Source organism: Arthrobacter sp. NPDC058130, from assembly GCF_042884475.1.
In the GTDB taxonomy this organism is placed as follows: Bacteria; Actinomycetota; Actinomycetes; order Actinomycetales; family Micrococcaceae; genus Arthrobacter.
This window is the reverse complement of sequence record NZ_JBHVTV010000003.1, coordinates 185,408-241,163: the sequence shown is the minus strand read 5'-3', so window position 1 is coordinate 241,163 and position 55,756 is coordinate 185,408. Positions and strand designations below refer to the sequence as shown.

The following is a 55,756-nucleotide window of genomic DNA, read 5'->3' as shown; positions in this document are numbered from 1 at the left end:
AACCGGGAGCGCAGCTCGGGGTTCTGGGTGGCGACGCCCACCGGGCAGGTGTCCAGGTGGCAGACGCGCATCATGATGCAGCCGGAGACCACCAGCGGGGCGGTGGCGAAACCAAACTCCTCGCCGCCAAGCAGCGCGGCGATCACGACGTCGCGGCCGGTCTTGAGCTGGCCGTCCACCTGCACCACCACACGATCGCGCAGGCCGTTGAGCATGAGCGTCTGCTGCGTCTCGGCGAGGCCGAGCTCCCACGGGACACCGGCGTGCTTGAGCGAGTTCAGCGGCGAGGCGCCGGTACCGCCGTCGTGCCCGGAAACCAGGACGACGTCGGCCTTCGCCTTGGTGACGCCGGCCGCCACGGTGCCGATCCCGACCTCGGAGACGAGCTTGACGTGCACCCGGGCCGAGGGGTTGGCGCGCTTGGCATCGTAGATCAGCTGCGCGAGGTCCTCGATCGAGTAGATGTCGTGGTGCGGGGGCGGCGAAATGAGGCCGACGCCGGGGGTGGAGTGCCGCGTGCGGGCCACCCAGGGGTAGACCTTCTGCGCCATCAGCTGGCCGCCTTCGCCGGGCTTGGCACCCTGCGCCATCTTGATCTGGATGTCATCCGCGTTGGACAGGTACAGGCTCGTGACGCCGAAGCGGCCGGAGGCGATCTGCTTGACTGCGGAACGGCGGGTGGGATCGAGCAGGCGGTCCACGTCCTCGCCGCCTTCACCGGTGTTGGACTTGCCGCCCAGCCGGTTCATGGCGATCGCGAGGGTCTCGTGCGCTTCCTTCGAGATGGAGCCGTAGCTCATGGCGCCGGTGGAGAAGCGCTTGACGATGCTGGAGACGGGCTCCACTTCCTCGAGCGGCACGGCGGGACGCAGGCCGGGCTTGAACTTCAGCAGCCCGCGCAGGGTCATAAGGTTCTCGGACTGGTCGTCCACGCCCCGGGTGTAGGCCTTAAAGATGTCGTAGCGGCGTTCACGCGTGGCGTGCTGCAGCCGGAAGACGGTTTCCGGGTTGAACAGGTGGGGTTCGCCGTCGCGGCGCCACTGGTACTCGCCGCCGCCCAGCAGGGGCTGGTGCGGCAGTTCGATGCCGTTCTCGGGGTAGGCCATGCGGTGCCGTGCCAGGACTTCGGCGGCAATGACATCGAGGCCGACGCCGCCGAGCTGGGAGTGCGTGCCGGAGAAGTACTCGTCCACGAGCTCCTGGCCGAGGCCGAGTGCCTCGAAGGTCTGGGCGCCGGTGTAGGAGGCCACAGTGGAGATGCCCATCTTGGACATGATCTTCAGGACACCCTTGCCGAGGCCCTTGATCAGGTTGTAGACACCGTCATGCGGGGTGACCCCCACGACGTCGCCGGTGGCGATGAGCTGTTCCACGGATTCCATGGCCAGGTACGGGTTCACGGCGGAGGCACCGTAGCCGATGAGCACGGCGACGTGGTGCGTCTCGCGGACGTCGCCGGCCTCCACCACGAGCGCGGTCTTGGTCCGGTTGGCGCTGCGCAGCAGGTGGTGGTGGACGGCGCTGACCAGCAGCAGCGACGGGATCGGCGCCCACTGGGCGTTCGAGTCGCGGTCCGAGAGCACGACGTACTGCACGCCGCGGTTGATGGCGCCGGAGACCTGCTCGCAGATCTCCGTGAGCCGGGCGCGGAGGGCGTGCTCCCCGCCTTCGGGGCGGTACAGTCCGCGGACCTTCATGGCGACCCTGTCGCCGTCGGCGCTCTCGATGTTCGCGATCTTGGCCAGCTGGTCGTTGTTGATCACCGGGAACGGCAGCGAGACCTGCGGCTGCCGGACCTGCTTGGTGTCCAGCAGGTTCCCGTTCGGGCCGATCGCGCACATCAGGGAGGTGACGAGCTCTTCACGGATGGCGTCCAGCGGCGGGTTGGTGACCTGGGCGAACGACTGCACGAAGTAGTCGAAGAGCAGCCGGGGCCGCTTGGACAGCACGGCCACGGGCGTGTCCGAGCCCATGGCGCCGAGCGGTTCGGCACCGGTGCGGGCCATCGGGCCGAGGAGGATCTTCAGTTCCTCGGTGGTGTAGCCGAAGGTGCGCTGGCGGATGTTGACCGAGGCGGCGGTGTGGACCACGTGCTCGCGCTCGGGGAGGTCCTTGAGGTCGATCAGGTTGTCCTTGAGCCATTCGGCCCACGGGTTCGCGGCGGCGACCTCGGCCTTGACCTCGGCGTCGTCAATGATCCGGCCGGCCCCGGTGTCCACCAGGAACATCTTGCCCGGGGAGACGCGGCCCTTCTTGACCACCTTGGAGGGTTCGACGTCGATCACGCCGACCTCGGAGGCGAAGACGACAAGCCCGTCTTCGGTGATCCAGTACCGGCCCGGGCGCAGGCCGTTGCGGTCCAGGGTGGCGCCGACAAGGTTGCCGTCGGTGAAGGACACGGCGGCAGGGCCGTCCCACGGCTCCATGAGCATGGAGTGGTATTCGTAGAAGGCGCGGCGCGCCGGATCCATGGTGGCGTGGTTTTCCCACGCCTCCGGGATCATCATCATGATTGAGTGCGTGATGGGCCGGCCGGAGAGCCAGAGCAGCTCCGCGACCTCATCAAAGGATGCCGAGTCGGAGGCGCCCGGCGTGCAGATGGGGAACAGCTCTTCCGGCGAGTCCCCCAGCAGCGGGCTGGACAGCTGCGACTGCCGTGCGCGCATCCAGTTGCGGTTGCCCTTGACGGTGTTGATCTCGCCGTTGTGCGCGATGGTGCGGAACGGCTGCGCCAGGGGCCAGGACGGGAAGGTGTTGGTGGAGAAGCGCGAGTGGACGATCGCGAGCTTGGTCTTGAAGCGCTTGTCCGAAAGGTCCGGGTAGAACGGCTCCAGCTGCGCGGTGGTGAGCATGCCCTTGTAGACGATGGTCCGGGAGGACAGCGACGGGAAGTACACGCCGAACTTGTTTTGGGCGCGCTTGCGGATCCGCCAGGCGCGGGAGTCGAGCTCGTTGCGCTCGAGGGTTTCGCCGGTGCTGGAGGCGAAGAAGGGCTGCGAGAAGTGCGGCATGCAGGCCCGGGCCATTGCGCCGACCAGGTCGGCGACGATCGGGACCTCGCGCCAGCCGAGAACGGTCAGGCCCTCGTCCGCGGCGAGGCCTTCGATGCCGGCGCGGGCGGCGTCGGATTCGCGCTGCTCGGCGGGCAGGAAGGCAGTTCCCACGACGTACTGGCCGGGCGCCGGGAGTTCGAAGTCGGTGACTGCGCGGAAGAATTCGTCCGGGACCTGCATGAGGAGGCCGGCGCCGTCGCCGGTACCTTCATCGGCTCCCACGGCACCGCGGTGCTCGAGGTTGCGCAGGGCGGTCAGGGCGGCGTCGACGATGTCATAGCCGGGCTCGCCGCGGAGCGTGGCGATGATGGCCAGGCCGCAGGCGTCCTTCTCATTCTCCGGGTTGTAAAGACCGGCAGCGGCCGGAATCGCGGCGAACCTGCTGAAGGGTGACGTGGCGGCCGTGGGCTGGTCCGGAACGGACCAGCTGGGGCTGTGACGAGTTTGGGTCATTGGAGACGTCCTTCCTCCTGATCGTGCGTATGGGAGGGACAACATTGGCCCCACTCAGCACGCCGGTGTGACGGGCGCTACAGAGTGTTTTTCTAACTGGAATTGTAGGCCAGCCCGGCCTCCTGTACTAACAGTTACGCAGGTGCTGGCCCGGGCTTGCTTGGACAGCGCGTATCTGCTGTCCGCTGCAATCCCTCTTGCCACGACGCTGTGGAGTCGGGCCCTGCGAGCGGTGGCTCCGCAACCCGAGGTCCGGCGCTGAGCTACTTGGTGCCCTCAGCCTCCGGCGCGGTTCCAGTTCCCTGGCGGCCGAATACTCCGGCTGCCGGAACTCCGGTGGCGGGCATGGTGCCGCCGGTGGAGTCTTTGCCCGCATCCGAGGATGCGGGAACTGGCCCGCTTTGGTTATTCCGGACATTATCACGGGATTCACTATCTGAGACAGCCGTGTCCAAATGGCGGATGGCTGCCGCGTCCGCGGGGACGGTGGCGCGCTCCCCCTTTTCGGCGTCCGTCGCCGCGGCCTCATCAGGGCCGACGGCGGCTGTTTCGGTGCCCGTTTTGGGCTCCGCTGCCTTGGGCTCCGCAGTCTTCTCCGCGGCCTTGGGCTCCGCCGGCTTGGGTTCCGCCGGCTTGGGCTCCGCCGGCTTGGGCTCCGCCGACTCCTCAGCCTTTGGCTCCGCCGTCTCGTCCACGGCCTTGGTCTCCGCCGGTTCGCGTCCGGCCAGGAACACGGTGTCCGGCTCCGAGCGCTTGCGCAGGCCCAGGATGATGAAGGCGAGCAGGGCGCCGGCAAAGACAAAGATACTGGTCCAGACGTTGAGCCTGGTGGTGATCCCGAAGAGGCTGATCTGCTCGGCGTCGTCGATCCGCATGGCTTCGATCCAGACGCGGCCCAGGGTGTAGTACATGGCGTAGAGGCAGAACAGGCGGCCTCGGCGGAAGCTGAATCTCCGGTCCAAGGCCAGCAGGATCAGGACGCCCGCCAGGTTCCACAGCGACTCGTAGAGGAACGTCGGGTGGAAGAGCGTGTCCGCGGGCATGCCGGCCGGGAAGTTGGGGCTGTTGGGATCGATCTGCAGCCCCCACGGCAGCGTGGTGGGGCCGCCGAAGAGCTCCTGGTTGAAGTAGTTGCCCCACCGGCCGATCGCCTGGGCGAGCAGCAGCCCGGGGGCTGCCGCGTCCAGGAACGCGCTCAGCTTCACCCCGGCACGCCGGCAGCCGATCCAGGCACCGACGGCGCCCAGCACAACGGCGCCCCAGATGCCGAGGCCGCCGCGCTGGATCTGCGGAATCAGGGACAGGTCCCCCGTGCCGTCAAAGCCGGGGCCGAAGTAAGCGTCAGGCGAGGAAAACACGTGGTAGAGCCGCCCGCCGATGATGCCGAACGGGATGGCCCAAATGGCAATGTCCCAGACACTGCCCTCAGGTGCGCCGCGGCGCGCCCAGCGGACTGAGGTCAGCCACAGGCCGGCAATGATGCCGGCGAGGATGCACAGGGCGTAGGCGTGGATGCGCAGGGCCCCCCACGGCAGCGGGATGTCGAATCCGGACCAGCTAGGGCTCGGAATGCTCGCGGGAATCATCGCCGCCGCGTGGAGGACTGACTGCATTGCTTACGCTTCTTCCTTGGTAAGGCCGGTGCTGAGGTCTTTCGTCAAGGAGGCTACAGCATCCACGCCGCCGTCCCGGATGGCCGCGACGAGGGCGGTGCCCACAATCACGCCGTCGGCGTATTCGGCGATCTCGCGGACCTGATCAGCGTTGGAGACGCCGAGGCCCACGCAGACACGTTCGGCGCCCGCGGCGTGCGCGGCGGTGACGACCCCCTTGGCCGCGGCACTGACCGATCCCCGGGCGCCGGTGACGCCCATGATGGAGACGGCGTACACGAAGCCGCGGCTCGCATCGACGGTGCGCTTCATGCGTTCCGGGGAGGAGGACGGGGCCACGAGGAACACCCGGTCCAGTCCGTACTTGTCCGAGGCGGCGAACCACTCGGCGGCCTCGTCGGGGATGAGGTCGGGAGTGATCAGCCCGGCTCCCCCGGCCTCGGCCAGGCGGCGGGAGAACTCGTCCACGCCCATCCGCATCACCGGGTTCCAATACGTCATCACCAGGACCGCCGCGTCGGTCTTGCTCGTGATGCCGCGGACGACGTCGAAGACCTCGCGCACGTGGAAACCCTTCGCAAGGGCCTCCGTGGTGGCTGCCTGGATGACCTGGCCGTCCATGACCGGGTCCGAGTACGGGATGCCGATTTCGATGAGGTCGGCGCTGTTCTCGGCAAGGGCGATGCCGGCGGCAATTGTGTCCTGGACGCTCGGGTAGCCGGCGGGCAGGTAGCCGATCAGGGCTGCGCGGCCCTGGGCGCGGGCGCGGTCAATGGCCGCTGCCGACTTGCTGCTGGACTGGGCGGCTGTCTGGTTGACATCGTTCGCGGTGCTCACAGCTGTTCCCCCTCTTTCGCAATTTCGGACTCGGGTGAGTTCTTGTCCAGCAGGTCGAACCACTCCGCGGCGGTCGCCACGTCCTTGTCGCCGCGGCCGGAGAGGTTCACGATGACAATCTTGTCTGACGCTTTGCCTGCGGCCTCGCCTCCGGCCTTGCCTCCGGCCTTGCCTCCGGCCTTGCCTGCGGCGGATTCTGCGGCGAGCCGCTGCCCCACCTTGATGGCGCCGGCGAGGGCGTGCGCGGATTCGATGGCCGGGATGATGCCCTCGGTGCGGCACAGGAGACGGAAGGCCTCCATGGCTTCGCTGTCCGTGATGGGCTCGTAGCTGACCCGGCCGATGTCGGAGAGGTAGGAGTGCTCGGGGCCGACGCCCGGGTAGTCCAGGCCCGCCGAGATGGAGTGCGACTCGATGGTCTGGCCGTCGTCGTCCTGCATGAGGTAGGACCGCGCGCCGTGCAGCACGCCCGGTTTGCCCAGTGTGATGGTGGCCGCGTGGCGTCCGGTTTCGACGCCGTCGCCGCCGGCCTCGAAGCCGTAGATCCGGACCGAGGGGTCATCGAGGAAGCCGTGGAAGATGCCGATCGCGTTGGAGCCGCCGCCGATGCAGGCGCAGACGGCATCCGGGAGCCGGCCGGTCTGGTCCAGGATCTGCGCCCGGGCCTCCTCGCCGATCACCTCGTGGAAGTAGCGGACCAGCGCCGGGAACGGGTGCGCGCCGGCGGCGGTGCCCAGCAGGTAGTGCGTGTTGCCCACGTTCGCGACCCAGTCGCGCAGGGCCTCGTTGATGGCGTCTTTGAGCGTCTGGGACCCGTTGGTCACCGGGATCACCGTGGCGCCGAGGAGTTCCATCCGGGCCACGTTGAGGGCCTGCCGGCGGCAGTCCTCGGCGCCCATGTAGACAACGCATTCCAGGCCGAGCAGGGCAGCCGCGGTGGCGCTGGCCACGCCGTGCTGTCCGGCGCCGGTTTCGGCGATGACCCGGGTCTTGCCCATCCGCTTGGCGAGCAGCGCCTGGCCCAGGACGTTGTTGATCTTGTGCGAGCCGGTGTGGTTCAGGTCCTCGCGTTTGAGGAAGACCCGCACCCCGCCGGCGTGCTCGGCGAAGCGCTTGGCCTCGGTCAGCAGCGACGGCCGGCCCGAGTAGTTCTTGTTCAGGTCGGCGATCTGGGCGATGAACTCGGGATCGGCTTTGGCCTTCTCGAAGGTGTCCTCAAGCTCGTCCAGGGCCGCGATGAGCGACTCGGGCATCCACCGGCCGCCGTAGTTCCCGAAGTAGGGCCCCGGGGCGTGCCGCAGGGACTGTTCGCCCTGCCCGGGCCGCTCCTGGGGGCGGCCGCCCTGCAGGAACGCGTCCACGGCACTTTCGTCAGAGCCGGCTGCTGGCGCATCGACCATCAGTCTCACCATCCTGTTCCACTGCTAGCTTTGGGGATCTGCAGACGAGATCCGCTCATTGTCCGGGCAATTGCGGGCCCGGTACCGCTGTGGGTCCAGACGCAGGCGCCCGGACCGGCAGGCCTCAGGCGCGGGCGGCGATTGCCGTTGCGCCGGCAGCCATGAATTCTGCGATCCGCTCCCGGGGCGTCGCGTCACTGACCAGCGCCTCGCCGACCAGGACGGCGTTGGCACCGCGGGCCGCGTAGTGCCTGACGTCCTCGACGTCGCGCACACCCGACTCGGCGACCACAAGCGCGCCGGCGGGAATGCCGCCGGCCAGCTCCGCGAAGACGGAACGGTCGACGTCGAGCGTCTTGAGGTTGCGCACGTTGACGCCGATGATCCGGGCGTCCGCGGCGACTGCGCGCTCGATCTCCTCGGCCGTGTGTGTCTCCACCAGCACGTTCATGCCGAGCTCGCGGCTGAGGGCCGTGAACTCGCGCAGCTGGGCGTCCGAGAGCGAGGCCACGATCAGCAGGATCAGGTCGGCACCGTGGGCCCGGGCCTCCCAGATCTGGTACTCGTCAATCATGAAGTCCTTGCGCAGCAGCGGAATATCCACTGCGGCCCGGACGGCGTCGAGGTCGGCCAGCGAGCCGCCGAAGCGGCGCTCCTCGGTCAGGACGCTGATCACGGCGGCCCCGCCGTCGGCGTACTGCGCGGCGAGGGAGGCGGGATCGGCGATGTCCGCGAGCCGGCCCTTGGACGGGCTGCGGCGCTTGACCTCGGCAATGACCTTGAGCTGGTCCCGGGTGCTTGAGGCTCCGCCCAGGGCGGCCCAGGCGTCACGGGCGGGCGCCGCCGCGGCGGCGCGCTCCTTCAGTTCCGCGAGCGTGACCAGACGCTGGCGCGCCTGCATATCCTCCCTGACACCGGCGTTGATGTCGTCGAGAACGCTCACGCTCAGTGGCCGGAGTTCTTCAGCTTGCTGCCGCCGACGCCGTAGCCGGCCTTGCGCATGGCCCAGCCGGCAAGCAGGCCGATCACCATGATCGCCGCGCCTGCGACGAAGATCGGGGTGTTGGCGATGACGAACGCGATGGACGCAATGAGGGCGCCTACCAGCATCACGATCACGCAGGTCCACGCGGCCGGGCTGTTGCCGTGACCCGGCGCTTCGCTGTGATCGACGTCGTCGTAGACGCCCTTCGGCGCAGCGGACGTGGATGCGGAAACAGTGGCTTTGCTCATTGAAATCTCCTCAGGATAAATACTGCTTACATTCTGCCATTTTTTGGCGGTGTAGTTTTCCAGCGTTGCTGGCCGGGTTGCTGGCACGGTTGCTGGCCGCGGCATCGGTTCAGGTGGGGTCGTCACCGCGGGACAGGCGGTCCCAGCTGTCAATCTCATCCGCGGGGCCGTCCGGAGCCCCGGTCCCGGCGGCAGCCGCGTCATATTTGGTGCGGCTCTTCCAGTAGCGGCCGGCCGGCACGATCGTCAGGGCGCTGAGCCCCAGCAGGGCGCCGGCGACGACGGCGAGCACGGGGAACACCGTCACGTCCACCTGAACGCTGCTGCCGCTGATCCCGGTGGCGGCCGCGATCGATCCCTGTGCTGCGGACAGCGGGTCCGCCAGCACGACGGCTGCCGCGGTCACGATGCCCGCGGCCGCGAGGAGGATGATCGCCGTGATGACCCAGCGGGCCACCCGGCCGGCGATGGAGGCCGCGAGGCCGCCGGCGAGGGCAACGAGCGCCAGGGCCGTCACGGTGGTCGCGGCCTTGCTGCCCTGGACCTGCAGGCCGTCCTGGCTGGCCACGGCCGCGCCGAGCTGCGTGGGGTCCAGGTGCACGGTGAGCCAGGTCTGCGTAGTGGTCCCGAACACGGCCAGCGCCAGGGCGGCGATCACCAGCACCAGGGTGGACTTGCGGGCCCAGCCAGGGACGGCGGGGCGCGTGGTGGTCTTCACTGTGTTTTTGGCAGTGGCTTCCGGCTCCCCCATCAGCTGTCCGCCCCGGCGTCGGCCGCTGAGTCGGTGACGGCGTCGGCGCTGATGTTGTGCAGTGAACTGGCGGTGTGCACGGCGCGGAGCGGGGCGGCGGCCTTGTTGACGGTTTCCTGGGCCTCGGTGGGGTTGACCGAATCGGCCACGATCCCGCCGCCGGCCTGGACGTAGGCGCGTCCTTCCCGGAGCAGGGCCGAACGGATCGCGATCGCCATGTCCATGTCCCCGGCGAAGTCCAGGTACCCGACCACGCCGCCGTAGATGCCGCGCCGGTGCGGTTCCAGCTCGTCCAGGAGGCGCAGGGCCCGCGGCTTCGGGGCACCGGAAAGGGTGCCGGCCGGGAACGTGGCCTTGAGGACGTCGTAGGCCTTGGCGGCCGGGGCCAACTCGCCGACCACCGTGGACACCAGGTGCATGATGTGGCTGAAGCGTTCCACTTCCATGAACTGGGTGACGTCGACAGAACCTGCGACGCAGACCTTGGAGAGGTCGTTGCGGGACAGATCGACCAGCATCAGGTGCTCGGCGCGTTCCTTCTGGTCCGCCAGCAGTTCCTCGGCCAGGGCCTTGTCCGCCTCCACCGTCTTGCCGCGCGGCCGTGAGCCGGCGATGGGGTGGGTGATGACCTCGTCCCCGGTCACGGTGACGAGGGCCTCCGGCGAGGAGCCGACGATCGTATACTCGCGGCCCGCGGCGTCCTCGAAGCTGAAGAGGTACATGTAGGGGCTGGGGTTGGTGTTCCGCAGGACCCGGTAGACGTCGAGGGGGTCGGCGCCGCATTCCATTTCGAAGCGCCGGGAGATGACCACCTGGAAGACCTCGCCGTCCACAATCGCCTCCTTGCCGCGGTCCAGGGCGGCCAGGTACTCGGATTCGTCCCAGCGTTCCTGCACGCTCGACGCGAAGTCCAGGGCGGCGGTCTCCAGCACAGAGACCGGCTGCTCCACGGGGCGGCTGATCTTTTCCAGCAGGGCTTTCACGCGCGCGACGGCGTCATGCCAGGCCTCGTCGACGCGTTCGGTGCTGTTGTCGAAGTTGATGGCGTTGGCGATCAGCAGGACGGTGCCGTCCATGTTGTCGTGGACCGCCATGTCCGTGACGAGGTTGAGGGCCATTTCCGGCAGCTCGAGGTCGTCCTCCGGCGGGCTGGTCAGTTTCTCCCAGTGCCGGACGGTTTCCCAGCCCAGGAAGCCGACCAGGCCGGACGTGAACGGCGGGAGCCCGTCGAAGCGCTCCGTGCGCAGGGCCGCCACGGTGTCACGGATGGCGTCCACCGGGTTGCCGTCCAGCGGCACGCCGACCGGGGGCTGGCCCAGCCAGTGCGCGTTGCCGTCCTTGGTGGTCAGGGTGGCGCGGGAGCGGGAGCCGATGAAGGAGTAGCGGGACCAGGATCCGCCGACCGCGGCGGACTCCATCAGGAACGTCCCGGGCTGGCCCTGGGCGAGCTTGCGGTAGAGCCCAATCGGGGTTTCGGCGTCAGCCAGCACCTTGAGCCGGACGGGGATGACGCGGCTGTGGCCCGCGAGTTCACGGAACTCTTCGAGGCCGGGGCTGATGATTCCAAGGTCCTGCATGGCTGTGCTTTCCGCCTGTTCTTTAGGGGGACCTGCCACCGGATCCGGTGATGGATCCTGCCTGGGTCCGGTTCGTGAAGCTTGTGGAAGCGCCGGAGCGCTGTGCGTGTCTCCTGGGTCTGTCTTCCTGCTTGTCGTCCTGCTTATCGTGCTGGCCGGGCGCCTAGCCTCCGTGGCCGACGACGGCGTCGAGCTCGCGGCCGTCGAAGCAGGTCCGGGACCCGGTGTGGCAGGCCGCGCCCACCTGGTCGACCCGGACCAGCAGGGCGTCGCCGTCGCAGTCCATGGCGAGCGACTTGACCCACTGCACGTGCCCGGAGGTGTCGCCCTTGCGCCAGTACTCCTGGCGGGAGCGCGAATAGAAGGTCACGCGTCCGGTGGTCATGGTGCGGTGTAGCGCCTCGTCGTCCATCCAGCCCAGCATCAGCACCTCGTGGGTGTCGAACTGCTGGACGATCGCGGCCACCAGGCCGGCGCTGTCGCGTTTGAGGGCGTCGGCCAGTCCGGCCGGAAGGGGGCTCCCGTCGGCGGGGCTGCCATCAATGGCATTTTCATTGACGGTCGCGGCGCTGGTGGCGGGGCTGGGGGCGGGTGCGGGCTGCTCAGACATCAGATCAAGTCTAGTGCCTCCGGGCAGGGCGCCGGCCTTCGGGTCCGCCCGCCGCTTAACACTGGCGCGCCTATGGGGCTGCCTGCCGCGTTCACCCGCCCCATGATGCGCCTGGACACTGTCGTGGCGGCGTCATGGCGGCGATTCCTGTGCCCACGCGCGGCCGTCTCGTGCTAGTTTCACAAGTGATGCATTTCGTCGAACCATCCCGAGAAGTCCTGGCCGAAACCCTGCTGGCGGCCGGTCCTGATGCCGCCACGCTCTGCGCGGGTTGGCGCACCCGCGATCTTGCCGCGCACTTGTACCTCCGCGAGCGTAAAATCGCCGTCGGGCTGGGCCTCATGTTCAAACGACTGTCCAAGGCCTCGGACCAGGCGACGGCCCAACTCGCGGGCACCCTGAAGACCCCCGAGGACTACGCCAAGTTGGTCAACGAATTCCGTGCCGGTCCCCCTGCGTTGTCGCCGCTGCGGATCAAGGCCCTGGACGAGAGCTCCAACCTGATCGAATACTTTGTGCACACCGAGGACATCCGCCGGGCCGTGGACCGCTGGGCCCCGCGCGCCCTCGACCAGGAGTACTCGGACGCCCTGTGGGATGAGCTGGTCAAGCGGGCAGCCATCCTGTACCGCGGCGTGGACCTGGGCATTGTGCTGGTAAGCCCGTCGGGTCCGCGGCATGTGGCCAAACGCGCCCCCGTGTCCGTGGCCATTGTCGGCGAGCCGGGCGAACTCCTCATGCACGCGCACGGCCGCACCCGCCACGCGCTCGTAACCTTCGAAGGCCAGCCGGACGCCGTCGCGCTCCTGCAGTCCGCCGAAGTCGGCCTCTAAACCATGTAAGTCGGGCCCTAAACCAAGCAACGCGGGGTTACTTAGCGCCCATAATCCCCTCCGGGATGGGCGCTAGGTAACCCCGCGTTGCTTTAAGCGGATGGGGATCAGCGGACCTCGAAGCCGGCCTCGCGGATCGCGGCCTTGACCTGGGCGATCATGTCGAGGGGGCCAAAGTGGAAGACGGAGGCCGCGAGGACGGCGTCGGCGCCTGCTGCCACGGCCGGCGGGAAGTGCTCGGGTTTGCCGGCGCCGCCGGAGGCGATGAGCGGGACTTTGACCCCGGCCCGGGCCAGGCGGATCAGTTCCAGGTCAAAGCCGTCCTTGGTGCCGTCGGCGTCGATCGAGTTGAGCAGGATTTCGCCCACGCCGCGGTCGGCCGCCTCCTTTGCCCACGCGATGGCGTCGATGCCGGTCCCCTGCCGTCCGCCGTGCGTGGTCACTTCAAAGCCCGACGGCGTGGGCTCTGAGCCCGGGCGCGTGCGCCTCGCGTCGAGGGACAGCACCAGGACCTGCGAACCAAAGTGCCGGGTGATCTCGTCGATCACATCCGGCCGGGCCACGGCCGCGGTGTTGATGGCGGCCTTGTCCGCGCCGCAGCGCAGGAGTTTGTCCACCTCGGCCACGCCGCGGACGCCGCCGCCGACCGTCAGCGGGATGAAGACTTCCTCGGCGGTGCGGCGGACGACGTCGAACGTGGTTTCCCGGTTGCCGGAGGACGCGGTGACGTCCAGGAAGGTCAGCTCGTCGGCGCCGCTGTTGTCGTAGCGGTGCGCCAGTTCCACCGGATCCCCGGCGTCGCGGAGGCCCTCAAAGTTGATGCCCTTGACCACGCGGCCGGCATCGACGTCGAGGCACGGGATGACGCGCACGGCAACAGTCATGACTTCTCCTGATGTTTGTTGCTGGAGGGAGGCGGGTGGAGGCTCAGATGCGGCAGGCGTGGATGCTGCTGACCAGGATGGCGCGGGCACCGAGGTCGTAGAGCTCGTCCATGATCCGGTTGGTTTCCCGCTTGGGGACCATGGAGCGGACGGCCACCCAGTCCGAATCGCGCAGCGGCGAGACGGTGGGCGATTCCAGGCCCGGCGTCAGTCCGGCGGCCTGTTCCACGAGTTCCTTGCGGATGTCGTAGTCCATCAGCACGTACTGCCGGGCCACCAGGACGCCCTGGAGCCGGCGGATCAGTACCTCGATCTCCTTCGCGGTCCCGTTAGCCGCCCCGCCTTGTCCGGTGCGGCGGATCAGGACGGCCTCGGACTGCAGGATCGGCTCGCCGAAGATCTCCATGCCGGCCGCCTTGAGCGTGTTGCCGGTTTCGACGACGTCGGCAATCGCGTCCGCGACGCCGAGCCGGACAGAGGATTCCACGGCGCCGTCAAGCCGGACGACTTTGGCTTTGACTCCGCGTTCGGCCAGGTAACCGCGCAGGAGGCCGTCGTAGCTCGTGGCGAGGCGTTTGCCTTCCAGCTCCTCGACGCTGGCGAAGTCGCCCACCGGGCCGGCGAAACGGAAAGTGGAGGCAGCGAAACCCAGCGGCATCAGTTCCTCGGCCTCGACCTCCGCGTCAAGCAGCAGATCGCGGCCGGTGATGCCGACGTCGAGCGTTCCCTGGCCGACATACACGGCGATGTCGCGGGGGCGGAGGAAGAAGAACTCGATGTCGTTGTCCGGGTCCATCATGACCAGCTCGCGGCTGTCGCGGCGCTGGCGGTAGCCGGCTTCGGCGAGCATGGCGGAGGCGGCTTCGGACAGGGATCCCTTGTTCGGGACGGCAACTCTAAGCATTGGAAAGTTCTCTCTTGGGTGTGGAAGTCTCTGTGGGGGCACATCGGCCACGCGGTGCACGGGATTCGCCAGGGAAGTTATGGCGGTTTCCGGTGCTGGCGCGGCTACAGATGCTTGTAGACGTCTTCCAGGGTGAGTCCTTTGGCGAGCATCAGAACCTGCAGGTGGTACAGCAGCTGCGAAATTTCCTCGGCTGCGGCTTCATCGGATTCATACTCGGCAGCCATCCAGACCTCGGCTGCTTCCTCCACGACCTTCTTGCCGATGCCGTGGACTCCGGAATCCAGTTCGGCGACGGTGCGGGAGCCTTCCGGGCGGACGGCTGCCTTTTCACTCAGTTCTGCGAACAGCGACTCGAAATTCTTCACGCCCCAAGCCTACTTGCTCCCGGCGCGGGAACCCCTGCCGGGCCGTTGCATGACGGAGCGGATGTGAGGCACTCCACAAAAACGCAGCCGGCGCGGGCCGCCAAGGGTGGCCGCCGCGCCGGCTGTGGCTGGAACCTGGAGGCTCAGCCGAACTGCTTGAGGGTCACGGCCGTGGCCAGGGCGGCGGTAACGGCCTCGTGCCCCTTGTCCTCGGTGGAACCCGGCAGGCCGGCCCGGTCGATCCCCTGCTGTTCGGTATCGCAGGTCAGCACGCCGAAGCCGACGGGGACGCCGGTGCGGACGCTGACCTCGGTCAGGCCCAGGGTGGCTGCCTCGCAGACGTATTCGAAGTGCGGCGTGCCGCCGCGAATGACGACGCCGAGCGCCACGACGGCGTCGAAGTGCGGCGCCAGCCGGGCCGCCGCGACGGGGAGCTCAAAGGTGCCGGGCACGCGCAGGACCGTCGGTTCGCTGATGCCGGCGTCCTTCGCGGCGCGCAGGGCGCCGTCGAGCAGGCCGTCCATGATCTGGGTGTGCCAGCTCGCGGCCACGATGGCCAGTTTGAGCTGCGAGGTTGCCTCGGGCTTGAAGGTGCTGAGGTCGATCTGGGGGGCGCCGTGGCCGCTCATAGGGTATTCCTTGCTGTTGGGTCTGGTGGGTGGGACGGCCCGGGGGCCGGCCGGTCAGTCGTGGTCAGGCTCGAATCCGGCCATTCCGGCGGCCGGCGCGGGTTCGACGTCCAGGACCAGACGGTGGTCCATCCGGTCCTTCTTGGTCTGCAGGTAGCGGATGTTCTGTTCCCGGGAGGGAACCTCCGTGGGGACCATCTCCACCACTTTGACCCCCGCCTGGGCGAGCCGGTCCTGCTTGTCCGGGTTGTTGCTCAGGAGCCGGATCTCATGGAGGCCCATCTCTGCGAGGATCTGCGCCGCGGCCTTGTAGCAGCGCGCGTCGACGGGCAGCCCCAGCTGCTCGTTGGCCTCCACGGTGTCAAACCCGGCCTCCTGCAGGGCGTAGGCCTTCATCTTGTTTGCCAGGCCGATCCCGCGGCCCTCCTGGCCGCGCAGGTACAGCAGCGTGCCGCCGAGCTCGTTGATCAGCTCGAGGGCATAGGCCAGCTGCTCGCCGCAATCGCAGCGGTAGGAACCGAACACGTCGCCGGTGAGGCACTCCGAATGGAGGCGGACCAGCGGGGCCTGGCCGTCAGCCGGGGGCATCGGCGAACTGACCGCCAGGTGTTCGGCGCCCGTGGCCAGGTCGGTCCAGGCCTGCGCCACGAAATCGCCAAAGGCGGTGGGCAGCTGGACGATGGGTCCTGCGCTGACCGGATGCGGCTGACGCGCCATGGGCGTCTCTTCTCGAGTCTCCGAAGTCGTCACTATTTCTCCTCCATCAGACGGGGTCCGTTGAGTGGCTGCCGTGCTGCCCCGCCTCGAGGTATGCCACCAGATCCGCAATCGAAATCAGGGGGCAGCCATGCTCGATGGCGAAGCCACGCAATCCGTCCAGCCGCATCATTTCTCCGTTGTCGTACACCAGCTCTGCTATCACTCCCACGGGCTCCAGGCCCGCCAGCCGGCACAGGTCCACGGCCGCCTCAGTGTGGCCGGGACGTTCCCGCACTCCCCCCTTAACGGCGCGGAGGGGAAAAACATGCCCGGGACGGGTCAATGAATTGGGCTGGCTTTGCGGGTCAGCCAGGATCCGTGCCGTCAAAGCGCGGTCCGTGGCGGAAATTCCGGTGCTGACACCCACCGCGGCGTCGCAGGACACGGTGTAGGCGGTGCCCTTGGCGTCCTCGTTGACTGCCACCATCGGCGGCAGGGCCAGGGCGTCGGCGCGGTCGGCGTCGAGCGGGACACAGATCACGCCGGAGCTGTAGCGGACCGTCCAGCCCATCAGCGCCGGGGTCGCGTGCTCGGCGGCGAAGATGATGTCGCCTTCGTTCTCGCGGTCCTCGTTGTCCACCACCAGGACCGGGCGCCCGGCCGCCATGGCGCGGATGGCGTCCTCGATCGGGTCCAAACCTACGCGGTCAGCACCTCCAACGGTGCCCTGAGCGGCGGCGCGGAGCTCTTCAGCCAGGTCATGGCCGGGCTGGTCTTTGACCCGGCTCATTTCGCGGCCCCGTCCGTGAGGGCGGCTTCGTTTGCCGGTACTGCTGCTGCTTCTCCGGCAGCGTCGGGGGCCCGGTGCGCGGCCGAGCCGGTTCCGCCGGCAAAGGACAGCAGGCGCTCGGTGTACTTGGCCAGGACGTCAACTTCGAGGTTGACGTGGCCGCCGACGGCCTTCTGGCCCAGGCCGGTCTCGGCCAGGGTGGTGGGGATCAGCCCCACTTCAAACCATGGCGCAGGATCGTTGGCCGGGCTGACGGTCGTGACGGTAAGTGAGACGCCGTCGACGGCGATGGAACCCTTTTCGGCGATGTACCGGGCCAGCCCGGCCGGCACGCCGAACCGGAGCCGGTCCCAGTTGCCGAGTCCCTCGCGCTCCAAGAGCTGGCCGACGCCGTCGACATGCCCCTGGACCACGTGGCCGTCCAGCCGCCCGCCGGCGGGCACGCAGCGTTCCAGGTTGACCGGATCGCCCGAAACGAGTTCTCCGATGGTGCTGCGGTCCAGGGTCTCGCCCATGACGTCGACGCTGAAGTCCCTGCCGTCGATCTGGGTGGCGGTGAGGCAGACGCCGTTGACTGCGATCGAACCGCCCAGGGCGAGGCCGTCCGTGGTGCCGGGCGCGTGGAGCCGAACGGTGGCGCTGTCCCCGTTGCGCTCAACGGAGAGCACCTTTCCCTGCTCGGCGATAATTCCGGTAAACATCAATTGCCTCCTGCGGCGGTGTCCGCGCCGGTGCGGTGCGGGGTTGTATCGGATGAGGTAGAAGTGGCGGCCGGGCGGGCCGCGGCAGCCGGGGCAGCCGGGGCGTCCGGCGGGGCAGTCTTGGCCGGGCGAAGATGCAGCCGGAGGTCGCGGCCGAGGGCCTGGACGGCACCCCCGGTGGCCGGGTCCCATTCCCAGTGTTGGGCGTCGGCCAGGGTGGCTATGCCGAGGTCCTCCAGGGCCGCGGTGCCGGAGCCAAGCAGTGTCGGCGCCAGATAGACGATGAGCTCATCGACCAGGCCGGCCGCCAGGAACGCGCTCAGGATCCGGGAGCCGCCCTCCACCATGAGGTGCCTGACGCCGCTGTCGAACAACTGATCCAGAGCCTCGCGCGCGTCGCGGGTGGCCAGGTGCAGGACGTTGCCGTCCGCCCCGTGGATGGCCGCGTCCTTGGGAATCCCCCGGTACCCCATGACGGCGCGCAGCGGCTGCTTGCCGGCTGCCTCACCATCGGCGTTCCGGGCGGTAAGCCGGGGGTTGTCGACGAGGACCGTCTGGGTGCCCACCAGGATCGCGTCAATCCTGCCCCGCAGGGCGTGATTGTCGGCGAGCGATTCCGGGCTGGAGATCCACTGGCTGGTGCCGTCGCTGGCGGCGATGCGGCCGTCGAGGGTCTGCGCGATGTGCAGGGTGACGAAGGGCCGCTTGGCGTCGACGGCGTCGAACCAGCGCCGGTTCAGGTCCAGCGCGGCGTCGGCGGCCAGCCCGGAGCGGACCCGGACGCCCGCAGTGCGCAGCGTCACGGCGCCGCCGGCGGCAGGATCGTGGGGGTCGTCGACAGCGTAGATGACGTCGGTGATGCCGGCGTCGATGATTGCCTGGGCGCAGGGGCCGGTGCGGCCGCAGTGGTTGCAGGGTTCCAGGGTCACCACGATCGCGGCGCCGCGGAGGTCCAGGCCCGCCGCCTTCGCCTGGGCGATGGCGTCAGCTTCGGCGTGCGCAGTCCCGGCTCCGCGGTGGTACCCGGTGGCGAGGTGCGTTCCGTCGGGCCCGACGATGACGGCGCCCACGAGTGGATTGGCGCCCCGCGGGCCCTGCGCCGCGGCGGCGAGGGCAGCCTGCATCGCAGCATTTTCGGCAGCGCTGAAGGGGGCGCCGGCGTCGAACCCGCCGATAGCGGCCGTCGCGGTGAACTGTCCGCCGCTCATGCCCTGACCGCCAGGTCGGGGGCCGCGTCTTCGGAGGCTGCCCGGCCGGAGACTGCTGCGTCGGCAACTGCCTTGCCGGACGCTGCTGTGACCCGGGCCGCGCGCCACCAGACAAAGAACCCGGCCAGTGTGAAGAAGCCGTAGAACAGGTACATGAAGGCGCTGGCGAAGTACCCGGCGCTGAAGAGCAGGGGGACGCCGACGATGTCGACGGCAACCCAGATGAGCCAGAACTCCGTCCAGCCGCGCGCCATCCCGTAGGTGGCGAGCAGGGAGCCCATGAAGGTCCACGCGTCGGCCCACACGGGCGGGTAGGAGCCGAGCGAATCGAAGAGCGGCGTCAACGCCATGGTGCCGGCCACCAGCGATGCCGCCAGCAGCAGCCGGGTCCTGTTGCTGGCCCAGCGCGGCGCGATGGCTTCCGCGGCGCCGCTCGCGTGTGCGGCCTGCCGCCAGCGGTACCAGCCGTAGACGGCGACGCCGATGAACATGACCTGGCGACCGGCCTGGCCCCACAGGGTGGCCGGCGTTGCCGAGCCGAAGACATTCCCGAGGAAGACTGTCAGGAGCAGGAGATTGCCGGCGATGCCGACGGGCCAGGCCCAGACCCGGCGGCGCATGCCGCCCAGGGCCCCGGCGAGCCCAAAGATGTTGCCAAGCACTTCGCGAAGAATCAGGACAGATCCGCCTACCGGGATCTGTGCTTCGAAGAGCCATCGCAGAAAGTCCATGTGTATGTCGTTCCTTCCCTCAAGAACCGCGATGGCTCCGGGGGTATACGACAGCACAATTATGCGGTGCCTTCTGGGCACCGCCGTAACAGCTGTACGTGCTTCTCTCATCCAGACTTTAACTGTCGGTATCGGAATTTCACCGATTCAACCGTTTGCCGGCAACCTTCCCGAGGGAAGGCGCTGGCGCGCGGGTCGCGGACTGTAACCGCCGGTTCGGACTTACACCGACCCCGGAGCACGTATGTGTGTTGCTATTCTGACACAACCCGGGCCGGTCCCCGGCTATTCCCGGTCCCGGACATTACGGTCTGAGTCATCTGGGCGGCAACTCCCTGCCGGGACAGCCGCGCCCTCAGCGGCTCCCGGCCGCGCGGAGCCGTTCGATCGCGTCCGCGGGGTCCGCTGCACCGTAAACGGCCGATCCGGCGACGAAGACGTTCGCCCCGGCGTCAGCAGCGCGCACGATCGTCTCCTCGGTGATGCCGCCGTCGACCTGCAGCGCCACCGCGACGCCGGAGCCGTCAATGGCGGCGCGGGCCCGGCGGATCTTTGGCAGGGTCAGGTCCAGGAAGGACTGCCCGCCGAAGCCCGGCTCCACCGTCATGATCAACAGCAGGTCCAGTTCGGAGAGCATGTCCAGGTAGGGCTCCACGGGGGTGCCCGGACGCAGCGCCATGCCGGCCTTCGCGCCGCGGGCGCGCAGTTCCCGCGCAAGTTTGATGGGCGCGATCGAGGCTTCGGCGTGGAACGTCACCGAGGCCACGCCGGCGTCGGCGAAGCCCGGCGCCCAGCGGTCCGCGTCGGCGATCATCAGGTGGGCGTCCAGCGGCACCGGGCTGACGGCCTGGATGCGCTGCACTACGGGCAACCCGATGGTCAGGTTGGGCACAAAGTGGTTATCCATGACGTCCACATGCACCGCATCGGCACTGCTGATGCGGTGCAGTTCGGCTTCAAGGTTGACGAAGTCCGCCGAAAGGATGCTCGGGTTTATGCAGCACTGGGCCATGGATGTCCTTCTTGTTTGTACTTAGCCGGTTCGTACTTGGCTGGTTCGTAACTAGCTGGGTCATGCCCAGCTGTCAGTGCCCCAGTATCGGTGAAACTCAGGGCTTCTTGTGAATGAGCGCCAGGAACATTGCGTCCGTGTGGTGCACGTGCGGCCAAAGCTGGGCGGTGAGCCCGTTTCCGGCCTCGAGGTGGCCGGTGAGGCTGACGCTGTCCAGCACGGCGCCGGCGTCGAGGAGTTCGAGGTCCTCGCGCTTGCGCAGGACATCACTGACGACGGCGGTGGTCTCCGCCGGGTGCGGCGAGCAGGTCACGTAGGCCACCACGCCGCCGGGCTTGACGGCGTCGATCGCGGAGTTGAGCAGCTGGCGCTGCAGCGGGCCAAGATCCACGAGGTCTTTGGGCGTGCGCCGCCAGCGTGACTCCGGCCGCCGGCGCAGGGCGCCCAGGCCGGTGCACGGGACGTCAACGAGGACGCGGTCGAAGGATTCCGGCTGCTCGGCGCCGAGGTCACGGCCGTCGCCGGTCCTGACGTCCCAGGCGTCCCGCGGGACCGCGGACAGGGCTTGGCGGACCAGTTTGGCGCGGTGCGGGGCGAACTCGTTGGCCAGCAGGTGCGCACCGCGCTGCCGGGCGAGGGCTCCGAGCAGCGCGGCCTTGCCGCCGGGGCCCGCACAGAGATCCAGCCAGCGCTCCCCCACGCTTCCGCTGTCCGCCTCCGGTTCCCCGCCGCTGTCCGGTGCGTCGTCCGGTGCGTGGTCCGGGCGGAAGTCGACGGCGGCCATGGCGCGGGCCACGAGCTGCGACCCGACGTCCTGGACACGGGTGCTCCCGTCGCGGACCGAGGCGAGCCTGCCGAGGTCCCCGCCGCTGGAGAGCGCGGATCCCTCGACGAGTTCACCCGGGGTGGCCCCGCCTTCCAGGGCCTCATCCAGGCTGCCGACGCCGGGCAGTGCCACAAGGTTCACCACGGGTGCGGCGTTGTCGGCTTCGAGGAGCGCGTCAATCTCAGCAACGGACCGGCCGTGGGCCACGAGCGACTGGCGGAGCGCGCGGACGATCCATTCCGGGTGGGCATAGCGGATGGACGCGATCTTGGTGGCATCGGTCTCGGTGCTGAGCAGCAGGTCGAGCCACTCTTCGAGGGTGTGCGCGGAAACCTTGCGCAGCACGGCGTTGATGAGGGCGGAGGGGCCGGCGCCGATCACGGCGCGGGCCAGGCCCACAGTCTGGTCCAGGGCGGCGTGGGCGGGCACGCGCATGGCGAGCAGCTGATGAACGCCGATCCGGAGCGCGTCGAGGATGGCCGGATCGAGTTCGTCCAGCGGCCGGTCCACGCAGCGGGACAGGATCGCGTCGTACGTGCCCTGGCCGCGGAGGGCGCCGTAGCTGAGCTCGGTGGCGAAACCGGCGTCGCGCTTGTCCAGCCCGTGGTGCCGGATCCGGGCCGGCAGCACCAGGTTCGCGTAGGCGTCCTCAGACGCCACGGCGCGGAGCACTTCGAAGGCAACAAGCCGGGCTGGATCGGCGCGGCGGGTGCGCTGTGACGGTGCGTTCTCGGTGAAGCCGCGCTGCGGGCCGCGGTTGCGTTCCCGGCCCTGGGCGTTTCGCCGGCTGCCGCCGCGGGCGCCCTGGCCGCCTTGGCCACCGCCCTGCCCGGCGCCGCGCTGAGCGCCACCGCCTCGGCTGCTGCCGCTCGTCCCGGACTCGCTCATTCGAATACCACGCTTTCAAGGGTTGCCTGCCCACGCGCCCAGTCAGCGGCGGCCATCATTTTCTTGCCCGCGGGCTGGACCCGGGTCAGTTCCACGGGGTGCGACCCCGTACCTACAAGGACCCGTTTCCCGTCCATGGCCAGCTGTCCGGGCCGGAGCGCGGCGGAGTCCGGGGCGGGAAGCACCGGTTCGAGTTTGATCCGTTGCCCATCGAGCAAGGTCCAGGCACCGGGCTCCGGGGTGACCCCACGGGCCCTGCGCCCGATCGCCAGGGCCGGCTGCTGCCAGTCGAGCCGGCCGTCCTCGAGGCTGAGTTTGGGTGCCAGGCTTACCTCGCCCTGTTGCGGCAGCGCGGCGGCCTTGCCGGCGTCGATGGCGGACAGGGTCTGGGCCAGCAGGACGGCGCCGCTGTGGGAGAGTCGTTCCAGCAGGGCCCCAGCGGTGTCGCCGGGGTGCACCGTCTCTGTGAGCGTGCCGAAGACCGGGCCGGTATCGAGCCCCTTCTCAAGGCGGAAAGTGACGGCGCCGGTGACGTCGTCCCCTGCGATGACAGCGCGCTGCACCGGGGCGGCGCCGCGCCAGGCCGGCAGCAGGGAGAAGTGCAGGTTTACCCAGCCGTGGCGGGGAACATCGAGGGCTGCACGGGGAATCAGGCCGCCGTAGGCGACGATCGCGGCAATGTCCGGGGCGACGGCGGCAATGCGGGCCGTGACGTCGGCATCCACTTTGGCGGCGTGGATGATCTCGATGCCGAGCTCGGCAGCACGGGCCGCCACGGGCGACGGCGTCAGGACCCGTTTGCGGCCCAGCGGGGCGTCCGGTCGGGTGAGGACAGCGACGACGTCGAACCCGGCGTCAACAAGGGCATCCAGAGAGGGCACGGCGACGGCCGGGGTCCCCGCGAAAAGAACCCTCACGGATTGAGCCCGAAGCTGGACCCGCCAAAGCTCGTCCCGACGCTCTTCGCGCGCTTGGCTGTTGTCTGTTCGGTGATGGCGTCGTAGTTGGCATTTCGGATGGCGCGCAGGGCGGCTTTGCGGTCATCGCCCTCGAGCCGGTCCGTGTAGAGGATGCCGTCCAGGTGGTCGGTCTCATGCTGGAAGCAGCGCGCCAGCATGTCCTCGCCTTCCACGGTGACGGGGTTGCCGTGGAGGTCCACACCGGTCACCCGGGTACGGCGATACCGGCGCACGGGGAAACCGAGGCCCGGGATGGACAGGCATCCCTCGACCTGGTCAGGCTGGAAGTCCTCGCTGTTTTCCAGCACGGGGTTGATGATGTGCCCCTCGACGCCGCCGATCCGGTAGGTGAAGACGCGCAGGCTCACACCGATCTGGGGTGCGGCCAGGCCTGCGCCCTCGACATCCTCCATGGTTTCGGTCATGTCGGCGACGAGCTTTGCCAGTTCAGGCCCGAATTCCGTCACGGGATCGGCGACTGTGCGCAACACAGGATCCCCGATGATGCGGATATTCAAAATGGCCATGTGCAGTCTGTCCTCACGGTGGTCGGCTAGGGAACCAGTCCAGTTTAGTTGCAGCTGCCTGGTTGCAGTTGCCGGTTCACTGCTCCCGGATCAGCGCCTCACGGGAGGTGCCAGCGGGAGCAGCGCCGCTCCGGCGGTGGCCGTGTCGGCGGACATCTCCCAGACGCGGCGCAGCGCACAGAATTTCCACCAGTGATGTTTCAGGACATCGGGGTTGGCCCGCTGCGGGCGGACTTCGGTCTCGCCCACTGCCACGGCCAGGAGGATCGGGGATTCGCCATGCTGCCAGGCCTCCCATTCCCCCGCCACGGGATCGACCAGGCTTTCCTCTGCCTTCATGCCGGCGACGAGCTGCATGACGACCTTGTCATCCAGCGGCTTGACGGTGCCGTCCCGGCTGGTGCCCTTCGTCTTGTAATCGATGAGGCACGTCCTGCCATTGATCTTTGCCACGAGATCCAGGGTGCCGGCGTAGCCGACCGTCTTGTTCCACACCGTGATTTCCGGGGCGATGGGTTCAACCTGGAAGAGCTCCCACCACTCGTCGAAGCGTGCCGCGAAGGCTTCCTCACCGTTGGCGGCCAGCGTCTCCCGTGTTTCCTTCATCTGGTGCGGCCGGCCGAGCGCACGCAGCGCAACTTGCTCGCAGTAGTTGTGGACCCGGTCCCCGCGTTTGGCGGCCTCGTCCCGGTAAGACTCCGCCGCCTTGGCAGCCCGGCTGACCGCCTGGCGCAGTTTGGCAGGGCTTCCCAGGATGCCGGAGAGCTGGGGATCCTGGGCCAGGCTGTTCGCGCCCATGTATCCGAACCAGCCATCCAGGCCATGTGGCTGCTGGCCGATCACCGTGGTGATGGAGGGGACGGAGAACTGTGCCGACGTGGAACGGGCGTACATGCGGCCATAGTCAGTGGCGTGGGCGAGGAGTGGAGCGGTCATACGAAGACTCTTTCACGGGGGTCAGACAACGGTGAAAAGCAAAATGGCCCGCCCCGCTGAGTCAGCGGAACGGACCATTACGTTAGTGGGCGATACTGGGTTCGAACCAGTGACCTCTTCGGTGTGAACGAAGCGCGCTACCACTGCGCCAATCGCCCTAACGACATTGAATGCTAGCCCACCCGGACGGATTTTAGAAATCGGGCCGGGAGAACCCGGGCCGCGCCACGGATCCGCCCCCTTCACCGGCACCAAGGTCTTGTGCCAAAGGTCGTGTGCTTACGGTCCGCTCACTGGGGCAATGGCCCCGTGCACTCTTCCCATGCAACCCTCCCGACGCCGATCGCGCGGAAGACAGCCTGCCGGACGCTGCCGGGCTACCCGCCCGGCGCCGCCCGCCCAGATCCTGCCTTGAGCCGCGACTTGTTCCGCGGCTCGGGACAGTCGCGCTAATTACAGCCCTGTAATTAGCAAAATCCCCTAGAACTCAAGGAAGTAAGCGCCCCGAAGGAGGGCCTGCGGGTCTCGATTTGTAGATTCCCTGAACCTCCTATAGAGTTCTTACTCGTTGGAACGCGAGGAAATGCCGAATGCGGCAGGGAAATGCACTCCAACAATGCGGACGTAGCTCAGCTGGTAGAGCACCACCTTGCCAAGGTGGATGTCGCGAGTTCGAATCTCGTCGTCCGCTCGCAGGACACTGTCACGGCAAAGGTTCTTCGGAATCCTGCCTACACGGTGGGTTGGCCGAGAGGCGAGGCAGCGGCCTGCAAAGCCGTATACACGGGTTCGAATCCCGTACCCACCTCGGTGAAAACCCTGGTTTCCGGTTCCGACCGGATGCAAGGGGCGATTGGCGCAGCGGTAGCGCGCTTCCCTGACACGGAAGAGGTCACTGGTTCGATCCCAGTATCGCCCACCAAAGCAAGGCAACTTGCTTGATGCAGCACCACCGGCACAGCCGGCATGGACTTCATAAATTGCGGACGTAGCTCAGCTGGTAGAGCACCACCTTGCCAAGGTGGATGTCGCGAGTTCGAATCTCGTCGTCCGCTCTGTTGTGTATTAGATTCACACAAATCCACTCCGGATCCTTCCGGTTGCGGGCGATTGGCGCAGCGGTAGCGCGCTTCCCTGACACGGAAGAGGTCACTGGTTCGATCCCAGTATCGCCCACCATCAAGCAGCTCCCCGGAGCTGCTTTTTTCATGCCCCCAACCGGACCGGGCCACAAGACTCTTGACAGCACCGTTTGCGGGAATGGGATCAACCCTTGGCACGATCTGCAGCGGCGGTTACTATCGAAGCCGGAGGAGCGATCTGGCTCCGCGACCGAAGGGAGGTGCCCGTGGGTTTACTTGACGATCTGAAGGGCAAGGCTCAGCAAGTCATTGGTGGCAACGAACAAGCCATCAAGGATGGCATCGAGAAGGCCGGCGATTTTGTCGACTCCAAGACCGGCGGAAAGTACGCCGATAACGTCGATGCAGTGCAGAAGGGTGCTTCCGACTTCGTGGACAACGCAAACGACAAGCCCAACGAGGCTCCTGTCGCCGAGCAGCCGCCCGTCGCGGAAGAGCCCCCTGTAGCCGGTGAACCCCGGCAGCAGGGCCTCTGACCCAGGTACGTCAGCGAGGTGCCGGTCCCGCCGAGAGGCGGCGCCGGCACCTTCGGCGTTTAACTACGCCTTAGAACAACAACGCGGAGTCACTCACGGCCCATCCTGCAGGTCAGGATGGGCGCGAAGTGACTCCGCGTTGATTTGTGCCCCGTGCGCCGTTGTGGGACTACGAAGGTTCGTGGTTTTGGCCCTCGCGGGCCAGCGCGGTGAGCCGGGAGACGGCGCGGAAGTACTTCTTCATGTAACCGCCGGTCATCATCTCCTCAGTGAAGAGCTGGTCGAACGGCACACCGCTGGCAAGGATGGGCACGTCCTTGTCGTACAGCCGGTCCGCCAGCACCACAAAGCGCAGGGCCACGGCCTGCTCGGTGATCGTGTGTACGTTCTTCCAGACGACGCCCTCGATCCCCTCCAGCAACTGGCGGTAGCGGCTCGGGTGCACGCCCGCCAGGTGGTTGATCAGGGTGCTGAATTCATCGCGGGCCACCGTCTTGCCGTCGAATTCGGCATGCATCTGGTGCGTCAGGTCGTCATTGCGCAGCGGTGCGGGCGCGGCCGGCAGGCCACGGTGGCGGAAGTCCTCGCCGTCGATCCGCACGACGTCAAACTGGTCTGCCAGCACCTGGATCTCGCGGGCGAAGTCGACGGCGGCGAAGCGCCCGTCGCCAAGGGAGCCCGGCAACGTATTCGAGGTTGCGGCGAGCTTCACGCCGGCGTCGGCGAGTTCGCGCATGAGCCGGGACATGAGCACGGTGTCACCCGGATCGTCGAGCTCAAATTCGTCGATGCACACGAGCTTGTAGTGGCTCAGGGCCTCCACGGTCTTGCGGAAGGACAGCGCACCGACGAGGTTGGTGTATTCGACGAACGTGCCGAAGGCCTTGGGCCCGGGGGCGGCATGCCACAGCGATGCCAGCAGGTGGGTCTTGCCCACACCGAAACCGCCGTCCAGGTAAATGCCGGCCCGGGACGTGTCCTTCTTGCCGAAGAGCCGCTTGAACAGGCCGTCGCCGTCGCGCGCGCCAACACCGGCCGCGAAATGCTCCAGCGCACGGACCGCATGGGCCTGGCTGGGCTGGGCGGGATCGGGCCGGTAGCTGGAAAACGACACCTCACCGAACCGCGGCGACGGGTAGAACCCATTGAGGAGTTCGTCCACGGAAACTGCCGGCGTTCGGGCGGCGAGCTGTTCGATCTGTACCAAGGTGGTCCGTTCTGCTGGTCTCTTGTCCCCAGCAAGAATACCGGCAAAGAATGGCCGGCCTGCGTGCGCTGGCGCGAACCCGGCGCCGGCGTGAGCAAGGCCACATTTCCCCGTGTGAACCGGGTGGAGCATTCCCGCCGGCCCCTGACTAGTGTTGTAACAGGCCCCGGCGCCGCGCATGCTTTCCGCGCCCGGCCTCCTGACCGTTCCAGTGAAAGGCCATCGCAATGTCCTACCCCGTTGAACAGAACGAGAAATTCGCCGCTTACGCCCACCCCGAGCGCCTGGTATCCACCGAATGGCTCGCAACTGAAATCGAGGCCGGCGCCCTCGACGGCGGCAACCTGGTGGTGGTCGAATCCGACGAAGACGTCCTGGTGTACGAGACCGGCCATATCCCCGGGGCCGTCAAAATCGACTGGCACACGGACCTCAACGACGAAGTGACCCGCGATTACGTCGACGGCGAAGCCTTCGCCGCCTTGGCCGCGGCCAAGGGGATTTCCCGGGACAGCACCGTGGTGATTTACGGCGACAAGTCCAACTGGTGGGCCGCCTACGCCCTGTGGGTTTTCACGCTCTTCGGCCACGAGGACGTCCGCCTCCTGGACGGCGGACGCGACAAGTGGATCGCCGAGGACCGGGCGCTCTCCACTGAAACCACCGTCCCCTCCCCCGCTGACTACCCCGTTGTGGAGCGCAACGACGCCCCGATCCGCGCGTTCAAGGATGACGTCCTGGCCCACTTCGGCAAGCCGCTGATCGATGTCCGTTCGCCCGAGGAATACACCGGCCAGCGGACCCACATGCCGGCCTACCCTGAGGAAGGCGCCCTGCGCGGCGGCCACATCCCCACGGCGGCGTCCATCCCCTGGGCCCGCGCGGCCGCCGGCGACGGCACCTACCGCAACCGCGGCGAGCTCGAGGCCCTCTACCTCGGCGAGGCCGGACTCAAGGAAGGCGACGACGTCGTGGCGTACTGCCGGATCGGCGAGCGGTCCAGCCACACCTGGTTTGCGCTGAAGTACCTGCTGGGCTTCGAGACTGTCCGGAACTATGACGGTTCCTGGACCGAATGGGGCAACGCCGTGCGCGTCCCGATCGTCAAGGGCGCCGAACGCGGCGCGGTCCCGGCGCAGTACAGCTAGGGCGCGGAGCCACTGGGCATCATGGGTCGAAACCGGACGCAACAGGGACACATTCGGCGCGCGTGCGTAAGCTGGGAATGATGAATACTTCAGCCCTCCCCGCCTCGCTGGCGGACATTGTTGACGATTTCCAGGCCCTGACCGAAGCAGAACGGCTGCAGCTGCTCCTCGAGTTCTCGCAGGGACTCCCGGAACTTCCGGAGCGGCTCCGGGACCACCCGGAGCTGCTGGAGCAGGTAGTGGAGTGCCAGACGCCGCTCTTCCTCACCGTCGAGACCGAACAGGCCGACGGCGTTGAGCCGGAGCGCGTCCGGCTTTACTTCAAGGCGCCCAAGGAAGCCCCAACCACCCGCGGCTTCGCCGGGGTGCTCCATGAAGGACTCGACGGCCTCAGCGCCGCGGAAATCCTGGCCGTCCCGGACGACATGCCCGAACTGCTGGGCCTCACCCGGGCCATCACTCCGCTGCGCATGCGCGGCATGACGGCCATGCTGGGCCGGATCAAGCGGAAAGTCGTAGCGTCCGGAAACCGGCCGTCGCCGGCGCAGTCCTGACCCCAGGCGCCCGGACAGCCAAAGGAACATGGCCCGCAAACACGCGTCACAGGGAACTCCGGCCACCGCAGCACTCGCCGCCGCCGGGGTTCCCTTTGTCGCGCACCCCTACAAGCATGACCCGGCGGTGGCCAGCTACGGTCTGGAAGCGGCGGATGTGCTCGGCGTCGACCCGGCCCGGGTCTTCAAGACCCTGATGGTCGACGTCGACGGCCGGCTCGCCGTCGGCGTCGTTCCCGTGAGCGGAAACCTGGACCTCAAGGCGATGGCCGCGGCCCTGGGCGGCAAGAAGGCCGAGATGGCGGACCCTGCCGCGGCGCAGCGAAGGACCGGTTACGTGCTCGGCGGCATCTCACCGCTCGGGCAGCGCCAGTCCTCCCCCACGGTGGTGGATGAGAGCGCCCTGGCCCTGCAGACCATCCTGGTTTCGGGCGGACGGCGCGGCCTGGACATCGAGCTGGATCCGGCCGAACTCATTCGCCTCACGGCTGCCCGCACCGCAAGGATCGGCACCCGCCGCGACTGACGCTGCCCTGACGGCTGCCGACTGCCGGCGTCGAGACGGCAGATCACGGCAGTTCCGGCGCGAAACACTGCTGGGTTCTGCCGTTTCGGCGGGGGCCGGCCGTTTCGGCGGGACTGCCGTTTCGGGGGCCTGCCGTTTCGGCGGGACTGTTAGTTCGGCGCGGCGTTCCCGGCCGCTGGCTCCTGGCCGCCGGGGTTGCTGCGGGGCGCCAGCTGCTGCCGGAGCCACGCCGTGACCTGCCGCTCCCACCGCTCCGGATCCACGTTCCATTCCTTGGTGTGCAGGGCCCTGTCGAAGGGCTCGAACGTGACCATCTCCGGATTTTTCTCGGCCAGCACGGCAGAGGGCCCGTACGGCACGTATTCGTCGTCCACGCTGTGCACAATGAGCGTCGGCGTCCGCAGCTCCACGGCCCGGGAAACCCAGTCCATCGCCTTGAGGTCAACAGGGGCGGCCAGCCCGGTCAGCCGCCGGCCCAGGCGGTGGCTGAGCATCAGTTGTCCGTACCGGCCCACGGACGAGGGGATCCGGTTCAGTTCCGCATGGTGGGCCAGCACGTTGACCCAGTTGATCACCGGTGCGTCCAGGACCATGGCCCGGATCAGGTGGCGATGCCGGGAGAGGTCAGCCGTCTGGAGGCAGATCGCGCCGCCCATCGACCAGCCGAACAGGACTACCTCGCGGGCGCCCTGCTGCAGGGCAAACTCGATGGCAGCCTCAACGTCGCGCCACTCGGTGGAGCCCAGGCCGTAGCGCCCGTCGCTGGCTGACGGGGCCAGACCGTCGTTCCGGTAGGAGATCAGAAGACTGGACATGCCCAGTTCCCGGGCTGGCCGGATAGCCCGCAGGCCCTCCAGCCGGGTGGCGCCCCGCCCGTGCACCATGATCGCCCAGACGTTCGACCCCACGCCCTGCGACCCTGCGTCCTGCGATTCTGCGCCCTGCGACACCGGGGCGGCACGGACCAGCCAAGCCGGCGCCGTGCCGGCATCGACGTCGATCAGCACGTCCTCCACTGGAAACCCCATTGCCGCGGGGTCCGGATATGCCGCCCCGCTCCACCAGCCGCGCCGGGCGGTGGCCATGTCTCCGCTGTAGACGTGCTCGACCTCGCGCAGCACCGTGCGTTCGGCCGGCGAGTAGGACAGGATCCGGCCGATCCGCGCATGGCCCCGGCCGCCGTCGAAAAAGAACCCATAGACGCCGTCCACCGTTGAATCCGGGGTGGCGGCGAGAATGACCTGCAGCCCCCGCCCCTCGCGGATCACGGCCAGCACTTCCTGGTCCTCGGCGCGGAACCTGGCCGGGGTGATGACGCGGCGGGCAAAATAAAGCGCGAGGGCGGAAGACCCGGCGGCGAGCACGCCCGCGGCGGCGCTGCCGCCAATGATGCCGCCCACCGCCCACTTGGCGCTCCCCGACGGCGCGGAGCCGGAGGCGGCCGCAACCGGGACCGCTTTTCCGCGTGCGGTTCCGCGAGTGGCGGCACCGGCGGCACGGCGAAGGTCGGGGCGGAGGTCCGGGCGGAGGCGCAAGGAGGATGCCATTGCACCATTCTGACTGAACTGCGGCGCAACCACGGCATTGCCACTGTTAAGGCAACAGGTTGCGCCGGCACGGCGCCGGAACGGACACGGCGGTCTCGCCCGGGCACAAGCATGCGGGGCAACACGAGCGCGACTAGGCTGGGGTCATGAGTGATCCAATCGTCATTTTGACAGAAGAGCCCCTCGGTGCGGATGACCGCGTCAACATTGAAACCCTGGTTGCAGGCGGTGACTCGCCCCTGCTGATCCTGGTGCCGGCCAACACCGAGCGGCACCTGGTGGTGGATTTCCTGGAGAACCTTTCCCTGCTTGAAATCGCCAAAGCCTTCCGCGAACTGACGGCACACTCCGATCCCGCCGGGGAGCGGGCCGAAGCCGCCGACACCCTGGCCGCCTCGCTGGCCGCGCTGGCCGGCCTGGGCGGCGGCGTCACGGGCGAAGTCGTCGAAGGCAAAGCCGTCGACGGACTGGTTGCCAAGGTCAAGGAGCTCAGCGCGGGACAGGCTGTGGTGATCACCCGCCCGCACGCTGTCGCCGACACGTTCCACACCGACTGGGCCACCAAGGCACAGGACAAGCTGGGCCTGCCCGTCCTGCATCTGTACGCCGGTTCGGGATTTATCGGGGACTCCTGAGCGTTATTCAGGCTATGAGCATCTTTAACAGGTCCAAGTCCGTGCCCCCGGCAGTTCCCGCCGCCGAGCCTGCCTCCGACTCCGCCGTTGCGCCGGACGGACCGCAGCCGGACGGACAACAGCCCGCGGGCGGACAGCCGGTCGAAAAGACCGATGCCCAGTGGCGCGAGGAACTGACCCCAGAGGAGTACCGTGTACTCCGCCAGGCCGGCACCGAGCGTCCGTACACCGGCGAATACTGGGACACCCACACCCGGGGCGTGTACAAGTGCCGGGCCTGCGGCACCGAACTCTTCACCAGCAACGAAAAGTTCGACTCGCACTGCGGCTGGCCGTCCTTCTGGGCGCCGCTGGCGGAGGGCACCGTGCGCTACATCCATGACCGCACCATGGGCATGGACCGGGTGGAAGTCCGTTGCGCCACCTGCGATTCCCACCTCGGCCACGTGTTCGACGGCGAGGGCTACGGCACCCCCACCGACCAGCGGTACTGCATCAACTCGGTCTCCCTGAAGCTCGTTCCCGCGGACGACGCCGGGCAGTAGCCCGGCCGCCTCGCGGGCAGTAGCCCCGCGGACGACGCCGATGCCGGTTCCTGCGGGTCCCCGCTGGGACCCGCAGGCCTCACTTTCCTTCCGCTGGAACGGCTTCCCAGAATCACTTGCCACAGTCTTTCTTATGGTCACGGCTATTTTGCATTAGGGCTCCTGTTTGCTTGCTACGCTCGATTTAGATCCAGCGACACGCTCCACAGCAACCAGAAAGGCGACGTCGACGATGACCACGACCGCTCTCACCGCCCCCGCCCCGATCACTGCCGGCAACCAGGAATGGCTGCGCCTCAAGGCTGCCGCCACCGCCCTGCAGACCCTCCAGGTCAAGGACGGTTCCGTCCCGGACGCCGAAGCCCACGAAGCCGCGGCCGGCCATGTCGAAACCATTACCGCAGCGATTTCGGCCCTGGCCCCGTCCTTCCCGCACGACGCCCGGTACCTTGACCTGCTCGTCACCGACTTTGGCCGGTGGGCTGACGGCGGCTTCGGCGTCCCGGACTTCCTGGATTCCCTGCAGGCCTTCCAGCCGCAGCAGCACCGGGTCAACGGACTCCAGCACCTGGTCGTGTTCCCGATGTACACCCAGAACGGCAGCAGCAGCCGCCTGGTCGAGGCCGTCCTGATCGAGGTCATCTGGCCCGAGTTCATCGGTGGCCTGGAAACGGGCGAATACTCCAACAAGCTCTTCGTGCCGATCCGGTTCCTGGACTTCACGCCGGGCTACGACACCAACTCCGCAGTGCTCTTCCCCGAGACCGTCGCCGTCCGGGACACCCCGACGTTCACGTGGGGAGCGATCTTCGCCGACCGCGAGGCCGCGCGCTTCCGCCGCGTCCTGCGCGCCGCAGCCGAGATCACCTCCCTGCAGCTGCCCGAGGACGCCGCTCAGCTCCTGGAGGACCAGGAGCTGACGCAGGAAACGTTCGTCATGTGGGACCTCATCCACGACCGCACCCACATGCGCGGGGACCTGCCCTTTGACCCGTTCATGATCAAGCAGCGCATGCCGTTCTTCCTGTACTCGCTGGAGGAACTGCGCTGCGACCTCACCGCCTTCCGTGAATCCGTGAAGATCGAGAAGGACGAGGACGCTGACCCGGAGGCACGCCGGCACGCCAAGCTTGTCCAGTACGCCGTGATCTTCGACCGCATCTTCCGCTTCGCCATCACCGGCACCCGCGTCCGCAACTATGACGGCCTCGGCGGCCAGCTGCTCTTCGCCTGGATGCACCAGCACCGGGTCCTGCACTGGACCGACAGCAAACTCAGCATCGACTGGGACGAGGCTGCCGGCGTCGTGGTGGAACTTGGCGCGAAGATCAAGGAACTGTACTGGCGCTCGATCGACCGTCCCAAGATGGCCCACTGGCTCGCCGCCTATGAGCTGATCTCCGGCACTGTCACGCCCAACCCGGCCTCGGTCTGGGCCAAGGGACCGGGCGCCCTCCCCCTGGACGGCCCGCCCCGCGGCCTCACGGACCAGGTCCTGGACGACGAGTTCCCGCTCTCCATGTTCTACGAGGCCCTGGAGAAGAAGATGCGTCCGGTCATCGAATCCACGGCCGGCATTACGGGGTCGTCAGACATCAGCACGGACACCGGATCAGAGTCCGGCGACGGCACCCGGGCCATGAACGCCGGATGAGTATCGGACGCACTTTGAACGTGCTGGTCACGGGGGGCAGCGGGCCGTCGGGAATCGCGACGGCCCGCGCCCTCCGCGCCGCCGGCCACAGGGTCTTCACGGTCGGCTCGGATGCCGCGCGCATCGAGGCAGCTGCGGCCGAAGCCGGCGGCGGCGTCACGCCGCTCGTCTGCGACCTCGCCAGCCTGGCCGACGTCCGCGCCTTGCAGGCGACCGTATCCGGCCTGGCGGGAAACGTCGACGGCGTCATCCACCTTGTGGGCGGCTGGCGCGGCGCGAAGGGCATCACGGACCAGAGCGACGACGACTGGGACTTCCTGGAACGCAACGCGGTGACCACGCTGCGGAACGTCACCCGCGTCTTCTTCGACGACCTTGCCGCCTCTGACACCGGACGCTTCGCCATGGTCTCCTCCACGGCAGTGGGTGCCCCGACGGCGGGCGGAGCCAGCTACGCCGCTGCCAAAGCGGCGGCCGAGGCCTGGACGCTGGCGGTCGCGGACGGCTTCAACCGAGTCCACGCTGAGGATAATCCGGAACTTCACAGCGCCGCCGCCATCTTCGTGGTGAAGGCCCTCGTTGACCCGGCAATGCGGGCCAAATCCCCGGAACGTACCTTCCCCGGCTTCACCGATGTGGAGGACCTGGCCGCGGCCGCCGTCGAACTCTTCACCACCCCGGCGGCCGAGCTGAACGGGCAGCGGCTGCTCCTGAGCCGCTGAACCGCCCCGGGTTCAGCGGCCCGGACTTAGCCCCTGCGGCCCAACCTCTTAGACTGAAAGCGTGAGCAAAGCGATGACTAGCACAGTTGAAAATGCCCTTGCCAGCACTGCGGTGCGGCTCCACGATCCGTCCGTCCGCGGCTTCGCCTCGGACAACTATTCCGGCGTGCACCCGGAGGTCCTCGCGGCCCTGGCCGCCGCCAACGAGGGCCACCAGGTCTCCTACGGCGAAGACGAGTACACCGCCCGCCTGCAGCACCTGATGGAAGAGCACTTCGGCGAAGGCATCGAGTGCTTCCCCGTCTTCAACGGCACCGGCGCCAACGTCCTGTCCCTGCAGTCGCTGCTGCCGCGCTGGGGTGCCGTCATTTGCGCCTCCACCGCCCACATCAACATGGACGAAAACGGCGCACCGGAGCGCATCGGCGGCATCAAGCTGCTGCAGGTCCCCACCGGCGACGGCAAGCTCACGCCGGCACTGATCGACCAGGAGGCCTGGGGTTGGGGCGATGAGCACCGCGCCCAGCCGCTGGCCGTCTCCATTACCCAGACCACCGAGCTTGGCACCTGCTACACCCCGGACGAGGTCCGCGCCATCGCGGAGCATGTCCACGCCAAGGGCATGAAACTGCACATGGACGGCGCCCGGCTGGCCAACGCCGCAGCCCACCTCGGCGTCCCGCTGCGGGCCTTCACCCGCGACGCCGGCGTGGACATCCTGTCCTTCGGCGGCACGAAGAACGGCCTGCTCTTCGGCGAGGTTGTCATCGCGCTGAACCCGGAGGCCGCCCACGGCCTGGTCTACCTGCGCAAGATGAACATGCAGCTGGCGTCCAAGATGCGCTTCATGTCCGCCCAGTTCATTGCCCTGCTCGAGGGTGACCTGTGGCTGCGGTCGGCCTCGCACGCCAATGCCATGGCCTCCCGGCTGCGCGCCGGCGTCGAGGGGATCCCCGGCGTCGGACTGAGCCAGAAGACCGAGTCCAACGGCGTCTTCGCCGTCCTGCCTGCCGGCGTCGCGGACCGGCTGCGCCAGTCCTTCCGCTTCTACGACTGGAACGAGGCGGCCCGCGAGGTCCGCTGGATGTGCTCCTTCGACACCACCGAGGAAGACGTTGATTCCTTCATCGCGGCCATCAAGCGCGAGCTCGCGGCCGCCTGAGCCCTGCATGGCTTCCCCTGCCCGGCGGCGAGCCTGCCGGGCAGGGGCACGGCCGTTGCATAACCTTCCAAGGTGAGCTCCCTCGATCAGGTCCCGGCAGATTTCCTCTTCGCCCTGGGGACCCTTCGACAGGCACGCTGCCGCAGCGAGCTGCATCTGGATGAAATTCCAGCACCGTCGCGGCTGGCGCCGTTCGCCGTGGCTCTCGGGGCCGAGGTCATCGGCCCCGGTGCCCCCGCCAGTGGCCCCGTCCACGGCCCGGCCGCCGCAGCCCTGGCACGGGCATCCGCCAGCGACGACGTCGAACTGGCCACCGGCCGCTTCATCCTGCTCCACGATCCGGACGGCTCCGCCGTGTGGGACGGGGAGTTCAGGATTGTCACTTACATCCGCGCCCAGCTGGAACCCGAAATGGGCAACGATGCGCTCCTCGGATCGGTGGCGTGGGCCTGGCTCGTCGAGGCGCTGGAGAACCATCAGGCCCCCTACCGCTCCGCCGGCGGCACGGCCACCAGGGTGCTTTCGGAGAGCTTTGGCACCCTGTCCGACCGGCCGGATTCGATCGACATCGAGCTGCGGGCCTCCTGGACACCGGCCACCCCGGATATCACCTCGCACCTCGAGGCGTGGTCGGACATGGTCTGCACGTTCGCCGGACTGCCGCCGCTGCCCGAGGGCGTCACCCCCCTTCCCCGCCGCCCCCGCGGACACGCATGAGGCGCATGTTCCGCCACGGTCACGGCCTTATACGCCATGTTGTCGGTAAACTGTAGAGACCATGACCCCTCAAAATCCGGAAATCAGCACGGCCGGCGCCATACGCAATACGACCGAAGCCACTGACACCACAGCCCATATCACGGTGGAAGGCTTCGACAGCCTGGTCCCTGAAGTGATCGACCTCGACGTTCCCCGCGACGGCGTGCCACTGGTCATTGAAACGCAGTCCGGACTCGAACGCTGCGCGGCGGCCCTCGCAGCCGGCCACGGCCCAGCGGGCGTGGACGCGGAGCGGGCCTCAGGTTTCCGCTACGGCCAGCGCGCCTTCCTTGTCCAGATCCGGCGCGAAGGCTCCGGGACCTGGCTGATCGACCCCGAACCGTTCGGCGACCTGAGCATCATCAATGACGCGCTGCGCGGCGTCGAATGGATCCTGCACGCCGCCAGCCAGGACCTGCCCTGCCTGTCCGAGCTCGGTATGTGGCCGGACAAGCTCTTCGACACCGAGCTCGCCGCGCGCCTGGCCGGGCTGCCCCGGGTGGGCCTCGCCGCCGTCATCGAACAGCTCCTGGGCTTCGGCCTGGCGAAGGAACACTCCGCCGCCGACTGGTCCACGCGCCCGCTGCCCGAACCGTGGCTGCGCTATGCCGCGCTCGACGTCGAAGTCCTGACCGAACTGCGCGAGGAACTGATCGAACTCCTCGTGGCGGATGAGAAGCTGGAGTACGCCGAGCAGGAATTCGCCGCCATCCTCGAGGCCGGGCAGGCCCCGCCGCGGGTTGATCCGTGGCGCAAGACGTCCGGGTTGCACCAGATCCGTGACCGCCGCCAACTGGCCGCAGTCCGGGAGTTGTGGCTGGAACGCGATTCCCTGGCCCAGAAGCGCGACGTCGCCCCGGGCCGGCTGATCCCCGATTCCGCCCTGGTCGCCGCCGCCAAGGCCATGCCTTCCACGGTCCCCCAACTCCTTGGCACCAAGGGCTTCCACGGCCGCGCCGCCCAGCGCGAAGCGCCCCGCTGGCTGCGCTGCATCAGCACAGCCCGGGCCCTGGAGGACCTGCCGCCGCTGCACCTGCCCACCAACGCTCCCCCGCCCCCGCGTGTCTGGGCGGACCGCGATCCGGAGGCCGCAGCGAGGCTCGCCACCGCCCGTCCGAAACTCCAGGCCAGGGCCGAGGAACTGAACCTGCCGGTGGAAAACCTGCTCACTCCGGACTACCTGCGCCGGGTCGCGTGGCGTCCGCCGGCAGAGCTCAGCGAGGAAGGCGTGGCCGAGGAACTGGCGAACCTCGGCGCGCGCCAGTGGCAGATCGAAATTACTGCCCCGCTGATCGCCGAGTCCTTTCTGCACCCCGAGCCGCTGCCCGTGAAGGAGCCCAAGGCGTCCGCCGAGGCGCCCTCCCGTTCCGCGGTCTAGGACGTCCGCCCGAGGCCGCTCCCCCTCCTCCTTGCCAGCTATGTTACTGGCGAGTAACATGATTCATGATGTCGCCCGGACCCCTCCTGCCTGTGGCAAGCCCTGCCACAGACACGGTTCCGGCACCATGTCTCAATGAGGAGCCCCACGTGAGCGAAGCCCGCACCAGCGGAAAAACCAGTAGCGGAAACCACACCGGCGGAAAAAGCGGCAGCGCGCGTCCCCGCACCGCGGGTCCCCGCGCCGTGCGCGAGGTCGTCTTTGTCGACGGCGTCCGCACCCCCTTCGGCCGCGCGGGCGAAAAAGGCATCTACGCCGGCACCCGCGCCGACGACCTCGTGGTCAAGTGCATCCGTGAGCTGATGCGCCGCAACCCCTCCCTTCCGGCGGACCGGATCGACGAGGTCGCGATCGCCGCCACCACCCAGACAGGCGACCAGGGCCTGACCATCGGCCGCACGGCCGCCCTGCTGGCCGGACTCCCCCGGACCGTGCCCGGCTTCGCGATCGACCGCATGTGCGCCGGCGCCATGACTGCGGTGACCACGACGGCGAGCGGCATCGGCTTCGGCGCGTACGACGTCGTGATTGCCGGCGGCGTGGAACACATGGGCAACCATCCGATGGGCGCCGGGGCGGACCCCAACCCGCGCTTCATGTCCGAAAGGATCGTGGACCCGGCAGCCTTGAACATGGGCAACACCGCCGAGAACCTGCACGACCGCTTCCCGGCCATCACCAAGGCCCGCGCCGACGCCTACGCCGTCGCCTCGCAGGACAAGCTCGCCGCGGCCTACGCCAACGGCCAGATCCAGTCCGGCCTGGTGCCGGTCGCCACGATGAAGCCGGGCCAGGGCTGGACCGTCAACACCGTGGACGAACCGCCGCGCCCCGGAACCTCGCTGGGGGACCTCGCCGCGCTCAAGACCCCGTTCCGCGCCCACGGCCGGGTCACCGCGGGCAACGCCGCCGGCCTCAACGATGGCGCCACCGCCGCCCTGCTGGCATCCGCCGACGCCGCCGAGGAACTCGGACTGCCGGTCAGGATGCGCCTGGTCGCCTACGCCTTCGCCGGCGTGGAACCCGAGGTGATGGGCATTGGCCCGGTCCCGGCCACCGAAAAAGCACTCAAGAACGCCGGCCTCGGCATCGGGGACATCGGCCTTTTCGAGATCAACGAGGCCTTCGCCGTTCAGGTCCTGAGCTTCCTGGACCACTTCGGGATCGCCGACGACGACCCCCGCGTCAACCGCTACGGCGGCGCGATCGCCGTCGGGCACCCGCTCGCATCCTCCGGGGTCCGGCTGATGAACCAGCTGGCCCGGCAGTTCGAGGAGGACCCCACAGTCCGCTATGGCATGACCACCATGTGCATCGGACTGGGCATGGGCGCCACCGTAATCTGGGAGAACCCGCATCACGCGGACTACGGTACCGAGACAAACCCGGCAGGGACCACCGCCACCGAGACTGGAGCCACAGCATGAGCGCCGCTGATTTCCGCAAGCTTGCCGATCTCTTCCCGAACGAGACGGTCACCCATTCCTATGTCCAGGACATCGAGCTGCCGCCCGTCGACGGGAAGAGCCCCGGCACCTTCGCGCTGGTCACGCTCGACAACGGCCTGGACCATTCCAAGCCCACCACCCTCGGTCCGAACACCCTGATTGAACTCGGCACGGTCCTGGAAGGGCTCAGGGAACGGGCCGCCCGCGGCGAGATTGCCGGCGTCGGCGTGACCGGCAAGCCCTACTTCCTCGTGGCCGGCGCCGACCTCTCCACCGTCAAGTCGGTCAGCGGACGCGAGCAGGGCCTGTGGATGGCCCAGCTGGGCCACGACGTGTACTCGACCCTGGCCAACCTGGGCGTGCCGAGCTTCGCGTTCATCAACGGCCTGGCCCTGGGCGGCGGTCTGGAGATCGCGCTGCAGTCCACCTACCGCACGGTCTCGTCCGGAGCCGGCGCGCTGGCCCTGCCCGAGGCATTCATCGGACTGATCCCGGGCTGGGGCGGGGTCTATATCCTGCCCCGGCTCATCGGGCCCGAGAACGCACTCAAGGTGATGATCGAAAACCCGCTCAGCAACAACCGCACCCTCACCGGCCCGCAGGCTTACGAACTCGGCGTTGCGGATGCGATGTTCGAACCGGCAGACTTCGTCGAACAGTCCGTCGCGTGGGCGGCCCAAGTCCTTGCCGGCGCGGTGGCGCCGGAGCGGACCAACGCCGTCGACCCTTCCGACGCCGACGTCGCGGCCCGCTGGGCGGCCGCCATCGCCAAGGGCCGCGCCTTCGTGGAGGCCAAGACCTCCAACGCCTCGCCGGCGCCGGCGAAGGTCCTGGACGTCATGGACGCCAACCGCACCCTCACCCAGGCGCAGTCCGCGGCGCTCGAATGCGAGACTCTCGCGGACCTCATGCAGACCGACGAGTTCCGCTCCACCGTCTATGCTTTCCTGGACCTCGTGCAGCGGCGCGCCAAGCGCCCGGCCGGGGCGCCGGACCGCAAGCTCGCCCGCCCGGTGACGAAGATCGGCGTCGTGGGCGCCGGGCTGATGGCGAGCCAGCTGGCCCTGCTACTCGCCCGCCAGCTCAAGGTTCCGGTGGTGCTGACGGACATCGACCAGGCCCGCGTGGACAAGGGTGTTGGCTACGTCCACGCCGAGGTGGACAAGCTGCTGGCGAAGGGACGGATCAGCCCCGACGCCGCCAACCGCACCCGCGGGCTGGTCACAGGATCTGTTTCCAAGGAGGCTTTCGCTGACGCCGACTTCGTCATCGAGGCCGTGTTCGAGGAACTCAATGTCAAGAAGCAGGTTTTCAAGGAGGTCGAGGCGATCGTCTCGCCCGAGTGCATCCTCGCCACGAACACATCCTCGCTCTCCGTCACCGCCATGGCCGAAGACCTGGAACACCCGGAGCGACTGGTCGGCTTCCACTTCTTCAACCCGGTGGCAGTCATGCCGCTGCTGGAGATCGTCCGCGCGCCAAAGACCGACGACGCCGTGCTGGCCACCGCGTTCGAGCTCGCGAAGGGGCTCAAGAAGTCGGCCGTGCTGGTCAAGGATGCCCCGGCGTTTGTGGTCAACCGCGTCCTGCTGCGCCTCATGGGCGAGGTGACCGCGGCCTTCGACGAGGGCACGCCCGCCGAGGTGGCAGACAACGCGCTGCGCCCGATGGGCCTGCCCATGACGCCGTTCGTCCTCGGCGCCATGGTGGGCCTGCCGGTCGCGCAGCACGTCCAGGAATCCCTGCACGCCGCCTTCCCGGACCGCTTCACCGTCTCAGGGAACCTCCAGGCGCTGATCGACAACGGCGTGAAGTCCATCTGGGCCGCGCAGAATGGGACACCGGAAAACGGGGCAGTGCGGTCAGATCCGGGCGGCAAGCCGTTCATCCCGGCCGAATCCCTGGCGCTGATGTCCTTCGGGAGCACTCCATCCACCGGCGAGGAGGTGCTGCGACGGACGCAGGACGCGCTGGCGGAGGAAATCGGACTCATGCTCGAGGAAGGCGTCGTGGCAGGCCCCGAGGACATCGACCTCTGTATGATTCTTGGCGCTGGCTGGCCAATGTTCCTCGGAGGCATCACGCCGTATCTGGACCGCGTCGGGGCCTCAGAGCGCACCAACGGCAGGAAGTTCCTGGCGCCCGGGGTGGCGTCCGCACCGGCCGTGTGCAATCCGGCCGCGTCCGATCCGGCCGCGTCCGATCCGGCCGTGTCCGATCCGGCCTAGGGCCCGGCAACGACGTCGGCGCCGCCGTCTGGACTTTGGTCCGGACGGCGGGGCGACGCCTGGACTGCATGTCCCTTGCGGTCCGGGCGGCGGTGCTGAGGATAGAGGCGCGCGTGTTTGGTGCCGCTCGGATCATTTTCCCGGTGCCAGCGCCGCCTCGAGAACCACCCGCTGCAGCCAGGCGAGATAGCGCTGCGGCGCCCAACCGGCCTGCACCACGAGGTGTTCATGCTGGTAGGGCGACGTCAGCAGCCACAGCGTCAAGGCCACCTCCTCAAGCGGAATATCCGTTCGAAGGCCTCCGCGCTGCTGCAGCAACCCGGTAACTTTCAGGAAGTCGGCCCGGATGCGCTCCTGCAATCCCGCATGCGCCGACGCTATTTCCGGGTCGCCCTGCGCGGCAGCCGCCATGGCCTGCCACAGCCGCCCTACCCTGCCGTTGAGCTCCGCCGCGAAGCCGGCCAGGCCAAGGAGTCCCTCGCGGGCATCCTCCTGGGCCAGCACGGCCTGGGCCTCGGGCGATTCCAGGATCGACCGGCCGCCGTCCACGCCCACCGACGCCATTTCCAGGGCGGCCAGCAGCAGCCGCTTCTTGGGCCCGTGGGTCTGGACCGTTTCGACGGACACACCCGCGTCCGTGGCGATGGCGCCGAGGGTCGTGGCCGTGAATCCTTTCGCCGCGAAGCAGCGGCCGGCCGATTCGAGCACGCGTTGGCGCGTGGCGGAGGCCTGTTCTTCTCGCAATGCCGACCGGTAGCGCCTCGGACGGGAAGTTTCCATAACCATATTGACTACTGTCTCACAGTAATGAAAACTGATGCAACGTACTCATCCAACAAGGAGACATCATGGCATCGGTACTCGTCTGCTCCAGCCCTTTGGTCGGCCACGTCACGCCGATGCTCGCCGTCGCCGCCGGCCTGGTTGAGCACGGGCACGACGTCCGCTTCCTCACCGGCCAGCGCTTCGAACGGCAGGTATCCCGGACCGGCGCCACGTTCATCCCGCTGCCACCGGAGGCGGATTTCGACGACACCAGCCTGGATACCGCCTTCCCCGGCCGCATCGGTCTGAAGGGACCGAAAGGCATCCGCTTCGATATCCGGGAGATCTTCATGCGCCCGGGCAAGGCCCAGTACCAGGCGATCCTTGCCGCATCCGCAGAACGCCGTGTAGATGCTGTGCTGGCCGAATCGTTGTTCATGGGTGCGGCGTTGCTGCTTGCCGGGCCGTCGGGCAACCGGCCGGCGGTCATCAACTGCGGGATCGTCCCGCTCAGTCTCGCCAGCCGCGATACCGCCCCGTACGGGCTGGGGATCGAGCCGATGCCGGGCTGGCCCGGCCGGGTGCGGAACCTGGCCATGCAGGCCCTGACCGAGAAGGTGGTCTTCGGCCCGGTGCAGAAGTACGCCAATGAAATCTCGAGGGATTCCACGGGCTCGCCCTTCCCGACCTTCTTCATGGACTGGCCGCGCGCCGCGGACCATGTAGCCCAGTTCACCGTTGCGGACTTCGAATACCCGCGCTCCGACCTCCCCGAGACGGTGCACTTTGTGGGCCCGGTATCGCAGGGCGGCAAGGGCACTTCGAACGGGACACGCGAAGCCGAGCTTCCCGAATGGTGGGCCGACCTCGACGCCGGCCGCCCCGTCGTCCACGTCACCCAGGGCACCGTCGCCAACAGGGAATTCGATGACCTGGTCCGCCCCACAATGGAAGGCCTGGCACAGGACGACGTCCTGGTGGTGGTCACTACCGGCGGCCGGCCCGTGGACTCCCTCGCCGGCCCGCTGCCCGGGAACGTCCGCGTCGCCTCCTACCTGCCCTATGACCAACTGCTTCCCAAGACCGACGTCCTGGTCACCAACGGAGGATACGGCGGCGTGCAGTTCGCGCTGCGGCACGGCGTCCCGCTGGTGGTGGCCGGCCAAACCGAGGAAAAGGCCGAAGTATCCGCCCGCGTGGCCTGGTCCGGCACCGGAATCAACCTGCGCACCAACCGGGCCACGCCCGAGGCCGCCGCCAAAGCTGTCCGCACTGTCCTGGCCGACAGCTCGTACAGGGAAGCCAGCAGCCGCATCGGCAGTGCGATCCGCGCCTCCCGCGGCGTCGACGAGCTGGCAGATCTTGTCGAGGGCGTCTGCCGTGACAAGTCTGTGGAACGGGATTAGACAGAAGCGGCATTAGACAAAGTGGGATCAAGCTAAACAGCGGTACCCGTTCAGAGTGCCCTCAGTCGGCCGCCCTTGAGTTCCAGGACACGGTGCGCGTTCTGCCGTGCGTAGCCCAGGTCGTGGGTGACCATCACGACGGCGGCACCGCGCTCGGCGGCGCGGACGACGGCGCCCTGCAGCGCCTCGAGGCCGTGCCGGTCCAGCCCAACGGTGGGCTCGTCCAGGGCCAACACCGCGGGTTCGCGGGCCAGGACCGTGGCGAGGGCGAGCAGCCGTTGCTTGGAGGCAGACAGTTCGGCCGGGTGGACTGACTCCATCGCGGATAGGCCTACCGTGGCCAGCGCCGCCCGGGCCTTGCCCACGGCTTCGGCTTTCCCGAACAGCTGCCGGAGTCCGAACGCGGCTTCCCGCAGGACCGTCCGTTCGAATAGCTGGTCCCGGGGGTGCTGGAACAACAGGCCCATGGAGGCGGCGACTGTTCCCACCGGCACGGCGGCGATGCTGCGCCCGCAGACCAGCACTTCCCCCTCCGAGGGCCGCAGCAGTCCGTTGAAGTGGCGGAGCAGCGTCGATTTGCCGGCGCCGTTGGGCCCGGTGACGGCGACGATCTCGCCCGGCCGCACGGCGAAGTCCACGTCCCGGAGGACCCATGCCGGCACACCGGTGCCCCGCCGCCGCGGGCCCTGTCCGTAGCCGAACCCTACCCGCCGCAATTCGAGCGATGCCTGCCCGGCACCGCCGGGCCCAATAGCGCCGGGTCCGCCAACGCTGGCGTCCGCAACGCCGGCGCCGGGTCCGACGATAACTCCGGTGCGACCCAGTTCGGCCGAGCCGCCCAGTTGCGCCGGCGCTCCGGCCGCGACCACAGTCCCGCCGTCGAGCACGCTCCAGTGCGTGGCTTCCCCGGCGAGGCGGTCCACCGCCTGGCTCAACACGACGACGCCGGTGCCCGTGCGGCAGAGGCTGCGGACCAGCTCCTCAATCTGTGCTGCCCCGGCCGCGTCCAGCGATGCCAGCGGCTCGTCCAGGATGAGTACGTCAGGTTCTGCGATGACGGCGCAGGCCACGGCGAGCCTGCGCAGCTCTCCCCCGGAGAGCGTAGCCGGGTCCCGGTCCAGCAGGTCTGATAGTCCCGTCCGCGCGGCCGTACGCTCCACCGCGCGGAGCATGTCCGCCCGCGGTGTCGCGCGGTTTTCCAGGCCGAAGGCCAGCTCCTCCGCGACTGTGGCGCGAACGGTGGAGAGCATGGCGGCCGGGTCCTGGGGAACGAAGGCCACGCGGCGCGACCATTCGGCGGGGTTGATCCGGGGATCCCCGGGCATGCCGTGGAAGTCCAGCCGGGTGCCGTCGAGTTCCAGGCTGCCGCGGAATTGGCCCGCGAGACCGGCGCGGAGCCAGCCGGCCAGCAGTTTGCCCAGCGTGGATTTTCCGCTTCCGGAGCCGCCCAGGACGGCGGTCAGGGTCCCGGGGATGACCGAGATCGCTGCATCGGTCAGGACCGGGGTGTCCTCGCCGTGGAACGTGAACGCCTCGATCCGGATCCGCAGCGCCGTCCGCGTGGTCGCGGTCATGAGGGCGCCCCGGCGGGCCAGGAGGCAAGAATCCGCCCGGTGACGGCGGCTGCTGCGAGCACCAGGGCAGCAGCCCGGAACCGCCGCTGGGCGGGCGGGTCGGCAACTTCGCGGTAGCTGGTCCGGCGTCCCGGGCTGCCGAAGCCGCGGGCGTCGAGCGCCTGGGCGCGGCTGCCGGCGTCGTCGATCAGGGCGAGCACCAGCGGCACCATCTGCAGGCGGAGTGCGCCAAGGCGGGACAGCAAGCCGCGCCGGACCACCAGCCCGCGGGTTTCCTGGGCCTGCCGGATCCGGTCCAGGCGGTCCGCGACGGCGGGCAGGAGCGTGAGGGTGGAGGCCAGCACAAAGCCGAACTGCGGCGGGATCCTGCGCGCGGCGAGGGCGGAGACGAGGTCGGGAACGCTCACGGTGAAGGAGAAGAGCAGGAGCACCAGGACGCAGGCGGTGGTCCGGGTTCCGAGCTCCAGCGCGAACGCCAGGCCTTCGGCGGTGACCCGGGCGGGGCCCCACTGGGCCAGGACGGTCTGGCCTTCGGGGAAGAACAGGCCGTGCAGCACCAGCAGTGACAGGCACAGTGGCGTGAGGATCACGGCCGCGGCTGGCAGGACTCGGCCCGCGACACCGCGGCGCACCGCGATGACCGCCGCGGCGAGTGCCACGGCGACAGACAGCGGCCAGCTGGCGGCCGCCGTCGTGACGACGGCGGTGCAGGCGGCCGCGGTCAGCGCGGTGAGGGGGTGGAGGCGCTGTGTCATGGAGGGGACGGTCATGGAGGGACTGTCATGGAAGGGACGGTCATGGTAGCGGTGTCACAGCGGGGTGTCGCAGTTGCTGTCGCAGTGTCACGCAGTCACGGTGCTCAGGCGTCCGTCTTTGCCGGCGCTGCCGGTGCTGCCGGGGCCTTGCCGGCGAGCACGCGGTAGCGCCGCACGAAGGGGAACTGGTAGGTGGTCCGGCGGGGCAGGGCGTAGGCGAGCAGCGCTGCGATCGCGAAGACGATCGCCTTGTCCATGGGGTCCGAAATCAGCGCCTGCTTGGTGATGGCGGCCAGGAGCGTGTCCCCCATGGCGCGGAAGGCGCTGACGATCGCCCCGGTGCCGAGGCCTGACGTGCCGCCAAAGACGAACGCGGCGATCGGTGCGGAGACGACGCCGGCCAGGATGCCGGTGGCGAAGCCGGCGAAGGGGGCGAGGTAGAAGCGGCGGAACAGGCCGGCGCGGGCGGCCATGCCGGCAAGGAAACCGATGAGGGCGGCGCCGGCGGCGAAGGGCAGGACGGTGGGGTTGAAGAAGGACCAGACGATGCTGCTCAGCGCTCCCGTGGCGGCACCGGCGGCCGGTCCGGCGAGGACGGCGATCAGGACGGTGCCGATCGCGTCGATGTAGAACGGCAGGCCGGTGCTGCCCATGAGCTGTCCGAGGACCACATTCAGGACCAGTGCCACGGGGATGAGGACCAGGGTGGAGGTGGGAAGGACCGGCAGGACGGCCACAATCAGCAGGACTGCGCCGAGCAGGAAGCCGCCGAGGGCCACAAGGGCCGAGAAGCTGGCCGGGCCGTTGGCGATGTCCGCGGGCTGGGTCAGCACCAGGAAGATGTACGTGGCGGCGATGGCGGCGGCGCCTGCGATTTCGAGCAGGCGGCGGCCGCGGCCGGCCGCCTGTCCAGGGGCGGTGACGGTAAGGGCTGGCTGTGACATGGAGTGGTCCTTTGGCTGGGTGCGACAAGATCCGCCTCATGTCACCTCGGCGCAGCTACCATCTTAGCGATCAGCTGATACGCCCGGGAACTCCCTCCGGCCCGCCCAGCCTCAGGCCGGCGGTGACTTCGAGGTCGCTGACCCCGTGCCCACGGCGCGTGCGAGGGCGCCGACCGAGGAAATCAGCTCGTCGAAACAGCGCTCCGGGACGTTGTCGGAGACAATCCTGGCGTTCGGCGGCAGCCCCCACAGCCCGCGGTAGTCGGCCACCGTGGTGCCGATCAGCAGCGGGGCGTCCGTTTCGACGTCGACCGTGGCCAGCCGGGTGGCGAACGGCGTCCGTCCCGCGGCAACGCAGGCCGCGAAGGCGTCGTGCACGTGCGCCACGTAGCCCTGGTCGTAGAGCCGGTGGAATTCCATATAGAAGCGCAGGGCATCGGACAGGCAGGCGACCAGGGGGTTCTCGGACACGCTCCGCTGGCCTTCGGGCTGCTCCGGGAGGACGAGTTCAGGCTCCGGCGCACCGGCAGCCTCGCCGAGGCGGCGCAGGTGATCCGGGTGCATTTCGATCCGCTCGGTCATTTCCAGGGCACACAGGATCGGCAGTTTGTCCTCCGGCAGGCCGCGATAGGCGGCAAACACTTCCTTGGCCGCGTGGGGGTCCACCGAAGTGTTCCACTCCGCTGTCGGCGTCGTGTTGCCTTGGTAGTAGAAGCACCCGCCCATGATGACGAGTCTCTTGAGCAGCCGCGGGAGTTCGGGTTCCCGGCGCAGTGCCAGGGCGAAGTTAGTCAGCGGACCGGTAATCAGGCCGGTGATCTCCCCCGGGTGCGCCCGCACCTCCTCCACCCACACGTCGACGGCGTGCCGCGCCGAGATCTGCTGGGCCGGCGGCGGCAGCTCGGCATAGCCGATCCCCTGCGGCCCGTGGGTCTCCTCGGTGGTCACCAGCGGGATCTCCAGCGGGACCTCGGCGCCGATGGCCACCTCCACACCCCCGCGGCCGCACAGCTCGAGCAGGGCCAGGCTGTTCAGCGCCACCTGCCGGGCCCCGACATTCCCGGCCGTGCAGGTGATCGCCTGGAGGCGCACCTCGGGCCGGGACAGCAGGTAGACCAGGGCCAGGGCGTCATCGATCCCGGTGTCGAGGTCCATCAGGATTGAATTCGCGCCGGCAGCACCCGCCGCGGAGGTGCCCAGGGCCAAGCCGCTCAGGGCCGGAGCGTTCAGGGCTGGGTCGTTCAGAACAGGGCCACCTTGGGCGTGCGCGGGAAGAGGTCGTCCAGCTCGGCGAGATCGGCATGGCTGGGAATCCAGGCCACGGCGGCGGCATTTTGGCGTACCTGCTCCGGCGTGGTGGCGCCGGCGATGACGCTGCTGACGGACGGCTGCGCGGCAAGCCACGAGAACGCCACCTGGACCTCATTGAGCCCGCGTGCGGCGGCGAACTCGCCGAAGGCACCCAGCTGTTCCCAGTCGGCGTCGTGGACCAGGTTGGTGCGCGTGTGGCTGAGCCGGGACCCCTCAGGGGCGGCGCCCTTGGAGTATTTGCCGGTGAGCAGGCCGTTGGCGAGCGGGAAGTACGGCAGGACACCCAGGCCGTAGGCTTCGGCCGCGGGGGTGACCTCGAGTTCGGCGCGCCGGTCCAGGAGGTTGTAGTGGTTCTGGCTGGAGATGAAGCGTGCTCCCCCGCGGGCGCGGGCCACGAACTCGGCCTCGGCGAGCTGCCAGCCGGCCCGGTTGGAGTGGCCGATGTAGCGGACCTTGCCGCTCGTCACGAGCTCGTCCAGGGCCGCGAGCGTCTCGTCGATGGGGGTCAGCGGGTCCGGGGTGTGGAACTGGTAGAGGTCGATCCAGTCCGTGCCGAGCCGGCGCAGCGAGGCTTCCGCTGCCTTGATGATGTAGCGGCGGGATCCGCGCGCGCCGAAGTCCTCGCCGTTGGCGCCGCGCATGTCCATGCCGAACTTGGTGCCGATGACGGCGTCGTCCCGGCGGGAGCCAAGGGCCTGGCCAAGCATGGACTCGCTGAGCCCGGGTTCCCGGCCGTAGGTATCGGCGACGTCAAAGAAGGTGATCCCGGCATCCAGGGCTGCATGGACGACGGCGTCCGTGCCCTCCTGAGATTCAGTTACGGTCCCAGGCCGGCCCAGATTGTTGCAGCCAAGCCCCACGGCCGAGACGGATAGTCCGGAATTTCCCACGCGGCGGTATTCAGTCATGGATTCAGCCTATATCGGCCAGGCTGGCGTCCCGTTCAAGCCCGCCGCCGGGGCGGGACTTCCGCGGCCCGGGGGCCCGGCAGCGGCCGGGTGCGCTGGCCGGTGCCGCTACCCTGCCGGCAGTTCCAGCCCGTGCTCGTCCATGGCGTCCTGGAGCTGCGCGAGGGTTCGCGGGCAAACGCCCGGCATGCCGGCAAGCCGGCGCCGGCCAAGCTGCACGAGATGTTCGAGGGTTTCCACCCCCGCGTGCGCGAGCGACTTGCGCGCCGGCGCATCGAGACCTGCCGGGAGTGGCGTGCTGCCTGGTCGAGAGGGTTTTCGCGTCACTGCGTTGCCTTCCAGTCGGTTGCCCCCAAACTGATGTGAGCCGTGCCCGGCTCCTTACCGGTAATGCGCAAACAAGTGTTGCCTAGAGCGTGAAGCTGTTGGCCGGTTTCGGTGAGTACTTGAGTTTAAAAGTCTCCTCGCCAAACGGCGCGGCGCCAATGCTTAATTTGGTGAAATCGAGGTCCTCACCCCTGATGCAGACCTTGATGGCGTTGACGGTCTTGTTGACGTCGGGCGTGAGGCAGAAGATGTTGAGCCGCGCGTCGGAAAACTCGCTGCGATCCACAATCCCCAGTCCCCGCCAGGCCAGGTGGCTGATCAGGGCGTCTTTGGCTTTTTCCTCGAGGTAACGGTCGCGGCTGGTCCCGTCTTTGGTCTTCAGCGCGTACTGGGCCACCACCCAGGATTGCTCCTCCACCGGGATTTCGGCGTAACCATCCTCGGCGCACTGCGCAGCGAACGCGTCCATGAGGCGCTCGGCGGCCTCGGCGTCCACGACGTCGGTCTCCTCGGTCTTGCTCTGGTGCCCGACGACGCCGTGGTTCATCACGAACTGGCTGTAGTCCTCGTCGAACCAGGCTTCCCTGAACTGCAGGATGCCCTCATCGTCACGCTTGTAAACCCTGATAATTCCACTCATATGCCAGTTCCTTCCTGGACCGTCCGGCGCCGGAAGGTATGGCGCCGCACGGATCGTGCTCAACAGATGGGCTGCCTAGAGCAGCGGCAGGCTGCCGGTGCTGGGGTGTTCCTGGCCGGGCAGGGGGCGCGCAAACGGCACCTTGGTGCCCAGGACCTGGGCAACGACGTCGTGCGTGATCTGCTGGGCGGTCATCCCGACGCGTTCGAGCACCTGGCTGCGGGTGCCGTGTTCGAGGAACTCCACCGGGAGGCCGACCTCGTTGAGGGCGGTGTCCACGCCTGCTGCACGCATCTCCTGGCGGATCCGGGAACCGACGCCGCCGGCCCGCACACCGTCCTCGATGCAAATGACCAGGCGGTGGCGTGCGGCGAGGTCGATGATGGACCGCCGGACCGGGAGGACCCAGCGGGGATCCACCACGGTGGAACTGATGCCCTGGGCGCCAAGCCGGCTGGAGACGTCCAATGCCAGTTCAGACATGGCGCCCACGCTGACGATCAGGACGTCGTTCTCGTTGGAGCCCTCGGGGCGGCGGGCCAGCACGTCCGCGCCGTCGTCGAGGCGTTCAATGGCCTCAACTTCGGCACCGACGCTGCCCTTGGAGTAGCGGATCACGCTGGGGGCGTCTTCGATGGCCACGGCCTCGCGCAGTTCCTCCCGCAGCCGGGTGGCGTCGCGGGGTGCCGCGAGGTGCAGCCCGGGGACGATCTGGACCATGGCCATGTCCCACATGCCGTGGTGGCTCGCGCCGTCGGGTCCGGTGACGCCGGCCCGGTCCAGGACGATCGTGACGCCGGCCTTGTGCAGGGCCACATCCATCAGCAGCTGGTCGAACGCACGGTTCAGGAACGTCGCGTAGACCGCGACCACCGGGTGCAGTCCCCCGAACGCCATGCCGGCGGCCGAGGTGAGGGCGTGCTGTTCAGCGATGCCGACGTCGAACACCCGCTCCGGGTGCCGGGCGGCGAACTTGTGCAGCCCGACCGGAATCAGCATGGCGCCGGTGATGCCGACGATGTCCTTGCGTTCGTCGGCGATGTCGGCGATCTCGTCGGCGAAGACGGCGGTCCAGGATTTGGCGCCGCCGGCCTCGGTGGGAGCGCCGGTCTCCGGATCAATGATCCCCACGGCATGGAACTGGTCCGCTTCGTGGGCGCGGGCCGGGGCGTAGCCGTGGCCCTTTTCCGTCATGGCGTGCACGATCACGGGGCCGGCGTAGTTCCGGGCCGTGGCGAGTGCGTTTTCCATGGCCTGGAGGTTGTGGCCGTCGACGGGACCGATGTACTTCATGCCGAGGTCCTCGAACATGCCCTGCGGGGCCCACCAGTCCTTGATGCCCTTCTTCATGGCGTGCAGGCTCTTGTAGGTGAACTGGCCCGCGGGCCCGCCGTTCTGCAGTTTGCGCTTCCACCAGTCGAGCGTGCCCTCGTAGGAGGGGGCAGCGCGGAGGGAATCGATCGTGGGGCGCAGGGACGCGAGGTGGTCGGCGAGCCCGCCGACGGTCGGGGCGTAGGAGCGGCCGTTGTCGTTGACCACAATCACCACCCGGCGCTTCTTGTCCGCCGCGATGTTGTTGATGGCCTCCCAGGCCATGCCGCCGGTCAGGGCGCCGTCGCCCACCACCGCGACGACGAAGCGGTCGCCGTCGCCGGTCAGCTGCCGGGCGCGGGAGATGCCGTCGGCCCAGGACAGCGACGAGGACGCGTGTGAGCTTTCGACGATGTCGTGCTCGGACTCTCCGCGGTCGGGGTAGCCGGACAGGCCGCCCTGCTGGCGAAGCGTGCTGAAGTCCTGCCGTCCGGTGAGGAGCTTGTGCACGTAGGACTGGTGCCCTGTGTCGAAAACGATGCTGTCGCGGGGGGAATCGAAGATCCGGTGCACCGCGATGGTGAGCTCGACGACGCCGAGGTTCGGGCCCAGGTGCCCTCCCGTTTGGGAGACGTTGCCGATCAGGAAATCCCTGACTTCGGCTGCCAGCTGTTCCAGCTGCGCCTCGGACAACTTACTCAGGTCCTGCGGATTCCGGATGGTGTCCAAGATTCCCAACGGCCCCTCCTTCGGGTGGTAGACATGCCTTTTAACTCTAACGCCTCGGGACGGGCCGCCGCGCCGGACGCCGGCAGCGGTCCCTGAACCGGGTACGCAAAGGCCCCGGCCGGTCAGTGACCGGCCAGGGCCTCTGTTGCTATTCCTCCTCGCGGGAGGAAGCTGCGCTAGTTCGCGGAGATCTGGCGCAGGACGTACTGCAGGATCCCGCCGTTGCGGTAATAGTCCGCCTCGCCCGGGGTATCGATGCGCAGCACGGCGTCGAAGGACGTGACGGAACCGTCTTCGGCGGTGGCGGTGACCTTGAGGGTCTTCGGCGTGGTGCCTTCGTTCAGGGCGGTGACGCCCTCAACTGCGAAGGTTTCCGTGCCGGTCAGGCCCAGGCTGGCGGCGTTCTGGCCGGCCGGGTACTGCAGCGGCAGGACGCCCATGCCGATCAGGTTGGAGCGGTGGATGCGCTCGTAGCTCTCGGCCACCACAGCCTTGACGCCCAGCAGCGCGGTGCCCTTGGCAGCCCAGTCACGGGACGAACCGGAGCCGTACTCCTTGCCGGCCAGGACCACCAGCGGGGTGCCGGCGGCCTGGTAGTTCTGCGCGGCGTCGTAGACGTAAGCCTGCGGGCCGTCAGCCTGGCTGAAGTCGCGGGTGAAGCCGCCCTCCACGCCGTCCAGGAGCTGGTTCTTGATGCGGATGTTCGCGAACGTGCCGCGGATCATGACCTCGTGGTTGCCACGGCGTGAGCCGTAGGAGTTGAAGTCCTTGCGCTCCACACCGTTGGCCAGCAGGTACTGGCCGGCAGGGGTGTCCGACTTGAAGGAACCGGCCGGGGAGATGTGGTCCGTGGTCACGGAGTCGCCGAGCTTGAGCAGCACGCGCGCACCGGTGATGTCCTGGACCGGCTCCGGCTGGGCCTTCATGCCCTCGAAGTACGGGGGCTTGCGGACGTACGTGGACTTCTCGTCCCAGGCGAAGGTGTCGCCGGCCGGGGTGTCGAGCGCCTTCCAGCGCTCGTCGCCTTCGAAGACGCCTTCGTAGCCGCGGGCAAACATGTCCTTGTCGATCGAGGAGTCGATGACCTGCTGGACCTCGACCGGGTTCGGCCAGATGTCCTTCAGGAAGACGTCGTTGCCGGCCTCGTCCTGGCCCAGGGCGTCGGTGTCGAAGTCGAAGTCCATGGATCCGGCCAGGGCGTAGGCGATGACCAGCGGCGGGGAGGCCAGGTAGTTCATCTTCACGTCCGGGTTGATCCGGCCTTCGAAGTTGCGGTTGCCGGACAGCACGGCGGTGACGGAGAGGTCGTTGGCCTGGATGGCCTCGGAGATCTCGGCGTCGAGCGGGCCGGAGTTGCCGATGCAGGTAGCGCAGCCGTAGCCCACGATGTAGAAGCCAAGCTTCTCCAGGTACGGGGTCAGGCCGGACTTGTTGTAGTAGTCGGTGACTACCTTGGAACCGGGAGCCACGGAGGTCTTGACCCACGGCTTGGACGTCAGACCCTTGTCGACGGCGTTGCGGGCCAGCAGTGCGGCGGCCAGCATCACGGACGGGTTGGACGTGTTGGTGCACGAGGTGATCGAGGCGATCGACACAGCGCCGTGGTCCAGCTCGAACTCGCGTCCGTCCGCGGTCTTGACGCTGACCGTGTTGGACGGGCGGCCGTTGGCCTTCGGGCCGTGTCCGTGCGGTGCCACGTCGCTGAGGTGCGATGCGGAGGACGTGAACGAGGGCGCGTCCGAAGCCGGGAAGCTTTCGTCGATCGCCTCGTCCAGGCTTCCGCCGGCGAGGTCTTCCTTCACGTAGTTGCGCAGGTCCTCGCGGAACTGGGCCTTGGACTCGCTGAGGATGATGCGGTCCTGTGGGCGCTTCGGGCCGGAGATCGACGGGACAACCGTGGACAGGTCCAGCTCGAGGTATTCGGAGAACTTGATTTCGCGGGAGGGATCGTGCCAGAGGCCCTGTTCCTTCGCGTAGGTCTCCACGAGGGCTACGTTCTCCTCGGACCGGCCGGTGAGGCGCAGGTAGTCGAGGGTGACGTCGTCGATCGGGAACATCGCGGCGGTGGAGCCGAACTCCGGGCTCATGTTGCCGATGGTGGCGCGGTTGGCCAGCGGCACAGCCGCCACGCCTTCGCCGTAGAACTCGACGAACTTGCCGACCACACCGTGCTGGCGCAGCTGCTCGGTGATGGTGAGGACGACGTCGGTGGCGGTGGCGCCGGCCGGGATGGAGCCGGTGAGCTTGAAGCCGACGACGCGCGGGATGAGCATGGAGACGGGCTGGCCGAGCATGGCGGCCTCTGCCTCGATGCCGCCGACGCCCCAGCCGAGCACGCCCAGGCCGTTGACCATGGTGGTGTGCGAGTCGGTGCCGACGCAGGTGTCCGGGTAGGCGCGGACGACGCCGTCAACTTCGCGGGTCATGACAGTGCGGGCCAGGTACTCGATGTTGACCTGGTGCACGATGCCGGTGCCCGGGGGGACAACCTTGAAGTCGTCGAATGCGGTCTGGCCCCAGCGCAGGAACTGGTAGCGCTCACCGTTGCGCTGGTATTCGATCTCCATGTTGCGCTCTAGTGCGCCGGAGTTGCCGAAGGCGTCAATCTGGACCGAGTGGTCAATGACCATTTCGGCCGGTGCCAAGGGGTTGACCCGCTTCGGGTCACCGCCGAGCTCCTTGACGGCCTCACGCATGGTGGCGAGGTCAACGACGCAGGGCACGCCGGTGAAGTCCTGCATGATCACGCGCGCCGGCGTGAACTGGATCTCGGTGTCGGGCTCGGAGCTGGGGTCCCAGCCTGCAAGCGCACGGACGTGGTCGGCCGTGATGTTGGCACCGTCCTCGGTCCTCAACAGGTTTTCAAGCAATACCTTGAGGCTGAACGGAAGGTTTTCTGCACCTTCGACGGAGTTCAACCGGAAAATTTCGTATTCGGTTCCGGCTACATTAAGTTTGCCTTTTGAACCGAAGCTGTCCACAATGCTCATCGCAGGACTCCTCTCGCAACAGTTTCATCTTTGTCGCGCCGCTGGACCCAAGCTAGTTAGGTCGGCCTAACTAATACAGGCATCAGTACATCGTGGTACTGATGCAGGTAAGAACGCAGGGAACGGCCGTTGCATGAACGCCAATTCATTGAGAGCAATTCACTAACGGCATTGTTGATGCAGCGCGACGACGGACTACTACGCCCATCCTAGTGGCATCACCGCTGGGGAGTCAGCAACGCCACAGTCTCCATGTGATGGGTGTGCGGGTAGAGGTCGAAGGCACGCAGACCGGCCATCCCCCAGCCGCCCTGCCGGAAGTAGCCGAGGTCCCGGGCAAACGACGCCGGGTCACAGGACACATAGGCGACGGCCCGGGGACCGGCGTCGATCAGCTGCTTGACCACGGCTTTGCCGGCACCGGCCCGCGGCGGGTCCAGGATCAGGGCATCGAAGTTGCGGGGTTTCTGCCGCAGCACCCGC

The 55,756-nt window shown here is 68.2% G+C and carries 51 protein-coding genes, 6 tRNA genes and 1 riboswitch (2 of these 58 cut by a window edge); of the genes, 20 read left to right on the top strand and 37 right to left on the bottom strand.

Annotated elements, in window-relative coordinates; translation table 11 throughout:
- The 9 genes from gltB to hisI all read right to left on the bottom strand — a co-directional run.
- Positions 1-3,506: the 5' portion of a glutamate synthase large subunit gene (gene gltB, locus ACFVTM_RS08755; protein ID WP_390203019.1), read on the bottom strand. Its footprint begins 1,111 nt before the window's first position; the window shows 3,506 of its 4,617 coding nt (coding positions 1-3,506); it begins with the start codon at positions 3,504-3,506; the stop codon falls past the left edge of the window.
- A gap of 263 nt (positions 3,507-3,769) precedes the next feature.
- Positions 3,770-5,119, bottom strand: coding sequence for a prolipoprotein diacylglyceryl transferase (gene lgt, locus ACFVTM_RS08750; RefSeq protein WP_390203018.1), 1,350 nt, complete (start codon positions 5,117-5,119; stop codon positions 3,770-3,772).
- 3 nt (positions 5,120-5,122) lie between these two features.
- Complete coding sequence (gene trpA / locus ACFVTM_RS08745; protein ID WP_390203016.1) at positions 5,123-5,956, bottom strand: tryptophan synthase subunit alpha; 834 nt, start codon at positions 5,954-5,956, stop codon at positions 5,123-5,125.
- Positions 5,953-7,356, bottom strand: a complete 1,404-nt coding sequence (gene trpB / locus ACFVTM_RS08740; protein ID WP_390203015.1) for a tryptophan synthase subunit beta — start codon at positions 7,354-7,356, stop codon at positions 5,953-5,955. The genes trpA and trpB overlap by 4 nt, the downstream gene beginning before the upstream one ends.
- Before the next feature lie 124 nt (positions 7,357-7,480).
- Positions 7,481-8,299, bottom strand: coding sequence for an indole-3-glycerol phosphate synthase TrpC (gene trpC, locus ACFVTM_RS08735; RefSeq protein ID WP_390203014.1), 819 nt, complete (start codon positions 8,297-8,299; stop codon positions 7,481-7,483).
- Positions 8,300-8,301: 2 nt separating this feature from the next.
- Complete coding sequence (locus ACFVTM_RS08730) at positions 8,302-8,589, bottom strand: HGxxPAAW family protein (protein ID WP_229995248.1); 288 nt, start codon at positions 8,587-8,589, stop codon at positions 8,302-8,304.
- 109 nt (positions 8,590-8,698) lie between these two features.
- The gene (locus ACFVTM_RS08725) at positions 8,699-9,340 is read right to left on the bottom strand and encodes a Trp biosynthesis-associated membrane protein (RefSeq protein WP_390203013.1); all 642 of its coding nucleotides are present in this window, start codon (positions 9,338-9,340) and stop codon (positions 8,699-8,701) included.
- A complete protein-coding gene (locus tag ACFVTM_RS08720) occupies positions 9,340-10,917 on the bottom strand; it encodes an anthranilate synthase component I (RefSeq protein WP_390203012.1) in 1,578 nt (525 codons plus the stop codon). The genes ACFVTM_RS08725 and ACFVTM_RS08720 overlap by 1 nt, the downstream gene beginning before the upstream one ends.
- 163 nt (positions 10,918-11,080) lie before the next feature.
- Complete coding sequence (hisI, locus tag ACFVTM_RS08715) at positions 11,081-11,527, bottom strand: phosphoribosyl-AMP cyclohydrolase (RefSeq protein WP_390203011.1); 447 nt, start codon at positions 11,525-11,527, stop codon at positions 11,081-11,083.
- A 188-nt stretch (positions 11,528-11,715) separates the two neighbouring features.
- Here hisI and ACFVTM_RS08710 point away from each other — a divergent pair, with 188 nt between their 5' ends.
- The gene (locus tag ACFVTM_RS08710) at positions 11,716-12,360 is read left to right on the top strand and encodes a TIGR03085 family metal-binding protein (protein WP_390203223.1); all 645 of its coding nucleotides are present in this window, start codon (positions 11,716-11,718) and stop codon (positions 12,358-12,360) included.
- 107 nt (positions 12,361-12,467) lie between these two features.
- Here the strand turns inward: ACFVTM_RS08710 and hisF are convergent, their stop codons facing one another.
- The 15 genes from hisF to ACFVTM_RS08635 form a co-directional block, all read right to left on the bottom strand.
- Positions 12,468-13,244 (bottom strand): imidazole glycerol phosphate synthase subunit HisF, encoded by a 777-nt coding sequence (hisF, locus tag ACFVTM_RS08705; protein WP_390203010.1) that lies wholly within the window; start codon positions 13,242-13,244, stop codon positions 12,468-12,470.
- Positions 13,245-13,287: 43 nt separating this feature from the next.
- A complete protein-coding gene (hisG, locus tag ACFVTM_RS08700) occupies positions 13,288-14,148 on the bottom strand; it encodes an ATP phosphoribosyltransferase (protein WP_390203009.1) in 861 nt (286 codons plus the stop codon).
- Positions 14,149-14,252: 104 nt separating this feature from the next.
- Complete coding sequence (locus ACFVTM_RS08695) at positions 14,253-14,516, bottom strand: phosphoribosyl-ATP diphosphatase (RefSeq protein ID WP_018772463.1); 264 nt, start codon at positions 14,514-14,516, stop codon at positions 14,253-14,255.
- A 143-nt stretch (positions 14,517-14,659) separates the two neighbouring features.
- Positions 14,660-15,145 carry a 6,7-dimethyl-8-ribityllumazine synthase gene (gene ribH / locus ACFVTM_RS08690; protein ID WP_390203008.1) on the bottom strand — a complete coding sequence of 162 codons (486 nt, stop codon included), beginning with the start codon at positions 15,143-15,145 and terminating at the stop codon, positions 14,660-14,662.
- A gap of 54 nt (positions 15,146-15,199) precedes the next feature.
- On the bottom strand, positions 15,200-15,862 hold the full coding sequence (gene ribA / locus ACFVTM_RS08685; RefSeq protein WP_390203007.1) for a GTP cyclohydrolase II: 663 nt from the start codon (positions 15,860-15,862) through the stop codon (positions 15,200-15,202).
- Positions 15,863-15,908: 46 nt separating this feature from the next.
- The gene (ribB, locus tag ACFVTM_RS08680; protein WP_390203006.1) at positions 15,909-16,634 is read right to left on the bottom strand and encodes a 3,4-dihydroxy-2-butanone-4-phosphate synthase; all 726 of its coding nucleotides are present in this window, start codon (positions 16,632-16,634) and stop codon (positions 15,909-15,911) included.
- Positions 16,631-17,335 carry a riboflavin synthase gene (locus tag ACFVTM_RS08675; RefSeq protein ID WP_390203005.1) on the bottom strand — a complete coding sequence of 235 codons (705 nt, stop codon included), beginning with the start codon at positions 17,333-17,335 and terminating at the stop codon, positions 16,631-16,633. The genes ribB and ACFVTM_RS08675 overlap by 4 nt, the downstream gene beginning before the upstream one ends.
- Positions 17,335-18,543, bottom strand: a complete 1,209-nt coding sequence (gene ribD / locus ACFVTM_RS08670) for a bifunctional diaminohydroxyphosphoribosylaminopyrimidine deaminase/5-amino-6-(5-phosphoribosylamino)uracil reductase RibD (RefSeq protein ID WP_390203003.1) — start codon at positions 18,541-18,543, stop codon at positions 17,335-17,337. Before ribD ends, ACFVTM_RS08675 begins: the two co-directional genes overlap by 1 nt.
- On the bottom strand, positions 18,540-19,274 hold the full coding sequence (gene pnuC / locus ACFVTM_RS08665; RefSeq protein WP_390203002.1) for a nicotinamide riboside transporter PnuC: 735 nt from the start codon (positions 19,272-19,274) through the stop codon (positions 18,540-18,542). The genes ribD and pnuC overlap by 4 nt, the downstream gene beginning before the upstream one ends.
- Positions 19,275-19,368: 94 nt before the next feature.
- Positions 19,369-19,520, bottom strand: a riboswitch (FMN riboswitch).
- A 109-nt stretch (positions 19,521-19,629) separates the two neighbouring features.
- Positions 19,630-20,286 (bottom strand): ribulose-phosphate 3-epimerase, encoded by a 657-nt coding sequence (gene rpe, locus ACFVTM_RS08660; RefSeq protein WP_390203001.1) that lies wholly within the window; start codon positions 20,284-20,286, stop codon positions 19,630-19,632.
- Between the two features lie 97 nt (positions 20,287-20,383).
- Positions 20,384-22,000 (bottom strand): RsmB/NOP family class I SAM-dependent RNA methyltransferase, encoded by a 1,617-nt coding sequence (locus tag ACFVTM_RS08655; RefSeq protein ID WP_390203000.1) that lies wholly within the window; start codon positions 21,998-22,000, stop codon positions 20,384-20,386.
- Positions 21,997-22,917: a methionyl-tRNA formyltransferase gene (gene fmt, locus ACFVTM_RS08650; RefSeq protein WP_390202999.1), complete on the bottom strand. Its 921-nt coding sequence runs from the start codon at positions 22,915-22,917 to the stop codon at positions 21,997-21,999. The genes ACFVTM_RS08655 and fmt overlap by 4 nt, the downstream gene beginning before the upstream one ends.
- Complete coding sequence (gene def, locus ACFVTM_RS08645) at positions 22,914-23,486, bottom strand: peptide deformylase (protein ID WP_390202998.1); 573 nt, start codon at positions 23,484-23,486, stop codon at positions 22,914-22,916. Before def ends, fmt begins: the two co-directional genes overlap by 4 nt.
- Before the next feature lie 90 nt (positions 23,487-23,576).
- Positions 23,577-24,422: a cytochrome gene (locus ACFVTM_RS08640; protein ID WP_390202997.1), complete on the bottom strand. Its 846-nt coding sequence runs from the start codon at positions 24,420-24,422 to the stop codon at positions 23,577-23,579.
- A gap of 86 nt (positions 24,423-24,508) precedes the next feature.
- Positions 24,509-24,580: transfer RNA gene (locus ACFVTM_RS08635), tRNA-Val, on the bottom strand.
- Positions 24,581-25,040: 460 nt separating this feature from the next.
- Here ACFVTM_RS08635 and ACFVTM_RS08630 point away from each other — a divergent pair.
- From ACFVTM_RS08630 to ACFVTM_RS08605, 6 genes are all read left to right on the top strand, one after another.
- Positions 25,041-25,113, top strand: a tRNA-Gly gene (locus tag ACFVTM_RS08630).
- Between the two features lie 46 nt (positions 25,114-25,159).
- Positions 25,160-25,230, top strand: a tRNA-Cys gene (locus ACFVTM_RS08625).
- A 39-nt stretch (positions 25,231-25,269) separates the two neighbouring features.
- Positions 25,270-25,344: transfer RNA gene (locus ACFVTM_RS08620), tRNA-Val, on the top strand.
- A 60-nt stretch (positions 25,345-25,404) separates the two neighbouring features.
- Positions 25,405-25,477 (top strand) — tRNA-Gly (locus ACFVTM_RS08615).
- A gap of 49 nt (positions 25,478-25,526) precedes the next feature.
- Positions 25,527-25,601: transfer RNA gene (locus ACFVTM_RS08610), tRNA-Val, on the top strand.
- A gap of 169 nt (positions 25,602-25,770) precedes the next feature.
- On the top strand, positions 25,771-26,040 hold the full coding sequence (locus ACFVTM_RS08605; protein ID WP_390202996.1) for an antitoxin: 270 nt from the start codon (positions 25,771-25,773) through the stop codon (positions 26,038-26,040).
- A 169-nt stretch (positions 26,041-26,209) separates the two neighbouring features.
- Here ACFVTM_RS08605 and zapE read toward each other — a convergent pair whose 3' ends face one another.
- Positions 26,210-27,247 (bottom strand): cell division protein ZapE, encoded by a 1,038-nt coding sequence (gene zapE / locus ACFVTM_RS08600; protein WP_390202995.1) that lies wholly within the window; start codon positions 27,245-27,247, stop codon positions 26,210-26,212.
- Between the two features lie 227 nt (positions 27,248-27,474).
- Between zapE and ACFVTM_RS08595 the strand changes: the two genes are divergently transcribed.
- The 3 genes from ACFVTM_RS08595 (at position 27,475) to ybaK (ending at position 29,475) form a co-directional block, all read left to right on the top strand.
- Positions 27,475-28,395: a sulfurtransferase gene (locus ACFVTM_RS08595; protein WP_390202994.1), complete on the top strand. Its 921-nt coding sequence runs from the start codon at positions 27,475-27,477 to the stop codon at positions 28,393-28,395.
- An 80-nt stretch (positions 28,396-28,475) separates the two neighbouring features.
- Positions 28,476-28,949, top strand: coding sequence for a SufE family protein (locus ACFVTM_RS08590; protein ID WP_390203222.1), 474 nt, complete (start codon positions 28,476-28,478; stop codon positions 28,947-28,949).
- A 28-nt stretch (positions 28,950-28,977) separates the two neighbouring features.
- Positions 28,978-29,475: a Cys-tRNA(Pro) deacylase gene (gene ybaK / locus ACFVTM_RS08585; protein ID WP_390202993.1), complete on the top strand. Its 498-nt coding sequence runs from the start codon at positions 28,978-28,980 to the stop codon at positions 29,473-29,475.
- Positions 29,476-29,624: 149 nt separating this feature from the next.
- Here ybaK and ACFVTM_RS08580 read toward each other — a convergent pair whose 3' ends face one another.
- Positions 29,625-31,022 (bottom strand): alpha/beta hydrolase family protein, encoded by a 1,398-nt coding sequence (locus tag ACFVTM_RS08580; protein ID WP_390202992.1) that lies wholly within the window; start codon positions 31,020-31,022, stop codon positions 29,625-29,627.
- A 146-nt stretch (positions 31,023-31,168) separates the two neighbouring features.
- On the opposite strand from ACFVTM_RS08580, the gene ACFVTM_RS08575 reads away from it, so the two are divergent.
- The 9 genes from ACFVTM_RS08575 (at position 31,169) to ACFVTM_RS08535 (ending at position 41,613) form a co-directional block, all read left to right on the top strand.
- Positions 31,169-31,657 carry a hypothetical protein gene (locus tag ACFVTM_RS08575; RefSeq protein WP_390202991.1) on the top strand — a complete coding sequence of 163 codons (489 nt, stop codon included), beginning with the start codon at positions 31,169-31,171 and terminating at the stop codon, positions 31,655-31,657.
- Between the two features lie 14 nt (positions 31,658-31,671).
- Positions 31,672-32,202, top strand: a complete 531-nt coding sequence (gene msrB, locus ACFVTM_RS08570; RefSeq protein ID WP_390202990.1) for a peptide-methionine (R)-S-oxide reductase MsrB — start codon at positions 31,672-31,674, stop codon at positions 32,200-32,202.
- A gap of 232 nt (positions 32,203-32,434) precedes the next feature.
- Positions 32,435-33,856, top strand: coding sequence for a DUF6421 family protein (locus tag ACFVTM_RS08565; RefSeq protein WP_390202989.1), 1,422 nt, complete (start codon positions 32,435-32,437; stop codon positions 33,854-33,856).
- Positions 33,853-34,578, top strand: a complete 726-nt coding sequence (locus tag ACFVTM_RS08560) for an SDR family NAD(P)-dependent oxidoreductase (protein WP_390202988.1) — start codon at positions 33,853-33,855, stop codon at positions 34,576-34,578. The genes ACFVTM_RS08565 and ACFVTM_RS08560 overlap by 4 nt, the downstream gene beginning before the upstream one ends.
- A 73-nt stretch (positions 34,579-34,651) precedes the next feature.
- Positions 34,652-35,740, top strand: coding sequence for a threonine aldolase family protein (locus tag ACFVTM_RS08555; protein WP_390202987.1), 1,089 nt, complete (start codon positions 34,652-34,654; stop codon positions 35,738-35,740).
- Positions 35,741-35,812: 72 nt separating this feature from the next.
- Positions 35,813-36,457, top strand: a complete 645-nt coding sequence (locus tag ACFVTM_RS08550; protein WP_390202986.1) for a DUF3000 domain-containing protein — start codon at positions 35,813-35,815, stop codon at positions 36,455-36,457.
- Between the two features lie 61 nt (positions 36,458-36,518).
- A complete protein-coding gene (locus tag ACFVTM_RS08545; RefSeq protein ID WP_390202985.1) occupies positions 36,519-37,877 on the top strand; it encodes an HRDC domain-containing protein in 1,359 nt (452 codons plus the stop codon).
- Positions 37,878-38,122: 245 nt separating this feature from the next.
- Positions 38,123-39,364 (top strand): thiolase family protein, encoded by a 1,242-nt coding sequence (locus tag ACFVTM_RS08540; RefSeq protein WP_390203221.1) that lies wholly within the window; start codon positions 38,123-38,125, stop codon positions 39,362-39,364.
- Complete coding sequence (locus tag ACFVTM_RS08535; protein ID WP_390202983.1) at positions 39,361-41,613, top strand: 3-hydroxyacyl-CoA dehydrogenase NAD-binding domain-containing protein; 2,253 nt, start codon at positions 39,361-39,363, stop codon at positions 41,611-41,613. The genes ACFVTM_RS08540 and ACFVTM_RS08535 overlap by 4 nt, the downstream gene beginning before the upstream one ends.
- A gap of 132 nt (positions 41,614-41,745) precedes the next feature.
- On the opposite strand, the gene ACFVTM_RS08530 is transcribed toward ACFVTM_RS08535, so the two are convergent.
- Positions 41,746-42,393, bottom strand: a complete 648-nt coding sequence (locus ACFVTM_RS08530; RefSeq protein WP_390202982.1) for a TetR/AcrR family transcriptional regulator — start codon at positions 42,391-42,393, stop codon at positions 41,746-41,748.
- A 68-nt stretch (positions 42,394-42,461) separates the two neighbouring features.
- Here ACFVTM_RS08530 and ACFVTM_RS08525 point away from each other — a divergent pair, with 68 nt between their 5' ends.
- Positions 42,462-43,784, top strand: a complete 1,323-nt coding sequence (locus ACFVTM_RS08525) for a nucleotide disphospho-sugar-binding domain-containing protein (protein WP_390202981.1) — start codon at positions 42,462-42,464, stop codon at positions 43,782-43,784.
- A gap of 50 nt (positions 43,785-43,834) precedes the next feature.
- Here the strand turns inward: ACFVTM_RS08525 and ACFVTM_RS08520 are convergent, their stop codons facing one another.
- The 10 genes from ACFVTM_RS08520 to ACFVTM_RS08475 form a co-directional block, all read right to left on the bottom strand.
- Entirely contained in the window at positions 43,835-45,358 is a 1,524-nt protein-coding gene (locus ACFVTM_RS08520; protein ID WP_390202980.1) for an ABC transporter ATP-binding protein, read from the bottom strand.
- Positions 45,355-46,128, bottom strand: a complete 774-nt coding sequence (locus ACFVTM_RS08515; RefSeq protein WP_390202979.1) for an energy-coupling factor transporter transmembrane component T — start codon at positions 46,126-46,128, stop codon at positions 45,355-45,357. The genes ACFVTM_RS08520 and ACFVTM_RS08515 overlap by 4 nt, the downstream gene beginning before the upstream one ends.
- An 89-nt stretch (positions 46,129-46,217) precedes the next feature.
- Positions 46,218-47,057: an ECF transporter S component gene (locus tag ACFVTM_RS08510; protein WP_390202978.1), complete on the bottom strand. Its 840-nt coding sequence runs from the start codon at positions 47,055-47,057 to the stop codon at positions 46,218-46,220.
- A 111-nt stretch (positions 47,058-47,168) separates the two neighbouring features.
- Entirely contained in the window at positions 47,169-48,212 is a 1,044-nt protein-coding gene (locus ACFVTM_RS08505; protein ID WP_390202977.1) for a nucleoside hydrolase, read from the bottom strand.
- 86 nt (positions 48,213-48,298) lie between these two features.
- Positions 48,299-49,276, bottom strand: a complete 978-nt coding sequence (locus ACFVTM_RS08500) for an aldo/keto reductase (RefSeq protein ID WP_390202976.1) — start codon at positions 49,274-49,276, stop codon at positions 48,299-48,301.
- A 108-nt stretch (positions 49,277-49,384) separates the two neighbouring features.
- On the bottom strand, positions 49,385-49,516 hold the full coding sequence (locus tag ACFVTM_RS08495; RefSeq protein ID WP_390202975.1) for a hypothetical protein: 132 nt from the start codon (positions 49,514-49,516) through the stop codon (positions 49,385-49,387).
- Positions 49,517-49,685: 169 nt separating this feature from the next.
- Positions 49,686-50,243 carry a hypothetical protein gene (locus ACFVTM_RS08490; protein ID WP_390202974.1) on the bottom strand — a complete coding sequence of 186 codons (558 nt, stop codon included), beginning with the start codon at positions 50,241-50,243 and terminating at the stop codon, positions 49,686-49,688.
- Positions 50,244-50,318: 75 nt separating this feature from the next.
- Positions 50,319-52,292, bottom strand: a complete 1,974-nt coding sequence (dxs, locus tag ACFVTM_RS08485) for a 1-deoxy-D-xylulose-5-phosphate synthase (RefSeq protein ID WP_390202973.1) — start codon at positions 52,290-52,292, stop codon at positions 50,319-50,321.
- 167 nt (positions 52,293-52,459) lie between these two features.
- Positions 52,460-55,273: an aconitate hydratase gene (locus tag ACFVTM_RS08480; RefSeq protein ID WP_390202972.1), complete on the bottom strand. Its 2,814-nt coding sequence runs from the start codon at positions 55,271-55,273 to the stop codon at positions 52,460-52,462.
- A 218-nt stretch (positions 55,274-55,491) separates the two neighbouring features.
- Positions 55,492-55,756: the end of a class I SAM-dependent RNA methyltransferase gene (locus ACFVTM_RS08475; RefSeq protein ID WP_390202971.1), read on the bottom strand. The gene runs 1,103 nt beyond the window's last position; only the last 265 of its 1,368 coding nucleotides appear in the window; its start codon lies beyond the right edge, outside the window; the stop codon is at positions 55,492-55,494.

What these genes read in the sequence shown, in the direction of transcription:
- lgt (WP_390203018.1), bottom strand. Translation starts at nt 5,119, where the DNA reads ATGCAGTCAGTCCTCCACGCGGCGGCGATGATTCCCGCGAGCATTCCG.
- trpB (WP_390203015.1), bottom strand. Translation starts at nt 7,356, where the DNA reads ATGGTCGATGCGCCAGCAGCCGGCTCTGACGAAAGTGCCGTGGACGCG.
- ACFVTM_RS08730 (WP_229995248.1), bottom strand. Translation starts at nt 8,589, where the DNA reads ATGAGCAAAGCCACTGTTTCCGCATCCACGTCCGCTGCGCCGAAGGGC.
- ACFVTM_RS08725 (WP_390203013.1), bottom strand. Translation starts at nt 9,340, where the DNA reads ATGGGGGAGCCGGAAGCCACTGCCAAAAACACAGTGAAGACCACCACG.
- ACFVTM_RS08720 (WP_390203012.1), bottom strand. Translation starts at nt 10,917, where the DNA reads ATGCAGGACCTTGGAATCATCAGCCCCGGCCTCGAAGAGTTCCGTGAA.
- hisI (WP_390203011.1), bottom strand. Translation starts at nt 11,527, where the DNA reads ATGTCTGAGCAGCCCGCACCCGCCCCCAGCCCCGCCACCAGCGCCGCG.
- ACFVTM_RS08710 (WP_390203223.1), top strand. Translation starts at nt 11,716, where the DNA reads ATGCATTTCGTCGAACCATCCCGAGAAGTCCTGGCCGAAACCCTGCTG.
- hisF (WP_390203010.1), bottom strand. Translation starts at nt 13,244, where the DNA reads ATGACTGTTGCCGTGCGCGTCATCCCGTGCCTCGACGTCGATGCCGGC.
- hisG (WP_390203009.1), bottom strand. Translation starts at nt 14,148, where the DNA reads ATGCTTAGAGTTGCCGTCCCGAACAAGGGATCCCTGTCCGAAGCCGCC.
- ribH (WP_390203008.1), bottom strand. Translation starts at nt 15,145, where the DNA reads ATGAGCGGCCACGGCGCCCCCCAGATCGACCTCAGCACCTTCAAGCCC.
- ribA (WP_390203007.1), bottom strand. Translation starts at nt 15,862, where the DNA reads ATGGCGCGTCAGCCGCATCCGGTCAGCGCAGGACCCATCGTCCAGCTG.
- ribB (WP_390203006.1), bottom strand. Translation starts at nt 16,634, where the DNA reads ATGAGCCGGGTCAAAGACCAGCCCGGCCATGACCTGGCTGAAGAGCTC.
- ACFVTM_RS08675 (WP_390203005.1), bottom strand. Translation starts at nt 17,335, where the DNA reads ATGTTTACCGGAATTATCGCCGAGCAGGGAAAGGTGCTCTCCGTTGAG.
- ribD (WP_390203003.1), bottom strand. Translation starts at nt 18,543, where the DNA reads ATGAGCGGCGGACAGTTCACCGCGACGGCCGCTATCGGCGGGTTCGAC.
- pnuC (WP_390203002.1), bottom strand. Translation starts at nt 19,274, where the DNA reads ATGGACTTTCTGCGATGGCTCTTCGAAGCACAGATCCCGGTAGGCGGA.
- rpe (WP_390203001.1), bottom strand. Translation starts at nt 20,286, where the DNA reads ATGGCCCAGTGCTGCATAAACCCGAGCATCCTTTCGGCGGACTTCGTC.
- ACFVTM_RS08655 (WP_390203000.1), bottom strand. Translation starts at nt 22,000, where the DNA reads ATGAGCGAGTCCGGGACGAGCGGCAGCAGCCGAGGCGGTGGCGCTCAG.
- def (WP_390202998.1), bottom strand. Translation starts at nt 23,486, where the DNA reads ATGGCCATTTTGAATATCCGCATCATCGGGGATCCTGTGTTGCGCACA.
- ACFVTM_RS08640 (WP_390202997.1), bottom strand. Translation starts at nt 24,422, where the DNA reads ATGACCGCTCCACTCCTCGCCCACGCCACTGACTATGGCCGCATGTAC.
- ACFVTM_RS08595 (WP_390202994.1), top strand. Translation starts at nt 27,475, where the DNA reads ATGTCCTACCCCGTTGAACAGAACGAGAAATTCGCCGCTTACGCCCAC.
- ACFVTM_RS08590 (WP_390203222.1), top strand. Translation starts at nt 28,476, where the DNA reads ATGAATACTTCAGCCCTCCCCGCCTCGCTGGCGGACATTGTTGACGAT.
- ybaK (WP_390202993.1), top strand. Translation starts at nt 28,978, where the DNA reads ATGGCCCGCAAACACGCGTCACAGGGAACTCCGGCCACCGCAGCACTC.
- ACFVTM_RS08580 (WP_390202992.1), bottom strand. Translation starts at nt 31,022, where the DNA reads ATGGCATCCTCCTTGCGCCTCCGCCCGGACCTCCGCCCCGACCTTCGC.
- ACFVTM_RS08575 (WP_390202991.1), top strand. Translation starts at nt 31,169, where the DNA reads ATGAGTGATCCAATCGTCATTTTGACAGAAGAGCCCCTCGGTGCGGAT.
- msrB (WP_390202990.1), top strand. Translation starts at nt 31,672, where the DNA reads ATGAGCATCTTTAACAGGTCCAAGTCCGTGCCCCCGGCAGTTCCCGCC.
- ACFVTM_RS08565 (WP_390202989.1), top strand. Translation starts at nt 32,435, where the DNA reads ATGACCACGACCGCTCTCACCGCCCCCGCCCCGATCACTGCCGGCAAC.
- ACFVTM_RS08560 (WP_390202988.1), top strand. Translation starts at nt 33,853, where the DNA reads ATGAGTATCGGACGCACTTTGAACGTGCTGGTCACGGGGGGCAGCGGG.
- ACFVTM_RS08555 (WP_390202987.1), top strand. Translation starts at nt 34,652, where the DNA reads ATGACTAGCACAGTTGAAAATGCCCTTGCCAGCACTGCGGTGCGGCTC.
- ACFVTM_RS08545 (WP_390202985.1), top strand. Translation starts at nt 36,519, where the DNA reads ATGACCCCTCAAAATCCGGAAATCAGCACGGCCGGCGCCATACGCAAT.
- ACFVTM_RS08535 (WP_390202983.1), top strand. Translation starts at nt 39,361, where the DNA reads ATGAGCGCCGCTGATTTCCGCAAGCTTGCCGATCTCTTCCCGAACGAG.
- ACFVTM_RS08530 (WP_390202982.1), bottom strand. Translation starts at nt 42,393, where the DNA reads ATGGAAACTTCCCGTCCGAGGCGCTACCGGTCGGCATTGCGAGAAGAA.
- ACFVTM_RS08525 (WP_390202981.1), top strand. Translation starts at nt 42,462, where the DNA reads ATGGCATCGGTACTCGTCTGCTCCAGCCCTTTGGTCGGCCACGTCACG.
- ACFVTM_RS08520 (WP_390202980.1), bottom strand. Translation starts at nt 45,358, where the DNA reads ATGACCGCGACCACGCGGACGGCGCTGCGGATCCGGATCGAGGCGTTC.
- ACFVTM_RS08515 (WP_390202979.1), bottom strand. Translation starts at nt 46,128, where the DNA reads ATGACCGTCCCCTCCATGACACAGCGCCTCCACCCCCTCACCGCGCTG.
- ACFVTM_RS08510 (WP_390202978.1), bottom strand. Translation starts at nt 47,057, where the DNA reads ATGTCACAGCCAGCCCTTACCGTCACCGCCCCTGGACAGGCGGCCGGC.
- ACFVTM_RS08505 (WP_390202977.1), bottom strand. Translation starts at nt 48,212, where the DNA reads ATGGACCTCGACACCGGGATCGATGACGCCCTGGCCCTGGTCTACCTG.
- ACFVTM_RS08500 (WP_390202976.1), bottom strand. Translation starts at nt 49,276, where the DNA reads ATGACTGAATACCGCCGCGTGGGAAATTCCGGACTATCCGTCTCGGCC.
- ACFVTM_RS08490 (WP_390202974.1), bottom strand. Translation starts at nt 50,243, where the DNA reads ATGAGTGGAATTATCAGGGTTTACAAGCGTGACGATGAGGGCATCCTG.
- ACFVTM_RS08480 (WP_390202972.1), bottom strand. Translation starts at nt 55,273, where the DNA reads ATGAGCATTGTGGACAGCTTCGGTTCAAAAGGCAAACTTAATGTAGCC.